This window comes from Vibrio sp. Vb1755 (assembly GCF_033338635.1).
Classification (GTDB): Bacteria; Pseudomonadota; Gammaproteobacteria; order Enterobacterales; family Vibrionaceae; genus Vibrio; species Vibrio alginolyticus.
In genome coordinates this window covers 26,108-83,778 of the sequence record NZ_JAWOTA010000015.1, presented here as the reverse complement: position 1 = coordinate 83,778, position 57,671 = coordinate 26,108, and the positions used below count along the sequence as shown (strand labels likewise).

54 protein-coding genes, 4 tRNA genes and 1 other RNA gene (1 of these 59 cut by a window edge) are annotated in these 57,671 nt (G+C 45.1%); 46 read left to right on the top strand and 13 right to left on the bottom strand.

What is annotated here, in order from left to right; all coding sequences use genetic code 11:
• The 5 genes from R7E00_RS14430 to mscS all read left to right on the top strand — a co-directional run.
• Window positions 1-454 carry the 3' portion of a ligand-gated channel protein gene (locus tag R7E00_RS14430; protein WP_054575406.1) on the top strand. The gene continues 1,505 nt to the left of window position 1, outside the view, so the window shows 454 of its 1,959 coding nt (coding positions 1,506-1,959); its start codon lies beyond the left edge, outside the window; the stop codon is at window positions 452-454.
• Window positions 455-589: 135 nt separating this feature from the next.
• Window positions 590-1,627 (top strand): erythrose-4-phosphate dehydrogenase, encoded by a 1,038-nt coding sequence (epd, locus tag R7E00_RS14425; protein WP_005384545.1) that lies wholly within the window; start codon window positions 590-592, stop codon window positions 1,625-1,627.
• Between the two features lie 151 nt (window positions 1,628-1,778).
• Entirely contained in the window at window positions 1,779-2,939 is a 1,161-nt protein-coding gene (locus R7E00_RS14420; protein WP_005384547.1) for a phosphoglycerate kinase, read from the top strand.
• A gap of 154 nt (window positions 2,940-3,093) precedes the next feature.
• Window positions 3,094-4,170 carry a class II fructose-bisphosphate aldolase gene (gene fbaA, locus R7E00_RS14415; protein WP_005380996.1) on the top strand — a complete coding sequence of 359 codons (1,077 nt, stop codon included), beginning with the start codon at window positions 3,094-3,096 and terminating at the stop codon, window positions 4,168-4,170.
• A 424-nt stretch (window positions 4,171-4,594) separates the two neighbouring features.
• A complete protein-coding gene (gene mscS / locus R7E00_RS14410; RefSeq protein ID WP_005380995.1) occupies window positions 4,595-5,461 on the top strand; it encodes a small-conductance mechanosensitive channel MscS in 867 nt (288 codons plus the stop codon).
• Between the two features lie 47 nt (window positions 5,462-5,508).
• Here the strand turns inward: mscS and R7E00_RS14405 are convergent, their stop codons facing one another.
• Together R7E00_RS14405 and R7E00_RS14400 are read right to left on the bottom strand one after the other, a co-directional pair.
• A complete protein-coding gene (locus R7E00_RS14405; protein WP_258481685.1) occupies window positions 5,509-5,991 on the bottom strand; it encodes a YbaK/EbsC family protein in 483 nt (160 codons plus the stop codon).
• 26 nt (window positions 5,992-6,017) lie between these two features.
• On the bottom strand, window positions 6,018-6,647 hold the full coding sequence (locus tag R7E00_RS14400; protein WP_213907433.1) for a LysE/ArgO family amino acid transporter: 630 nt from the start codon (window positions 6,645-6,647) through the stop codon (window positions 6,018-6,020).
• Between the two features lie 147 nt (window positions 6,648-6,794).
• On the opposite strand from R7E00_RS14400, the gene R7E00_RS14395 reads away from it, so the two are divergent.
• Complete coding sequence (locus R7E00_RS14395; RefSeq protein ID WP_132936935.1) at window positions 6,795-7,691, top strand: LysR family transcriptional regulator ArgP; 897 nt, start codon at window positions 6,795-6,797, stop codon at window positions 7,689-7,691.
• A 208-nt stretch (window positions 7,692-7,899) separates the two neighbouring features.
• Window positions 7,900-8,592 (top strand): oxidative stress defense protein, encoded by a 693-nt coding sequence (locus tag R7E00_RS14390; protein ID WP_005384550.1) that lies wholly within the window; start codon window positions 7,900-7,902, stop codon window positions 8,590-8,592.
• Between the two features lie 71 nt (window positions 8,593-8,663).
• Here the strand turns inward: R7E00_RS14390 and serA are convergent, their stop codons facing one another.
• The 5 genes from serA to R7E00_RS14365 all read right to left on the bottom strand — a co-directional run bounded on the left by serA (window position 8,664) and on the right by R7E00_RS14365 (window position 11,987).
• Window positions 8,664-9,896: a phosphoglycerate dehydrogenase gene (serA, locus tag R7E00_RS14385; protein WP_005384551.1), complete on the bottom strand. Its 1,233-nt coding sequence runs from the start codon at window positions 9,894-9,896 to the stop codon at window positions 8,664-8,666.
• 274 nt (window positions 9,897-10,170) lie between these two features.
• Window positions 10,171-10,827, bottom strand: coding sequence for a ribose-5-phosphate isomerase RpiA (rpiA, locus tag R7E00_RS14380; RefSeq protein WP_005380982.1), 657 nt, complete (start codon window positions 10,825-10,827; stop codon window positions 10,171-10,173).
• A 53-nt stretch (window positions 10,828-10,880) separates the two neighbouring features.
• Window positions 10,881-11,480 (bottom strand): 5-formyltetrahydrofolate cyclo-ligase, encoded by a 600-nt coding sequence (locus R7E00_RS14375; protein WP_005384552.1) that lies wholly within the window; start codon window positions 11,478-11,480, stop codon window positions 10,881-10,883.
• A gap of 5 nt (window positions 11,481-11,485) precedes the next feature.
• A non-coding RNA gene (gene ssrS / locus R7E00_RS14370) (6S RNA) lies at window positions 11,486-11,670 on the bottom strand.
• Between the two features lie 8 nt (window positions 11,671-11,678).
• Window positions 11,679-11,987 carry a cell division protein ZapA gene (locus tag R7E00_RS14365; protein ID WP_005384553.1) on the bottom strand — a complete coding sequence of 103 codons (309 nt, stop codon included), beginning with the start codon at window positions 11,985-11,987 and terminating at the stop codon, window positions 11,679-11,681.
• 249 nt (window positions 11,988-12,236) lie between these two features.
• Here R7E00_RS14365 and R7E00_RS14360 point away from each other — a divergent pair, with 249 nt between their 5' ends.
• The 3 genes from R7E00_RS14360 to R7E00_RS14350 are packed head-to-tail and all read left to right on the top strand — an operon-like array spanning window position 12,237 to window position 15,257.
• On the top strand, window positions 12,237-12,815 hold the full coding sequence (locus R7E00_RS14360; RefSeq protein WP_005380976.1) for a YecA family protein: 579 nt from the start codon (window positions 12,237-12,239) through the stop codon (window positions 12,813-12,815).
• Between the two features lie 23 nt (window positions 12,816-12,838).
• Window positions 12,839-14,017, top strand: coding sequence for a 2-octaprenyl-6-methoxyphenyl hydroxylase (gene ubiH / locus R7E00_RS14355; protein WP_017633555.1), 1,179 nt, complete (start codon window positions 12,839-12,841; stop codon window positions 14,015-14,017).
• Between the two features lie 31 nt (window positions 14,018-14,048).
• Window positions 14,049-15,257, top strand: coding sequence for an FAD-dependent 2-octaprenylphenol hydroxylase (locus R7E00_RS14350; RefSeq protein WP_017633554.1), 1,209 nt, complete (start codon window positions 14,049-14,051; stop codon window positions 15,255-15,257).
• Between the two features lie 65 nt (window positions 15,258-15,322).
• Here the strand turns inward: R7E00_RS14350 and R7E00_RS14345 are convergent, their stop codons facing one another.
• The 3 genes from R7E00_RS14345 to ygfZ all read right to left on the bottom strand — a co-directional run bounded on the left by R7E00_RS14345 (window position 15,323) and on the right by ygfZ (window position 17,602).
• Complete coding sequence (locus tag R7E00_RS14345; RefSeq protein WP_005380970.1) at window positions 15,323-15,529, bottom strand: DUF1107 domain-containing protein; 207 nt, start codon at window positions 15,527-15,529, stop codon at window positions 15,323-15,325.
• A 638-nt stretch (window positions 15,530-16,167) separates the two neighbouring features.
• Entirely contained in the window at window positions 16,168-16,641 is a 474-nt protein-coding gene (locus tag R7E00_RS14340) for an aminoacyl-tRNA deacylase (RefSeq protein WP_213874890.1), read from the bottom strand.
• Window positions 16,634-17,602 carry a tRNA-modifying protein YgfZ gene (gene ygfZ / locus R7E00_RS14335; RefSeq protein ID WP_213891983.1) on the bottom strand — a complete coding sequence of 323 codons (969 nt, stop codon included), beginning with the start codon at window positions 17,600-17,602 and terminating at the stop codon, window positions 16,634-16,636. Before ygfZ ends, R7E00_RS14340 begins: the two co-directional genes overlap by 8 nt.
• Window positions 17,603-17,791: 189 nt before the next feature.
• Here ygfZ and R7E00_RS14330 point away from each other — a divergent pair, with 189 nt between their 5' ends.
• Together R7E00_RS14330 and R7E00_RS14325 are read left to right on the top strand one after the other, a co-directional pair.
• Entirely contained in the window at window positions 17,792-18,052 is a 261-nt protein-coding gene (locus R7E00_RS14330) for a succinate dehydrogenase assembly factor 2 (RefSeq protein WP_005380951.1), read from the top strand.
• Window positions 18,021-18,482: a protein YgfX gene (locus R7E00_RS14325; RefSeq protein ID WP_230623489.1), complete on the top strand. Its 462-nt coding sequence runs from the start codon at window positions 18,021-18,023 to the stop codon at window positions 18,480-18,482. The genes R7E00_RS14330 and R7E00_RS14325 overlap by 32 nt, the downstream gene beginning before the upstream one ends.
• A gap of 22 nt (window positions 18,483-18,504) precedes the next feature.
• On the opposite strand, the gene nadB is transcribed toward R7E00_RS14325, so the two are convergent.
• The gene (gene nadB / locus R7E00_RS14320; RefSeq protein ID WP_025998529.1) at window positions 18,505-20,118 is read right to left on the bottom strand and encodes an L-aspartate oxidase; all 1,614 of its coding nucleotides are present in this window, start codon (window positions 20,116-20,118) and stop codon (window positions 18,505-18,507) included.
• Window positions 20,119-20,672: 554 nt separating this feature from the next.
• Here nadB and rpoE point away from each other — a divergent pair.
• The 11 genes from rpoE (at window position 20,673) to acpS (ending at window position 29,912) form a co-directional block, all read left to right on the top strand.
• Window positions 20,673-21,251 carry an RNA polymerase sigma factor RpoE gene (gene rpoE, locus R7E00_RS14315; protein WP_005380946.1) on the top strand — a complete coding sequence of 193 codons (579 nt, stop codon included), beginning with the start codon at window positions 20,673-20,675 and terminating at the stop codon, window positions 21,249-21,251.
• 26 nt (window positions 21,252-21,277) lie between these two features.
• Entirely contained in the window at window positions 21,278-21,904 is a 627-nt protein-coding gene (locus R7E00_RS14310; protein ID WP_005380944.1) for a sigma-E factor negative regulatory protein, read from the top strand.
• Entirely contained in the window at window positions 21,901-22,860 is a 960-nt protein-coding gene (rseB, locus tag R7E00_RS14305; protein ID WP_005380941.1) for a sigma-E factor regulatory protein RseB, read from the top strand. Before R7E00_RS14310 ends, rseB begins: the two co-directional genes overlap by 4 nt.
• A gap of 2 nt (window positions 22,861-22,862) precedes the next feature.
• Window positions 22,863-23,333 carry a SoxR reducing system RseC family protein gene (locus R7E00_RS14300; RefSeq protein WP_005384575.1) on the top strand — a complete coding sequence of 157 codons (471 nt, stop codon included), beginning with the start codon at window positions 22,863-22,865 and terminating at the stop codon, window positions 23,331-23,333.
• Window positions 23,334-23,491: 158 nt separating this feature from the next.
• On the top strand, window positions 23,492-25,285 hold the full coding sequence (gene lepA, locus R7E00_RS14295) for a translation elongation factor 4 (RefSeq protein ID WP_005380934.1): 1,794 nt from the start codon (window positions 23,492-23,494) through the stop codon (window positions 25,283-25,285).
• A gap of 104 nt (window positions 25,286-25,389) precedes the next feature.
• Window positions 25,390-26,289: a signal peptidase I gene (lepB, locus tag R7E00_RS14290; RefSeq protein ID WP_005380933.1), complete on the top strand. Its 900-nt coding sequence runs from the start codon at window positions 25,390-25,392 to the stop codon at window positions 26,287-26,289.
• A 21-nt stretch (window positions 26,290-26,310) separates the two neighbouring features.
• Window positions 26,311-26,988, top strand: coding sequence for a ribonuclease III (gene rnc / locus R7E00_RS14285; RefSeq protein WP_005380932.1), 678 nt, complete (start codon window positions 26,311-26,313; stop codon window positions 26,986-26,988).
• Window positions 26,981-27,943 carry a GTPase Era gene (gene era / locus R7E00_RS14280; RefSeq protein WP_005380931.1) on the top strand — a complete coding sequence of 321 codons (963 nt, stop codon included), beginning with the start codon at window positions 26,981-26,983 and terminating at the stop codon, window positions 27,941-27,943. The genes rnc and era overlap by 8 nt, the downstream gene beginning before the upstream one ends.
• Before the next feature lie 115 nt (window positions 27,944-28,058).
• Window positions 28,059-28,790: a DNA repair protein RecO gene (gene recO / locus R7E00_RS14275; RefSeq protein ID WP_005384578.1), complete on the top strand. Its 732-nt coding sequence runs from the start codon at window positions 28,059-28,061 to the stop codon at window positions 28,788-28,790.
• A complete protein-coding gene (pdxJ, locus tag R7E00_RS14270; RefSeq protein WP_053306777.1) occupies window positions 28,787-29,521 on the top strand; it encodes a pyridoxine 5'-phosphate synthase in 735 nt (244 codons plus the stop codon). Before recO ends, pdxJ begins: the two co-directional genes overlap by 4 nt.
• A 10-nt stretch (window positions 29,522-29,531) precedes the next feature.
• Window positions 29,532-29,912, top strand: a complete 381-nt coding sequence (gene acpS, locus R7E00_RS14265; RefSeq protein ID WP_053306776.1) for a holo-ACP synthase — start codon at window positions 29,532-29,534, stop codon at window positions 29,910-29,912.
• Window positions 29,913-29,981: 69 nt separating this feature from the next.
• On the opposite strand, the gene barA is transcribed toward acpS, so the two are convergent.
• Window positions 29,982-32,780: a two-component sensor histidine kinase BarA gene (barA, locus tag R7E00_RS14260; RefSeq protein WP_033907441.1), complete on the bottom strand. Its 2,799-nt coding sequence runs from the start codon at window positions 32,778-32,780 to the stop codon at window positions 29,982-29,984.
• A gap of 192 nt (window positions 32,781-32,972) precedes the next feature.
• Here barA and rlmD point away from each other — a divergent pair, with 192 nt between their 5' ends.
• From rlmD to rpoS, 13 genes are all read left to right on the top strand, one after another.
• Window positions 32,973-34,292, top strand: a complete 1,320-nt coding sequence (gene rlmD / locus R7E00_RS14255; RefSeq protein WP_053306774.1) for a 23S rRNA (uracil(1939)-C(5))-methyltransferase RlmD — start codon at window positions 32,973-32,975, stop codon at window positions 34,290-34,292.
• Between the two features lie 123 nt (window positions 34,293-34,415).
• On the top strand, window positions 34,416-36,635 hold the full coding sequence (gene relA, locus R7E00_RS14250) for a GTP diphosphokinase (protein WP_005380915.1): 2,220 nt from the start codon (window positions 34,416-34,418) through the stop codon (window positions 36,633-36,635).
• Window positions 36,636-36,984: 349 nt separating this feature from the next.
• Window positions 36,985-37,788 (top strand): nucleoside triphosphate pyrophosphohydrolase, encoded by an 804-nt coding sequence (gene mazG / locus R7E00_RS14245; protein WP_005383780.1) that lies wholly within the window; start codon window positions 36,985-36,987, stop codon window positions 37,786-37,788.
• A 205-nt stretch (window positions 37,789-37,993) separates the two neighbouring features.
• Window positions 37,994-39,634, top strand: a complete 1,641-nt coding sequence (locus tag R7E00_RS14240) for a CTP synthase (RefSeq protein ID WP_021034029.1) — start codon at window positions 37,994-37,996, stop codon at window positions 39,632-39,634.
• Between the two features lie 78 nt (window positions 39,635-39,712).
• Window positions 39,713-41,014 (top strand): phosphopyruvate hydratase, encoded by a 1,302-nt coding sequence (gene eno, locus R7E00_RS14235; RefSeq protein ID WP_005383785.1) that lies wholly within the window; start codon window positions 39,713-39,715, stop codon window positions 41,012-41,014.
• A 402-nt stretch (window positions 41,015-41,416) separates the two neighbouring features.
• Window positions 41,417-41,698 carry a cell division protein FtsB gene (gene ftsB / locus R7E00_RS14230; RefSeq protein ID WP_005380907.1) on the top strand — a complete coding sequence of 94 codons (282 nt, stop codon included), beginning with the start codon at window positions 41,417-41,419 and terminating at the stop codon, window positions 41,696-41,698.
• 1 nt (window position 41,699) lies between these two features.
• Window positions 41,700-42,407 (top strand): 2-C-methyl-D-erythritol 4-phosphate cytidylyltransferase, encoded by a 708-nt coding sequence (ispD, locus tag R7E00_RS14225; protein WP_213908003.1) that lies wholly within the window; start codon window positions 41,700-41,702, stop codon window positions 42,405-42,407.
• Window positions 42,408-42,421: 14 nt separating this feature from the next.
• A complete protein-coding gene (gene ispF, locus R7E00_RS14220) occupies window positions 42,422-42,898 on the top strand; it encodes a 2-C-methyl-D-erythritol 2,4-cyclodiphosphate synthase (RefSeq protein ID WP_005380896.1) in 477 nt (158 codons plus the stop codon).
• A gap of 45 nt (window positions 42,899-42,943) precedes the next feature.
• A complete protein-coding gene (gene truD / locus R7E00_RS14215; RefSeq protein WP_213908002.1) occupies window positions 42,944-43,987 on the top strand; it encodes a tRNA pseudouridine(13) synthase TruD in 1,044 nt (347 codons plus the stop codon).
• On the top strand, window positions 43,987-44,763 hold the full coding sequence (surE, locus tag R7E00_RS14210; RefSeq protein ID WP_005380894.1) for a 5'/3'-nucleotidase SurE: 777 nt from the start codon (window positions 43,987-43,989) through the stop codon (window positions 44,761-44,763). Before truD ends, surE begins: the two co-directional genes overlap by 1 nt.
• Entirely contained in the window at window positions 44,763-45,389 is a 627-nt protein-coding gene (locus R7E00_RS14205; protein WP_033907436.1) for a protein-L-isoaspartate(D-aspartate) O-methyltransferase, read from the top strand. Before surE ends, R7E00_RS14205 begins: the two co-directional genes overlap by 1 nt.
• 13 nt (window positions 45,390-45,402) lie before the next feature.
• A complete protein-coding gene (locus R7E00_RS14200; RefSeq protein ID WP_033907434.1) occupies window positions 45,403-46,326 on the top strand; it encodes a peptidoglycan DD-metalloendopeptidase family protein in 924 nt (307 codons plus the stop codon).
• 80 nt (window positions 46,327-46,406) lie between these two features.
• Complete coding sequence (gene rpoS, locus R7E00_RS14195; protein ID WP_005380887.1) at window positions 46,407-47,393, top strand: RNA polymerase sigma factor RpoS; 987 nt, start codon at window positions 46,407-46,409, stop codon at window positions 47,391-47,393.
• 82 nt (window positions 47,394-47,475) lie between these two features.
• On the opposite strand, the gene mutS is transcribed toward rpoS, so the two are convergent.
• A complete protein-coding gene (mutS, locus tag R7E00_RS14190; RefSeq protein WP_033907432.1) occupies window positions 47,476-50,037 on the bottom strand; it encodes a DNA mismatch repair protein MutS in 2,562 nt (853 codons plus the stop codon).
• 84 nt (window positions 50,038-50,121) lie between these two features.
• Here mutS and pncC point away from each other — a divergent pair, with 84 nt between their 5' ends.
• The 10 genes from pncC to R7E00_RS14140 all read left to right on the top strand — a co-directional run bounded on the left by pncC (window position 50,122) and on the right by R7E00_RS14140 (window position 57,671).
• Window positions 50,122-50,604 carry a nicotinamide-nucleotide amidase gene (gene pncC / locus R7E00_RS14185; RefSeq protein ID WP_005380875.1) on the top strand — a complete coding sequence of 161 codons (483 nt, stop codon included), beginning with the start codon at window positions 50,122-50,124 and terminating at the stop codon, window positions 50,602-50,604.
• A gap of 200 nt (window positions 50,605-50,804) precedes the next feature.
• Window positions 50,805-51,848 carry a recombinase RecA gene (gene recA / locus R7E00_RS14180; RefSeq protein WP_005380874.1) on the top strand — a complete coding sequence of 348 codons (1,044 nt, stop codon included), beginning with the start codon at window positions 50,805-50,807 and terminating at the stop codon, window positions 51,846-51,848.
• A 127-nt stretch (window positions 51,849-51,975) separates the two neighbouring features.
• A complete protein-coding gene (recX, locus tag R7E00_RS14175; RefSeq protein ID WP_005383799.1) occupies window positions 51,976-52,443 on the top strand; it encodes a recombination regulator RecX in 468 nt (155 codons plus the stop codon).
• 142 nt (window positions 52,444-52,585) lie between these two features.
• Complete coding sequence (gene alaS, locus R7E00_RS14170) at window positions 52,586-55,168, top strand: alanine--tRNA ligase (protein ID WP_053306770.1); 2,583 nt, start codon at window positions 52,586-52,588, stop codon at window positions 55,166-55,168.
• Between the two features lie 212 nt (window positions 55,169-55,380).
• On the top strand, window positions 55,381-56,568 hold the full coding sequence (locus tag R7E00_RS14165) for an aspartate kinase (RefSeq protein WP_005383803.1): 1,188 nt from the start codon (window positions 55,381-55,383) through the stop codon (window positions 56,566-56,568).
• Between the two features lie 92 nt (window positions 56,569-56,660).
• The gene (csrA, locus tag R7E00_RS14160) at window positions 56,661-56,858 is read left to right on the top strand and encodes a carbon storage regulator CsrA (RefSeq protein WP_004415691.1); all 198 of its coding nucleotides are present in this window, start codon (window positions 56,661-56,663) and stop codon (window positions 56,856-56,858) included.
• A gap of 334 nt (window positions 56,859-57,192) precedes the next feature.
• Window positions 57,193-57,284: transfer RNA gene (locus tag R7E00_RS14155), tRNA-Ser, on the top strand.
• A 31-nt stretch (window positions 57,285-57,315) separates the two neighbouring features.
• Window positions 57,316-57,392, top strand: a tRNA-Arg gene (locus R7E00_RS14150).
• Between the two features lie 29 nt (window positions 57,393-57,421).
• Window positions 57,422-57,513 (top strand) — tRNA-Ser (locus R7E00_RS14145).
• 85 nt (window positions 57,514-57,598) lie between these two features.
• Window positions 57,599-57,671: transfer RNA gene (locus R7E00_RS14140), tRNA-Arg, on the top strand.

Below are 57,671 nucleotides of genomic sequence, written 5' to 3'. Positions count from 1 at the left end.
TCCAACGTACCGTATTAACGTGGATGAAGCCGTCACACAAGGTATTGAAGCGACCTTAGCATCGCCGTTAACGGAAACCATTTACCTTAGCTCGAGCTACACATTTACCGACTCAGAGCAAAAAACAGGTGAATACAAAGGCATGCCGCTGCAGCAGTTACCAAAGCATCTGTTTAATGTGGATGTGACTTGGCAAACGACAACAGATCTAGAGAGCTGGGCGAAAGTCACGTACCGAGGTAAAGAAATGGATCCGGTTACTGGCCCATCAAGAAACAGTATCGTAGAGCCAGCTTATACCTTTGTGGACGCCGGTGTGACATACCAGTTAACCGACAATACTCGTATTAAAGGCGCTATCTATAACTTGCTGGACGAGGAAATCAGTTACGAAGAATACGGATATATTGAAGATGGTCGTCGCTACTGGTTAGGTTTAGACGTCGCATTTTAATTATCTATCGTTGTAATAAGGTCGAGCATAGTCTCGACCTTTTTTAATCCTGCTTTACTGTGATTCAACAGGTGCGTTTGTCAGCCTGATCAGGTAGTATCTGTAACACGAAATTTTTGGTAGGGCGAAGGATAAATGCTAAAGGTTGCGATCAATGGATTTGGACGTATAGGTCGTAATGTTCTGCGAGCGGTGTATGAAAGCGGAAAACACCAGCAGATCAAGGTTGTGGCGGTTAACGAACTAGCACAGCCAGAGGCGATGGCACACCTACTGCAATATGACACCAGTCATGGTCGCTTTGGTAAAAAAATTTCCCATGACCAAGAACATTTGCATGTTCATCATGACAGCGGTGAATATGATTCCATTCGCATTCTCCACCTCTCCGAAATCGAATTACTTCCTTGGCGTGATTTAGAAGTTGATATCGTCTTGGATTGCACTGGCGTATTTGGTTCGCAAGCGGATGGGCAAGCGCATATAGAAGCTGGCGCGAAGAAAGTACTGTTTTCGCACCCGGGCGCAAACGACCTAGATAATACGATTATCTATGGCGTGAACCACGAAACTCTGAAAGACGAGCACCGTGTTGTCTCCAATGGCTCTTGCACCACCAACTGTATCGTTCCCATCATTAAAGTATTAGACGAAGCCTTCGGCATAGAGTCTGGCACCATTACCACAATTCATTCGTCCATGAACGATCAACAAGTAATTGATGCGTATCATAACGACTTACGCCGTACCCGCGCTGCAAGCCAATCTATTATTCCGGTGGACACTAAGTTGCATAAGGGGATTGAAAGAATCTTCCCGAAATTTTCCAACAAATTCGAAGCAATTTCTGTTCGTGTTCCAACGGTTAACGTCACTGCAATGGATTTAAGTGTCACAATTAGTACAAATGTGAAAGTTAATGACGTAAATCAAACCATTGTTAACGCATCTCAGTGTACATTACGTAACATTGTTGACTATACTGAATCGCCACTCGTTTCCATCGACTTTAACCACGACCCCCATAGTGCGATTGTGGATGGAAGCCAGACTAGAGTGAGTAACGGGCAACTCGTAAAAATGCTCGTTTGGTGCGACAACGAATGGGGCTTTGCTAACCGGATGCTGGATACTGCCTTAGCAATGCAAGCTTCTTCGCAAGTGGAACAGTAATGACGAAGAAGTGATGGAGAATTTTTATTTCTAGCCTTGAAATAAATCCATAATATCTCCATATCTATAACCAGTTTGAAGAATTAACAGGCTTGGCAGGGTTGCCGAGTTTTCAAAAACTTTAATTATTAAATATTTGAGAGGACACATCATGTCTGTAATCAAGATGACTGACCTGGATCTTGCAGGTAAACGTGTATTTATCCGTGCTGACCTAAACGTGCCAGTAAAAGACGGTAAAGTAACTTCGGATGCACGTATCATCGCATCTCTTCCAACTATTAAGCACTGCCTAGAAGCAGGCGCTAAAGTAATGGTTACGTCTCACCTAGGTCGCCCAACTGAAGGTGAATACGCTGAAGAGTTCTCTCTACAACCAGTTGTTAATTACCTAAACGACGCACTAGATTGCGAAGTGAAGCTAGCAAAAGACTACCTAGATGGCCTAGAGCTAAATGCGGGTGAACTTGTTGTTCTTGAAAACGTTCGCTTCAACAAAGGCGAAAAGAAAAACGACGAAGAGCTATCTAAGAAATACGCAGCACTATGTGACGTATTCGTAATGGACGCATTCGGTACGGCTCACCGTGCTCAAGCATCTACTCACGGCGTTGGTATGCACGCAGACGTAGCATGTGCTGGTCCTCTACTAGCGAACGAACTAGAAGCGCTAGGCAAAGCAATGGACAAGCCAGCTCGCCCAATGGTTGCTATCGTTGGTGGTTCAAAAGTATCTACTAAGCTAACGGTTCTTGAGTCTCTATCTAAAATCGCTGACCAACTCGTTGTTGGTGGTGGTATTGCTAACACATTCATCGCAGCTGCTGGCCACAACGTTGGTAAGTCTCTATACGAAGCAGACCTAGTTGAAACAGCTAAGAAGCTAATGGACGAGTGTGCAATTCCAGTAGCAACTGACGTTGCATGTGCGAAAGCATTTGACGAGAACGCAGAAGCTGAAATCAAGCACGTTTCTGAAGTACAAGACGACGACATGATCTTCGACCTTGGTCCAGATTCAACTGCTGAACTAGCTGAAATCCTTAAAAACGCTAAGACTATCCTATGGAATGGTCCAGTGGGCGTATTCGAATTCAAGAACTTCGAAGCAGGTACTAAAGGTATCTCTGAAGCTATCGCAGCTTCTGAAGGCTTCTCTGTTGCTGGTGGTGGTGACACGCTAGCGGCTATCGACAAGTTCGGTATCAAAGCGGATGTATCTTACATCTCTACTGGCGGCGGCGCTTTCCTTGAGTTCGTAGAAGGTAAAGTTCTTCCAGCAGTAGAAATGCTAGAAGCACGCGCTAAGTAATTAAAGCAAAGCGGGGGAGTGATTCTCCCGCTTTCTTGTTTGCTGCAACGTGTGAGGAACTCTGCTAGAATAGCCTCAGTTGTGAGCAAACGTTTGCAAGATTTTCAACTTAACAAGTTTTGTTTAAAAACGACAGATAAATAGGATTACATCCATGTCTAAGATCTTCGACTTCGTAAAACCAGGTGTTATCTCTGGCGATGACGTTCAGAAAGTATTTGAAGTTGCAAAAGAAAACAGCTTTGCACTTCCAGCAGTAAACTGTGTGGGTACTGACTCTGTAAACGCAGTACTTGAAGCAGCTGCAAAAGTTAAAGCTCCAGTTATCGTTCAGTTCTCTAACGGTGGCGCTGCTTTCTTTGCTGGTAAAGGTCTAAAACTTGAAGGTCAAGAAGCTCAAATCCTAGGTGCTGTTGCTGGTGCGAAATACGTTCACGCTGTAGCTGAAGCTTACGGTGTTCCAGTAATCCTACACACTGACCACGCAGCTAAGAAACTACTTCCTTGGATCGACGGTCTACTAGACGCTGGTGAAGAGTACTTCGCGCAAACTGGTAAGCCACTATTCTCTTCTCACATGATCGACCTTTCTGAAGAGTCTCTAGAAGAGAACATCGAAATTTCTGCTAAGTACCTAGAGCGCATGGCTAAAATGAACATGACTCTAGAAATCGAACTAGGTTGTACTGGTGGTGAAGAAGACGGCGTTGACAACTCTGATATGGATGCGTCTGAGCTATACACTTCTCCAGAAGACGTTGCATACGCATACGAGAAACTAAGCGCAATCAGCCACCGTTTCACTATCGCAGCATCTTTCGGTAACGTACACGGCGTATACAAGCCAGGTAACGTTGTACTAACTCCAACTATCCTACGTGATTCTCAAGCGCACGTTTCTGAGAAATTCGGTCTTCCAGCGAACTCTCTAAACTTCGTATTCCACGGCGGTTCAGGTTCTTCTCTAGAAGAAATCCGTGAATCTATCGGCTACGGTGTAATCAAAATGAACATCGATACTGATACACAGTGGGCTACTTGGGATGGTATCCGTAAGTTCGAAGCTGAAAACCACGATTACCTACAAGGTCAGATCGGTAACCCAACGGGTGAAGATGCACCAAACAAGAAGTACTACGATCCACGCGTATGGCTACGTGCAGGCCAAGCTTCAATGGTTACTCGTCTAGAGCAAGCATTTGCTGACCTTAACGCAGTTGACGTACTATAATCGTTACTGATTAAGTTACTTAAAAACCCGCTCTCTGAGCGGGTTTTTTTATGTCTATCACTTTCTTCCCCGCTGCTTTCTCCCGATATTTTTATGCGTTAGGTTGTATTTGCTAGTGAGATATCTCACCTTTAACGTTTTTTTAAAGAAAACATGGGAATATCAGTCTTAAGAGTGGCGAAATCAGAGTGCATTGCGTAACCTGTAACAAGTCAGTGTCAGAAAGCTCTGATAAAGTCTTGTTTTGCATATCTTTGCGAAACTCTGACTTTGAAAAAAGTCAGAGTTGGGATATTGTGCCAAAAATCTGACACTGTTCAGTGGAGCAATAGGGATGTTGTTTTAGAAAAGAGCCTTTAAAAAACAAGGTTCATAAATTAACGGCAATTGGATTTATATCTCTTTATTTTTGAGGATAAGAATTATGGCAGGTGAATCGGTGGGTATCGATACCACTTTAACGGATGGTCTAACTCAGGCTGAAACTTGGCTGACAAACAATTCAGATCTACTGGTTCAGTACGGTGTGAACATTATCTCTGCGCTGCTTATTCTGTTTATCGGTAATCTTATCGTTAAGGCAGTCGCTGGTAGTGTTTCTAAAGTACTAGAAAAGAAAAACATGGATAAGGCCGTCGTTGAATTTATTCACGGTCTTGTTCGTTACTTGCTATTTGTAATCGTGCTAATCGCGGCTCTTGGTCGATTAGGAGTTCAAACCGCTTCTGTTGTTGCTGTGATTGGTGCGGCAGGTCTTGCTGTTGGTCTTGCACTACAAGGTTCACTATCAAACTTTGCAGCAGGCGTACTTATTGTTGCGTTCCGTCCATTCAAATCAGGCGACTACGTAGAAATCGGTGGTGTAGCGGGTAGTGTTGAAGCAATTCAAATCTTCCAAACAGTTCTAAAAACACCAGACAACAAAATGGTTGTTGTGCCTAACTCTTCAGTTATCGGCGGTGCCATTACTAACTACTCTCGCCATGCGACACGACGTGTCGACCTAGTGATTGGTGTTTCATACAAAGCAGACCTTAAACTAACCAAGAAAGTGATTCGTGAGACGCTAGAGAAAGATCCACGTATCTTGAAAGACCCAGATATCACAATTGGTGTACTTACGTTAGCAGACTCTTCAGTTAACTTTGTGGTTCGTCCATGGGTGAAAACTGCAGATTACTGGGGCGTATACTTTGATGCAATGCAAGGTATTAAAGAAGCATTGGATGAAAATGGTATCGAGATTCCATTCCCACAAATGGATGTTCACCTGAACAAAGTCGACGCTTAATCAAAAGCAGTCGATATTCAAAAGCGAGGCCAATAGGCCTCGCTTTTTTATATTTCGTAAAGGGTGTGATGACCAGCAAGTAAGAGGCGTTTTAGATGTTTACCTGCAAATCCAAATGTGAACTCAGGTAAGCCAGGCGTATAGAGCAACTCTTGATGTTGATAGAGATTGGTATCAACAATGATATTGATGTATTCCGGTAAGCCTATTGGGCAAACCGCGCCGGGTACGCAACCTAACACTTCGACCATTTCATCGTCATTACAAATAGAGGGACGTTTACCTGTAATCGCTTTAATCTGCTTGGCATCGAGGCGCGAGTCCTTATCTGTCAGATAAACCGCGTAACCTTGTCCTTTGAGTGTTAAAAAGAGGCTTTTGGTATGCGTACCCGTCCAACCAAGCTCTCTCGCAATACGTATATCTGTCTCAAAGTCTAAGATGGCTTCGTGCTGCCATTCCCGAAAAGGAATAGAGAGCGCGTTGAATCGCTCTCTATTGTTGTTATAAATACGTTTTAGTGACTCCATGCCTTTGCTGCCTTACTACCTTATGATTACCAATACTTATCAATAAGCTCACTCGCTAAGATATACGCTATTGTGAACATCATCATTGCGATTGCAATGTCGATGGTTTTTTTCACTTTTGGTTTAGAGAGTGTTGGACCTAGTTTGGCGGCTCCTATCGATAAAGTGTAGAACCAAACAAAGGAAGCCATAATCGTACCTAGTGCAAAAGCAATGCGATCATGGCCTTCAAATTGTCCACCGATCGAACCTAGAATAACGACTGTATCTAAATATAAGTGCGGATTAAGCACAGTAACGGCTAACGCACCTAGAATAACCGTTCGACGACCTCGAGCTACGATCTCCCCTTTTGATTCCGATTCACTCTCTGGCTTAAAAGCACTTTTTAGTGAGAGCAGTCCATAGAAGCTCAAGAAAGCAATACCACCAAGTGTCACCGACGTCAGTAAGATTTCATTTTTAGACAGAATTGCACCACCACCAAAAATACCTAGAGAGATGAAAATCATATCTAGCACGCTACAAATAGTGGCGGTTGTTAGGTGGTGGTTACGCTTTATGCCTTGATTCAAAACATACGCATTTTGCGCGCCGATCGGAATGATCATTGATGCTCCTAAACCAAAACCTTGCAATAGAACCCACAAGCTCACACTTCACCTCACTTCAAAATAACAAATACATTTACAGAAAAGGGAAAGATAAAGCGTTTATCTAAATAAGTATAATTAATGATTTTAATCTTACATTAGATAGACTAATTTAACGGGAGGCGTTTGATCAAGAGTGAGAGGAAAGGTATGCGAGGGTTAGATTACAAATGGATTGAGGCATTAGACGCTATAGTTTATCAGGGTAGCTTTGAGCGTGCTGCCGAGCATTTATTTGTTTCTCAATCCGCCATTTCTCAACGTATCAAGCAGTTAGAGAAGTTTCTCGCGCAGCCTGTTTTAATTCGAAGCCAGCCACCTAAGCCAACGCCAATTGGTAAAAAATTGTTGGGTCTTTATCGGCGAGTACGCTTGCTAGAGCATGAAATTCTCCCCGAACTAAAAAATGATACCAGTACGCGACCTGTGCAACTCTCTTTAGCGACTAATGCAGATAGCCTTGCAACATGGCTACTGCCAGCGCTGAAAAATGTTATGAAGCAGCGTCAAGTTGAACTAAAACTGACTATCTATGGTGAATACCGCTCTATTGAAAAACTCAAAAGTGGCGAAGTGACAGGAGCGATCAGCTTGGAGTCCCAGCCAATCCCCGGATGCAGAGCAGACTATTTAGGTCGCATCGATTATGTTTGTGTCGCGAGCCCAGAGTTCTATCAGCGTTATTTTTCTAAAGGCGTAAATAATCAGACATTGGCAAAAGCACCGGCCGTTTCATATGACCAATATGATGATCTACATAAAACATTTCTTACCGAGCATTTTAACGTCAATCCTGACAGCGTTATTCATCACAACATCAGTAGTTCTGAAGCGTTTCTAAAAGTGGCGTTAGCTGGTGTTGCTTATTGCTTGATCCCCCGCTTGCAAATTACCGACGAATTAGACAGAGGTGTGTTGGTTGATGTGACTCCAGGTTTTTTAATGTCCCATCGGATTTATTGGCACCACTGGCAGTTAGAAACTGGGGTATTACAAGAAATCTCACACGCGATAGTCGGGTATGCGCAGGAGCATCTACCTCAATAAGTTTGTCAGAGCTGCATATCGTTAACTTAAGTGTGTTTTGTTTAAAAATTACGCCAATGTTACATAGTCAAAGTTGTGTTAGAAGTCACTATGGGTGCTTGGATAATCGGCGGAAGTTTCTATTATGAAACCACACGCTTTCTCAGCCATGATAGTGATGTTGGAATCTGAGATTAAGTACTTAATTTTGTATGGATGGATTTATTGAATGAAATTGTATTCATTTTTGCTGGCTTCAGCACTCAGCCTTACCAGTGCTTCAGTTTTGGCGAATACGCCAGAGTTTGCTCATGTTACGACAACGGGGTATGGCGAAGTGACGGCCACACCTGATATGGCTACGTTTTCTGTAAAAGTAGTCGATACGACAATGACGGCCGAACAAGCGAAATTGTCCGTAGATAAAACCGTTGAAGAGTTTCTAAAAAGCTTATCGGATGCCGGCTTGTCAAAAGACAATATTACTAGCTCGAATTTATACCTTGCTCCTCAGTACCATTACCCTAAATCAGGGAAAGCAGAACTTGTTGGGTATCGAGCATCTCGCAGTATTGATGTCACGGTGACGGATCTGAAAAACCTTAACCAATACCTAGATATGGCGTTAGAAGCGGGAATTAATCAGGTTGATAATATTCAACTTAAGGTAAGCAACCAAGCCGAGTATCAGCAAAAGGCACGAATGGCTGCGATTAAGGACGCAAGAGAAAAAGCAGGGTCATTAGCGACTGGTTTTGAGAAAAAGTTGGGCGATGTATGGCAGATCAATTACAGACAGATGCACGTTCAGCCTGTGTTAATGCGTTCAATGGCGATGGATAGTAAAGAAGGAGCGAATAGCTACCAAGATTCAACTATGATCATTCGCGATCAAGTCGATGTCATTTATAAGCTAAAGTAAGGCTTAGCAAACAGTAAAAAGCAAAAGGCAGGGAGTCATAACCCCTGCCTTTGTCGTTTCTGTTTCACTGTTTAGTGCAGGATACGAGCACGGATTGTGCCTTCAATGTTTTTGAGCTTTGTTAGAGCTTCTTCTGAGCGTTCAGTTTCAACGTCGATCACTACGTAGCCTATTTCAGCGGCTGTTTGTAGGTACTGCGCGGCAATGTTAATGCCTTCTTCAGCAAAGATGGTGTTGATCTGAGTTAGGATACCAGGACGGTTCTTGTGGATATGAAGCAGACGAGAACACTCACCACTGTGTTCTGGTAATGACACTTCAGGGAAGTTTACGCTTGAAAGTGTCGAGCCATTATCAGAGTACTTAGCCAGTTTACCCGCCACTTCTAAGCCGATATTCTCTTGCGCTTCTTGCGTTGAACCACCAACGTGTGGAGTGAGGATGACGTTATCGAATTTTTGTAAAGGAGACTCGAACGGGTCAGCATTCGTTTTTGGTTCAGTTGGGAATACATCAATTGCAGCGCCGGCAAGGTGACCAGCTTCTAAGCTATGGCAAAGTGCAGGAATATCCACAACGGTGCCACGTGCCGCGTTGATAAAGATGGAACCTGGTTTCATTCGAGCAAATTCAGCTTCACCCATCATGTTTTTCGTTTCCGGTGTTTCGGGAACGTGCAAAGAAATCACATCACATTTGTTCAATAGTTCACTCATGGTATGTACTTGCGTCGCATTACCAAGGGACAGTTTGTTCTCAATATCGTAGTAGTAAACGCGCATACCTAAGTTTTCGGCAATAATACCAAGCTGCGTACCAATGTGACCGTATCCGATAATGCCAAGGCACTTACCACGAGCTTCGTAAGAGTTGTCTGCACTTTTCTTCCAAATACCGCGATGTGCAAGTGCATTCTTTTCAGGAATACCACGCACTAGTAAAAGGATTTGCCCAAGTACAAGCTCTGCCACGCTTCGAGTGTTAGAGAATGGTGCATTAAAGACAGGAATACCGCGTTTTGCTGCTGCATCTAGGTTTACTTGGTTAGTACCAATACAAAAACAGCCAATTGCAACCAGCTTGTTCGCCGCATTGATTACCTCTTCGGATAGGTTCGTACGGGAGCGGATACCAATGAAGTGCACGTCTTTTACCGCTTCAATTAGTTCTTCTTCCGGAAGGGAACCTTTATGGTATTCAATGTTGGTATAACCAGCTGCTTGAAGAACTTCAACTGAAGAAGGGTGGAGTCCCTCTAACAAGAGGATCTTAATCTTTTCTTTTTCCAGTGAAACTTTGGCCATTTTTTCTCGTCCTTAAAATGGAAAGGTGGGCTAATGTGGCGCACATTGGGCAAAACTATTAAAAAGGGGATAATTAACAGTTTTGTAGGAAGACAAACGTTTCCCTGTGCGTCTTCTGTTCAATAAAGTAACAAAAAAAAATTGCTTTGGGTAAGAAAATTACGGAATAAGAGATAATTTTCTTATAGAAAGGAATAAAAAACGGTGCCTTGCAGCACCGTATGTAATGAAATAACAGAAAAGTGAACCAGATAGGTTCATTTTGGGCTGTTATTTATTCTTCAATTTTTGCACCTTCTGGTGTGCCAGTGATCACTACGTCAGCACCACGATGAGCGAAAAGACCCACAGTCACCACACCAGCGATGCCGTTTATTTTGTCTTCCATTTCTTTCGGGTTGGTAATTTGCATATTGTGCACATCCAGAATCACGTTGCCGTTGTCAGTCACAACGCCTTCACGGTAAGCTGGATCACCACCTAGTTTTACCAATTCACGAGCCACGTAAGAGCGTGCCATTGGGATTACTTCAACAGGCAATGGGAACTGGCCAAGTACGTCAACTGCTTTAGTGCCGTCAACGATACATACGAACTTATCAGAGATTGCTGCGACAATTTTCTCACGAGTCAGAGCCGCGCCGCCGCCTTTGATCATTTCACGTGCTGGGTTGATCTCATCTGCGCCATCAACATACACATCCAGCTTCATTACATCGTTACACTCGTATACTTCAATACCAAGCTCTTTAAGGCGCTCAGTTGAAGCGACAGAGCTAGACACTGCACCTTTAATATCATCTTTGATAGTGCCTAGTGCATCGATGAAGTGATTCACGGTAGAGCCAGTACCAACACCGACAATGCTGCCTTTCTCAACATATTTTAGTGCTGCCCAACCAGCCGCTTTTTTCATTTCATCTTGAGTCATGCCAATCTCCTGAATAGATGTTCGTTAACGTTTGCGGGCGTGATTATAGCGGCTTACTTGTCACTTTCCCATTGCCATATTTGGCTTGGGGTCACGATCTTAGGTAATGGAATATCCCAGCTTTCAATTGGTAAGCGTTCTACATGTTGGCAGTCATGAGCGATACCGACAGGTTTAGCACCCTCTCCAGTTATAAACCAACGTGACAGAGTACGATCGTAGTACCCTCCGCCCATGCCTAAGCGGTGTCCGATACTGTCGAACCCAACTAAAGGCGTGCAGATTAAATCAAGCTGGCGAACGGGTTTGAGGTGTCTGATATCGAGCTTGGGCTCTAAGATGCCGTACTTGTTGTAGACGAGCTGTTCATCACTTATATACTGAAGAAACAGTAACTGACCTTTAGAAAAGGGATGGATGACGGGCAGATAAACCGATTTTCCCTGTTGCCATAACCATTCAATGAGCGGTTTAGTATCAAGCTCACCGTCTGCAGAAAGGTAGATGGCAATATGTTGCGCCTGATCGATTTCAGGAAGTTGGGAAAATTGAGTAATAAGGTCGATTCCCGCTTGGTATTGCGTATCACTGCACAGAGCGTTGCGCTTTTCACGAATCAGTTTGCGGAAGTCTTGTCGAGAGAGGTCTGACATAGAGAGAATACCCCAGGGTGCCGTTGAGGATTGTGGCCCTTGAACCAGCTGGTTCAAGGCGGATCAGCAATGACAACCGTAGGCTTCTCGGTGCATGCCGAGCTTGCTCAATAGTTACCAAATACTAACCCTTAGGTATTGCTTATCGGCTCAGGGACTTAAATCCTGCTGACGCACACCCCAGGGTAAATTTTGTATTTACTGCTGTCCTTGCGTAACTTTGCTTAGTGCGTTCTCTAAAGACGCGGTGAGCTTTTCCATTCGCTCAGTAATTTCTTGCTGTTGACCATTGGATTCGTATGACTTGGTGTGCAACTCATAGCAAATATTCAATGCAGCAAAGGTCAGCAGTTGGATTTCATTGGTTACCTTAGTACGTTCGCTCATTTCTTTCAATCGGCGATCCAGATCTTTTGCCGCTGCAACAAGAGACTCTTCTTGTCCTGTCGGACAATTCACTCGTGTAAGTTTGCCTAATATTTCAACGTCGATCGCTTGATTGCTCATGATGAATAAACTCTATATTCGCGCTATCTAAGGTGTTGCTTCATACAACTACCGAGGAGCAAACTATAGGAAAACCGCTATTAAGATTCAAGCATTTCCCATCACAGAAAGAGAAATGATGACGAGATCACACAGGAATTGGGCAAATTGAACAAATGCTGTCCAAAATTGAATTTGATAGCCGTTTCAGACCACTAACCTTGATGGTAGGATATACCAATACATTATTACGTAAGAATGAGCCAAGTTATGAGTGAAATCACCCTTCCTGAATACCAATCTATTGCTGCTGAACTGCAATCGGCAAGCCTAGCAGTGACACCGGCGGAGTTACATGGCTTATTTGTTGGCATGTTAAGTGGTGGATTGGCGATCAATGATCAAACTTGGCAGCCGATTCTTTTTGACTACACCAATGATGGGATGGGGTGGCCCTCGACAGCACTCACTTTTGCTCAGAGCATATTCAACGTTACTGTTAATGAGCTTACTGGCACGTCAATGGAGCTGTCTTTACTATTGCCAGATGAGCCGGGCGAAGAAGGCTTATTCGCATTAGCTGACAGTGTGTCCGACTTTGTAAACCACTTTATTTCTGGGTTAGGTCTAGCAGGCGTTGCGCTTAATAAAGCATCTGATGACGCTAAAGAAGCACTGGCTGACCTAGAAGAGATTGCCAAATTAGGCATCGATGAAGATGACGATCTTGGTGAACAAGCGCAATTGCTAGAGCAAGTGATTGAGCACATCAAAGCTTGCGTACTAACGATTCATGCTGAATTTGGTGTTCGTCCTGAAAGCAGCGACAAAAAACCTACTATTCACTAATCGTAGACCGTCCAGAGGTTAGTATGAAGCAATATGATGTAGTCATTGCTGGTGGTGCCATGGCTGGTGCAACGTTAGCATTGGCGATTGACCATTTGTCTCAGGGAAAGCTCCGCATTGCCGTCGTTGAGCCTTTTAAAGCACAATCAGATATGCACCCTGGTTTTGACTCTCGCTCAATCGCATTGTCTTACGGTACTGTCAATCTGTTGCGTCAACTACAGCTCTGGACGTCAGTAGAACCGTTTGTCACACCCATTGAACATATCCACGTTTCTGACCGTTCTCATGCTGGGATGACGGAGATTACCAAGCAAGAGGTTGGGGTTGAAGCTCTAGGGTATGTTGTAGAATTAGCCGATGTTGGGCGTGTATATCAAGAATTATTAGACAGCAGCGAATCAATTACGCTGTTTTGTCCTGACTCCGTTACCGATATCGAGCGCGAGCAAAACTGTACCCATGTGACGTTGAAAAGTGGTGAGCAACTTGAAGCAAAACTGCTGGTGGCTGCAGATGGTGCTGTTTCGACCTGTTGTCAGAAAATTGGTCTAGAACTTTCTGAGCAAGATTTTGAACAAGTGGCTGTCATTGCCAATATTGTGACTCAAGAACCTCATCAAGGTAGAGCCTTTGAACGTTTTACTGAAAATGGCCCTGTTGCTTTATTGCCAATGAGTGACAATCGAATGTCCTTAGTTTGGTGTTTGCACCCTGAAGAAGCCCAAGCCGTTCTTGAGTTATCTGATCAAGCATTTCTCCAGCATTTACAGAACGATTTTGGTTGGCGTTTAGGCGCGATGAAAAAAGTGGGGCGTCGTGCAAGTTACCCATTGCTTCTTCGCCATCGAAAGCAAAATATTTCACATCGCTTTGCGATTGTTGGAAATGCGGCGCAAACGCTGCACCCGATAGCTGGACAAGGCTTTAATCTCGGTATTCGCGATGTAGTCTCACTAGCAGAAGAAATTGTGCACCAAAGTGAGGATGTGGGTCTTTATCAAGGCCTGATGCGCTTTAGTCAACGTAGAGAAGCAGATCGAAGCGAAACTATTTGGCTAACCAGTGCCTTGGTGCATGTTTTTTCAAATGATTTACCCGCGATGCGAATTGGCCGAAATACTGCCTTAGCAGCGATGGATAACCTTTCTATTTTTAAGCAGCCGCTACTACGCCATACACTTGGCTTGGTAAAACGATGAACGGCCGCACTGAATTAGGTAATAAAAAGCAATGATGCAAAGTGTAGATATCGCCATCATCGGCGGAGGGATGGTTGGGTTGGCACTTGCTGCCGCGTTCAAAGACAGTGATCTGCGTGTCGCCGTTATTGAAGGTAAAGTGCCAGATGATTCGTTGAAAGAATTGCCCGATGTTCGTGTGTCTGCGCTGAGCCGCTCTAGTGAGACGATTTTGCGTAAACTTGGTGCTTGGCAGGGCATAGAACAGCGCCGAGCTTCACCTTACCATGGCATGGAAGTATGGGAACAAGATAGCTTTGCCAGTATTGAATTTAATGCACAAAGTATGGCACAACCTGATTTAGGGCACATTGTTGAGAATCGTGTGATTCAACTTGCGCTGCTTGAACAAGTCCAAAAGCTCGATAACGTCACTATGTTTATGCCTGCACGTTGCGCGACTCTCGCGGTCGGTGAGCAAGAAAGCTGGCTGACGCTCGATAATGGCCAAGCCATGACCGCTAAATTAGTGGTCGGAGCCGATGGGGCGAATTCGTGGCTTCGCCATCAAATGGATATTCCATTAACGCATTGGGACTATGGTCATCATGCTTTGGTCGCGAATGTCAAAACTGCTATGCCACACAACAGCATTGCGCGCCAGATATTTACTCCTCACGGACCGTTGGCATTTTTGCCAATGTCGCAACCAAATATGTGCTCTATTGTTTGGTCCACGGAGCCAAATCGAGCAGAGCAGTTAGTGGCGATGAGTGAACATGATTTCAATAAAGCGTTGACGAGTGAGTTTGATGCTCGACTTGGTCTATGTGAAGTAGTGGGAGAGCGTGCTGCGTTTCCTTTGAAAATGCGCTATGCGCGAGATTTTGTCGTCGAGCGAGTCGCGCTGGTTGGTGATGCGGCCCATACCATTCACCCATTAGCGGGGCAGGGTGTGAATTTGGGTTTATTAGATGCGGCCAGTCTTGCTCAAGAGGTGTTAGCACTTTGGAAGCAGGGACAAGATATCGGTAGTAAACGCAACCTAAGAAGCTACGAGCGTTGGCGAAAAGCGGAAGCGGCAAAGATGATCGCTACTATGCAAGGGTTTCGAGATTTGTTCTCTGGCGAGAACCCTGCTAAGAAGCTTGTTCGTGGCATTGGCTTGAGTTTAGCGGGGCAACTGCCGGGAGCGAAAGATGAGATCATGAAGCGCGCGCTTGGTTTAAAGGGACACTTGCCGGATCTGGCGCGTCAGTAAGTGCAAAGCGAACTTCAAATACACAAAAGGCTGGTTAATCCAGCCTTTGTTTTATCAACATTTTGCTAAGCATATGCGCATCGGAGTTTCATTATTTCTTGATTGATCTCTTTGACCGCTCGGAAATGGCGTTGCTCTGCTTTCTCCGGCAGTATTAACTTACCGTTATCAAACTCGAATCTACCGACCCCGTAAATATAAATTCTTCCTTTAAAAAGACGACTTATATGTTTAGCAATCATACTTGGTGTATAGCGCTTAAACAGTCTCATATTTACTTTCCTTTTATCTAACCTAGCCTAGGTATTCTACGTTCTGGACGCGAAAATTATTGTGACAGCAATAGTATTAAATACAGATGTAGGGTGTTGCGTCAGAGAATTGTGTTGTCTTAGACAATTTGACAGTGTCATCTCTTAAATAGCGTGAGGATTACCCCAAAAATAACCTCTCTAAAGGAACCCTTACCCAATACACTCCTTTTTACGTGACGCATTAAGCAATAGTTTTGTTACAGAATTAAGAATAGAACGAAAACGGTTGTTTGCTAGTTGTTTCTATTAAGGTCGTGCTTCGCGTAACACACTTTACGTTCTAACGATTAGAGGAAATGAAAGAGAAAAAGTTCCACGTAAAAAAAAGCCCGCTTCAGCGGGCGAATAGTCACAGATGCATTACACAAAAGTGGATAACTAACTGCATGAATGCTGTCACTCAGCTAGCTGACTCACTTTATATTGGTTAAGTGCTTGTTTGAAACTTAACCAACAAATTCAGCATATACGAGTTTTATCTTTGTGACTATTTATGTTTTATATGTGATTAAAAATTCTCATGTCTATTTTTGTAGATATGAGCGAGATCACGCAGTGATAGAAACACTACGTGTCATTACATTGTTTTTAGACGATTAACGACAGATCTCAGCTACGGTCGGCTGGCACAATTGGATAAGATCTTGAATAGAAAGCGCCAGCCCAGCCATTCGATCGCCACTGCTGATCGTGACTTCCTGTTCTTCTAGTAAGCTGGGGTCGAACACGATTGGCATATGACGTTTGAGTAACAGAGGAGTGACAGTACCAACTTTGTAACCAGTGATGGACTCAACATCGGCTTGATCAACACAAGTCATCCGGCGACATTTCAGTAACGAGCGCACTTTTTTGGGATCAACGCTACGATCACCTGGTGCACAGGCGAGTGCATATTGATTACCCATGTCTCGTAGCAAGATTGCTTTCACCATTTGAGAAGGGCGAATGCCGCGTTGGTGCGCGACATCCTCAATGGTGGTTGCTGGTCTTTGATGCGGTAACAGACGAAACGGAACGTGTTGGTCTGTGAGAAATTGCATCAAAGGAGTATTGATTGTATTACTCATCATCAAGACTGTAAGGCAGTGATTCGATTGTCCATTCACATTCTGGTTGCGCAACTAAACGAAGACGAGTGTCTTCATCGAGATTATTAGGCAGTACGATCAGGCCAATCGCGTGATTGTCACTGAACTGGTAGTGATTTAATAAAGCACCTACTGAACGCCAGTTTTCACCTACGCTGCGTTCGAGCTCAATTGGTTCGTCACTGAATGGAGCAGAAGTTGCACCTTTTACGATATACATCGCACGTTTATTGGTACCGCGATACTTCGCTCGTGCTACCGTTTCTTGTCCCGTGTAGCAGCCCTTTGTGAAGCTTATGCCTCCTAAAGCTTGCACGTTAAGTGCTTGTGGAATGTGAGCATTCTGCGCGGATGCAGAGACAAATGGTAAACCTGCCTCAATATCGAAACGATTCCAAAGCTCATTTGTCGTAAAGACAGCGTCGGTAGTTTCAACGATTTGCTGTGCTTCTGGCGCACTTAATATCAGTAACCAGCGCTCTTGTGCAACTTGCACGGCTGTGCCACCGTCAACTGGGCGAACGCTGCCAGTTGTCTTGCTCATTGTTGAAATGAATTCGTCGGCTTTGACGCCAGCAACACCTAAGATAACGTCATCAGAAGCTTCAATCGTTACTTTAGAGAAAATGGCGTATTTCTTTATTTCACTAAGTTCTACGTCAATCGCCGATTTTGGTTGGATCATGCCGTAGCCATCATGATGATGGAAAAGGCGGAACACGCTCCACACTTTGCCTTTCGCATCACAATGTGCGCCCAGTGTTGATTGGTCTTGTTCTAAAGAAACAACATCGCAGGTAACCTGACCTTGTAAGTATGATTTTTTATCATCACCGATCATGGTGATCATGCCGAAGTTATCCAGCAGTGAGATAGATAACTCTGGAAGTGCGTCTTGAGTTGAGAGAGGTAATGCTGAAAAACGAGTTTGCCATTCCATAATTACAATGCCTTTTGAAGATATTTTTCCGCTATGTTATACCCAAATAACCTTGAGATACTAGGGGAGCGATTTACGAATCAACATTTGTCTGCTTTCACTATCGTATTGTGACCCGCACACTAGTGACGTAGCACATCCCTTGTTACACTCCGCACTAACAACAAGACATCTATGAAGGAATAGTGAATGTACACTCCGGAAGAAAAAGCGCGTATTAAATGGGCTTGTCGTCGAGGCATGCTTGAGCTTGACGTAGTAATTATGCCGTTTTTTGAAGAGTGCTTTGATACTCTGAGTGAACAAGAGCAGCGTGACTTTGTTTCTTTACTTGAATGCGATGATCCTGATCTGTTTACTTGGGTAATGGGGCATGGCCGTAGCGAAAATTTAGGTCATGCAGCAATGGTTGATAAAATTGTCGCCCATAACCTCAGCAAAGTTCGTTAATTTTACTGCTTCTCCCTCTCTGACTGCCCGAGTCCTCAATGTTGTACTTTTCTTATTGATGACTTGGGCTGTTATCTTCTCTAGCATTCCGCTCGTATTATCGACTTATTTGTTATTACTGATTGTTAAGGCTCTCTCAAGCCAAGGCCTTGTTCAACCTACAAGTCATGGGCATTGGTATGTGCACTGCGATGGCTCGGTTAGGTTTGATGCCCTTGAGTATGGCGAATACTCGGAAGATATTGAGTCCGAAAAGGGTCATTTACAGCGAGTCGATACATCGGCATCACCATTCAAGATAACATTCCAATTGCAATCTGGCCGTAGTGTTACGATTTGGCGTGATAGCTGTGACGATGAGCAGTATCGTCAACTATCTTTGGTATTACGCCAATGGGAAATGAAACAGGGAGCTAATGCTCCCTGCTGATGTAATAGTTTAATTGGTAAAGTTAAAGCTGTTTAGCTGGAACCAAAATCGTTGGTCCGCTGTTTTCCAGTTGGTTCGGATAGTCAAGCGTGTAGTGCAAACCTCGACTCTCTTTACGCTGCATCGCACAACGAACCATCAACTCTGCTACTTGTAAAAGGTTACGCAGTTCTAATAAGTTGTTCGACACTCGGAAATTGCTGTAGTACTCGTGTGTTTCTTGTTGCAACAGTTGGATACGGCGTAAGGCGCGCTCTAAACGCTTGTCAGTTCGCACAATGCCCATGTAGTCCCACATAAACAGACGAAGCTCGTGCCAGTTGTGCTGAATGATCACTTCTTCATCACTATTGGTTACTTTACTTTCATCCCAACATGGCACCTGTGAGGGTAGCTCAACGTTAGTGTGATGTTTTAGAATATCTTTTGCCGCAGACCAAGCATAAACCACACATTCGAGAAGTGAGTTTGATGCCATGCGGTTAGCACCATGCAGCCCGGTGTAGCTAACTTCACCAATCGCATACAAATTTTTCAGATCGGTGCAGCCATTTCTATCCACCATGACACCGCCACAAGTGTAGTGTGCAGCAGGTACGATTGGGATTGGCTCATTAGTCATGTCAATGCCCAAGTCCATCAAACGTGAATAAATGGTAGGGAAGTGTTTCGTAATAAAGTCAGCAGGCTTATGACTGATGTCGAGATACATACAGTCGGCGCCTAAACGCTTCATTTCGAAGTCGATAGCACGAGCCACGACGTCACGCGGAGCAAGCTCTTTACGTTCATCGAAATCTGGCATAAAGCGAGAACCATCTGGACGACGCAGGTAAGCACCTTCGCCACGTAACGCTTCAGTTAGCAAGAAGTTACGTGCTTCTGGGTGATATAAACACGTCGGATGGAACTGGTTAAATTCCATATTAGCCACACGACACCCTGCACGCCAAGCAATCGCAATACCATCACCAGACGACACATCTGGGTTAGAGGTGTATTGATAAACCTTTGAAGCACCACCTGTAGCGAGAACCACAAATTTGGCTCGCACGGTTTCGACATGCTCTTCGTTGCGGTTCCAAATATAAGCACCGATAACTTTGTTTTTATCACCGCCAATTTTGTCTTCGGTGATTAAGTCCAGAGCATTATGACGTTCGAGAACATGAATGTTTGGATGATTATGAGCGTTATCTTGCAGGGAGGTTTGCATCGCCATACCTGTCGCATCTGCCGCGTGGAGAATACGACGACGGCTATGACCACCTTCACGAGTTAAGTGGTAGCGAGGTTCATCGTCAGAGTCATCTTCTTCACGATCAAATGGGACACCACCGTCAATCAACCACTGTACACACTCTTTTGAATGCTCAGCAATGAACCTCACGGTCTCCTCATCGCAAATACCATCCCCGGCGATTTGCGTGTCTTCAACGTGTGAATCAATGGTGTCTGACTCATCAAATACGGCAGCGATACCGCCTTGAGCATAGTAGGTTGCCCCTTCGCTGCGTGGTCCTTTACTCAGCACCATCACCTTACAGTGGTTAGCAACGCGCAAAGCCAACGACAAACCTGCCGCGCCACTCCCTACCACTAATACATCACACTCATGTTCACGATTTGTGTTCATATAACTTTTATAATCCCAAGCTAAGGTAACAAAGTTACCTTGTGTATTATTTGCACACCATGTGCATTCCATTATCGCGACATCTGTCGCTAAGGGCTAAGTTGGGAGACCTATCGACGTCCGTGTTACGGCGGTGACTGAGCCACTCTTCTTTTTCATGCAGAGCATGAGCATGCTTCCTAAGTTATAATTTGTAACGCGGTGTTCAGATAGCCATTAGCCATGCAAATGAAAAGTAATAGTTTGTCAATGCCATTGCTTTTCCATGCTCGACCCAGCACAATCTGGGACAGAGATCATTCATTATACCCATTTCCCTCCAAGATGCTCGCTTGTCAAACTTAGACTAAAGTCAGGCAGCGGTGGTCATTTGGGTACAGACATCACACTGTGAAAAAACAATGACAAAAAACTTGAGAAACCATGGAACTTTCTCATTCACGTTAGGGTCACAATAGTGCTCAAGTAAGCAGTGGTGTCAATACTACGTTTTGCATAATTAGTACCCATATCTGAGAAGAGTAGGGGCATAACAAATAGGAGTATCCGCTCGAATGAACGAGCAGCTGACCGATCAAGTATTGATTGAGCGAGTTCAGAATGGCGATAAGCAAGCATTCAACCTGTTGGTAACAAAGTACCAGAATAAGGTATGTAATCTTATTTCCAGATACGTTAGTAATCCTGGCGATGTACCAGATGTAGCACAAGAAGCGTTTATTAAAGCTTACCGAGCTATCCCTAGCTTTCGTGGGGAAAGTGCGTTTTATACGTGGCTGTATCGCATTGCAGTGAATACTGCGAAAAATCACATTGTTGCTCAAGGGCGTAGACCTCCAGCGACAGATGTCGATGCTGAAGATGCTGAATTTTACGAAACAGGTAGTGCACTTAAAGAAATATCGAACCCTGAGAACTTAACGTTGTCCAAAGAATTGCAACGGGTGGTGTTCAGTGCAATCGAAGCTTTACCTGAAGATTTAAAAACCGCAATGACATTACGAGAGCTCGATGGCTTGAGTTATGAAGAAATTGCAGAAGTGATGGATTGCCCGGTAGGAACGGTACGATCGCGTATCTTCCGTGCTCGTGAGGCGGTGGAAAAGAAAATCAGACCTCTTTTGCAACGCTAGTACAAGTAATAACTATGGTGAAAATAATGGCTGACAAAGAAAAACTTTCAGCTCTCATGGATGGAGAATTGGTCGATAAGGCTTTAATTCAAGAGTTAGAGCAAGACCAAGAGAGCCGTGATGCTTGGCAGAACTATCACCTGATTGGTGATGTGATGCGAGGCGAAGCGCCAGCAAAACCTGAGTGGAATATTGCTGAAAGCGTGGCGTTAGCGTTAGAAGATGAACCTGCACACCGTGCGTTTGATTCGCACAGTGCAAATGTTATCTCAATTGCGGATACGCCAAAAGAGTCGCAACCAGAACCGCAAAAAGCAAAACGTCAGTTGCCAGGTTGGTTGACGCAGTTTGGTCAAGTTGCTGTTGCTGCATGTGTATCGCTTGTTGTTATTTTAGGTGTACAGCAGTACGGTGGTAGCGATTCAATGTCGCCGCAAACAGATCAATTACCTGTATTGCAGACGGTTCCGTTTGCTGGCAGCGCAGAACCAGTGAGTTTGACTCGTGAGTCTGTAGAACGTTCTGTAGGCGAGGCAAATATGCAAGAGCAGCGCAAGCGTGTTCATGCTATGCTGCGAGACTACGAATTGCAGTTACGAATTAACAGTGATGCATCTCAACAAGATGCAAATCTGAATCCGGATATTGAATGAAAAAATTTCTGATCAGCGCTTGCGCTCTGTTCAGTATGATGTCTTCTCAAGCCTTTGCTGGTGATAAGCCAGCGGAGGCTTTATTGCATCAAATGAGCGAGGCGAGTAAGAATTTAAGTTACGAACTCTCTTATATCCTTATCAAAAAGAACAGCATTGAGCCGTTGCTGTATCGTCATGCCACGCATGGTGACGATCAATATGCTCATCTTGTCTACTTAAGTGGCCCTGTGCGTGAAGTGATTCGTCGCGGAACTGAAGTAAGTTATATCGAAACGGGTTTAGAACCATTCACCATCGAGTCAGGTAAAATGGTCGCTCCGACTATGCCTATGCTCAACACCAATATCGATGAGCTAAACTTGTATTACGACTACGTAAAAGTGGGTAGAGCTCGTGAAGCTGGTGTGGCAACACAAGTGCTGCGTATTGTTCCTAAAGACGGTCTGCGCTATTCATACGTACTATGGATCGATGAGAAGAGTAAATTGCCGTTACGTGCCGACCTTGTGGACCGCGATGGTGAGATGCTTGAACAATATCGCACTATTTCTTACACGGTAAACCCAAAAATCGCAGAGTTAATGAGTGGCCTGCAAGATGTTCAATTACCTGCTGTTCTCACCATGCCAAAAGGCGATATTGGGACCAGTAATTGGCAGGTTGGTTGGATCCCTGAGGGTTTCGAGCCGAACGAGCTCAACCGCTATCGTATGGCCGTTACTAACCAAATGGTGGAGAGCCAGCTGTATTCTGATGGTCTGTTTAGCTTCTCTGTTTACGTAGCAAACAAGGATGAGCATTCGTTAAAAGGGCAGTTGGTTCGCCAAGGCAGAAGAACGCTACACAGTTTTGTGAGTGGTCAACATGAAATCTCTGTTGTAGGAGACATTCCACCGACCACAGCACAGCGTATCGCCCAATCTGTCACATTTAATGTAACAAAGAGTAAATAACAATGATGACCGCGTTGGCTACCGTGACAGACGTGCATCGTCGCGGCAAGCAATACGAAATTGATTTAAGTTGCGAACAGCAGACCAGTTGCAGTAGTTGCTCTTCACAGAAAAGCTGTGGAACGGGCGTTGTTACTAAAGCCATTGGTAACAAGAGTTTATCTTGGCACCTGCGCACGGATAAATCGGTGAAAATAGGTCAAGTCGTCGAGATTGGTTTTCCTGAGTCGAGCCTAATAAAATCAGCAATGGCGGTTTATTTACTGCCATTGTTTGGTTTGATTATCGGTGCGATGTTTGGTCACTTCCTATTAGCGCCGCTGACAGCCGGCGGGGAAGGCATCATCATATTGGCATCGGTATTGTTTGCCGCTGGTGGAATGTGGATCGCAAAACGTGTTTCTCGTCCGTTAGAAGATGAATCTAAGCGCCAAGTTACCCTCGTTCGGGTACTTGGAGAGCCAATCCAGTAAGTGCTGTCCCCCTCCACTAAAGGTTATTTGGGTATGTACTTTAAATTACGTGCGCCCGTTAACGAAATTCGGTAGAATCTGCCAACTTGATTGAAATGCCGTCAGTAGATGGCGTTTCTTACTGTCCCTATTTGTAAAGAGTTAGTCACCCTAAATCTATGAAGCACATTCGTAACTTTTCGATTATCGCCCACATCGACCATGGTAAGTCGACCCTATCAGACCGTCTAATCCAAGTTTGTGGCGGGTTAACCGATCGTGAAATGGCCGCACAGGTTCTGGATTCTATGGATCTTGAACGTGAGCGTGGCATCACCATCAAATCTCAGAGTGTGACGCTAAACTACACCGCTAAAGACGGTGAGACGTATCAGCTGAACTTCATCGATACTCCGGGGCACGTTGACTTTGCATATGAAGTATCACGTTCTCTAGCGGCTTGTGAAGGTGCGCTATTGGTTGTGGATGCGGGTCAAGGTGTTGAAGCTCAAACACTGGCTAACTGTTACACCGCGATCGAAATGGATCTAGAGGTTGTGCCAATCTTGAACAAGATTGACCTACCAGCAGCCGATCCTGAGCGTGTAGCGGAAGAAATTGAAGAAATCGTTGGTATCGATGCAATGGAAGCAACCCGCTGTTCTGCGAAGACAGGCATCGGTGTTGATGACGTTCTAGAGAACATTGTGTCAGCGATCCCTGCTCCGGAAGGTGATCCAGATGCGCCACTACAAGCGCTGATCATTGACTCATGGTTTGATAACTACCTTGGCGTTGTTTCTCTAGTGCGTATTAAAAACGGCGAACTGAAGAAGAACGATAAGATCAAAGTGATGAGTACGGGCCAAGTTTGGGGTGTAGACCGCCTTGGTATCTTTACGCCAAAACAAGTAGATACCGATACCCTTCGTACTGGTGAAGTAGGTTGGGTTGTTTGTGGTATCAAAGACATTCTTGGTGCCCCTGTTGGTGATACGCTGACTCTAGCGAAGAATGGTTGTGATAAACCGCTACCTGGCTTTAAGAAAGTTAAACCTCAGGTTTACGCAGGTCTGTTCCCTGTATCTTCTGACGATTACGAGAACTTCCGTGACGCACTAGGCAAACTAAGCCTAAACGACGCATCGCTATTCTACGAGCCAGAAAACTCTGCGGCACTTGGCTTTGGTTTCCGTTGTGGCTTCCTTGGCATGTTGCACATGGAAATCATCCAAGAGCGTCTAGAGCGTGAATACGACTTGGATCTTATTACCACAGCACCAACGGTAGTTTACGAAGTTGAGAAGACGGATGGCGATCTGCTGTATGTTGATAGCCCAGCAAAACTACCAGCGATCAATGATATTGAAGAAATTCGTGAACCGATTGCGCGTTGTAATATCCTTGTGCCTTCAGAGTACCTCGGTAACGTAATCACCCTGTGTGTTGAAAAGCGAGGCAGTCAAGTTGATATGGTTTACCACGGTAACCAAGTCGCTGTGACTTACGATATTCCAATGGCTGAAGTGGTACTGGATTTCTTCGATCGTCTGAAATCAACATCACGCGGTTACGCATCTTTGGATTACAACTTCCAGCGTTTTGAAGCTTCGAACATGGTACGTGTAGACGTTCTTCTTAACGGTGACACTGTTGATGCATTGGCGATGATCACACACAAAGATCAGTCTCAGACTCGCGGTCGTCAGTTGGTAGAGAAGATGAAAGAATTCATCCCTCGCCAAATGTTTGATATCGCAATCCAAGCGGCAATTGGTAACCACATTATCGCTCGTTCAACTGTAAAACAGTTGCGTAAGAACGTTATTGCGAAATGTTACGGCGGTGATGTAAGTCGTAAGAAGAAACTTCTGAAGAAACAGAAAGAAGGTAAGAAACGCATGAAGCAGATCGGTAACGTTGAGCTGCCTCAAGAAGCGTTCCTAGCCATCCTTCACGTAGGTAAAGACTAAAGTTGAACTTTGTCTCACACTTGTCGGTCTTAAGACGTTAGATATTAAAATAAGTGAAAGGGTTTCGGCTCTTTCACTTTCGTATTTTTAGATAAGGGAATTTAATGGCGAATACATTCTCACTGATGTTGGTTATTGCGACTTTGGTAACTGGCGTTGTTTGGCTATTGGAAAAGCTGGTTTTCGCGAAAAAGCGTCAGGAAAAACTGGCTGAGATTCAAGCTCAGACGTCTAATGGTTTGGATGCAGTGACCTTGCAAAAAGTTGAGCGTCAGCCTTGGTGGGTTGAAAATAGCGTCTCTATTTTTCCTGTGATCGCATTCGTTTTAGTATTACGTTCTTTTATCTACGAACCATTTCAAATCCCATCAGGCTCAATGATGCCTACCTTGTTGGTTGGCGATTTCATTTTAGTTGAGAAGTACGCGTACGGTCTAAAAGACCCAGTATGGCGTACTCAGCTAGTGGAAACTGGTAAGCCTGAGCGTGGTGATATCGTGGTATTCAAATACCCACCACAACCAAGTGTGGACTACATTAAGCGTGTAGTTGGTTTACCTGGTGATATCGTGCGTTATTCAAGTGATAAGCAGCTTTGCGTGCAAAGCCAAGGCGAATCGGCATGTAAGCCAGTTAAACTGAGCAATGTTGAAGAAAGTCAGTTTAGCTCGAACGGTATTCCAATGATCCAACTGGATGAAAAATTGGGTAACGTTGAGCACAATATTTTGGTTAACCCTCTTGTGCGTAACCGCGTGGAGCAATATTTCCCACGCAGCGGCACGACAGAGTGGGTTGTACCACAAGGTCAGTATTTTGTGATGGGTGATAACCGTGACAACAGTGCTGACAGCCGTTACTGGGGCTTTGTTCCAGAAGCAAACTTAGTCGGTAAAGCTGTCGCGATCTGGATCAGCTTCGAGTTTGATCGTGGCGCAGATAGTGTTCTACCTTCATGGATTCCAACTGGTGTGCGTTTTAACCGCATCGGTGGCATTCACTAACCATTCAAATATCGAGAGAGTATGAATTCTCCAATTGATAAACTAGAGAGAAAGCTCGGCTACCAGTTTCAAGATGCCGGGCTTATCAATTTGGCGCTGACGCACCGCAGCGCCAACAGTAAGCACAATGAACGTCTTGAGTTTCTGGGCGATTCAATTTTAAGTTTTGTCATCGCTGATGATCTGTACCATCGTTTCCCAAAAGTGAACGAAGGTGACATGAGCCGCATGCGTGCTACTTTGGTTCGCGGACATACATTGGCGGAACTGGGTCGTGAATTCGATCTAGGAGATTATTTAAAATTAGGTCCAGGTGAATTGAAGAGTGGCGGTTTTCGCCGAGACTCTATTTTAGCCGATGCGGTTGAAGCCATTATTGGCGCAATTTACCTAGACAGTGATCTTGAAGTTGTGCGAGGCATTGTACTGAGTTGGTATCAGTCACGCCTTGAAGCCATTAAACCAGGCGTTTCACAGAAAGATCCGAAAACTCGCCTACAAGAGTTCCTACAAGGCAGAAGAAAACCGCTGCCTGTCTACACAGTGACTAATATTAAAGGTGAAGCGCACAACCAAGAGTTCACGGTTGAGTGCGAAGTAGCAGGTGTGGATAAGCCTGTAATCGGTAAAGGCACCAGCCGCCGCAAGGCAGAACAAGCGGCTGCTGAAACAGCACTTGAGCAATTAACAAATGGCTGATAACGAATTCGATATCGATGCGTTTTTCGCATCACAAGGTGAGCCAAGCTCGCCAGAAAACCAACACTGTGGCTTTATTGCTATTGTTGGTCGTCCAAACGTAGGTAAGTCGACACTTTTGAACAAGATTTTGGGTCAGAAGATTTCGATCACCTCTCGTAAGCCGCAAACGACACGCCACCGTATTATGGGTGTGGATACGGACGGCGATTACCAAGCGATTTACGTCGACACGCCTGGACTTCACATTGAAGAAAAGCGTGCGATCAACCGTTTGATGAACCGTGCAGCTAACTCGTCATTGAGTGATGTAAACCTTGTGTTCTTCTTAGTCGATGGTACGCATTGGACTAAAGACGATGAGATGGTGCTGACCAAACTTCAAAAATCGAACTTCCCAGTTGTGCTTTGTGTAAACAAAGTCGACAACGTACAAGATCGTAACGACGTGATGCTACACATGGCGGAGATGTCGAAGAAGATGGACTTCGTGGATGTTGTGCCAATCTCTGCCAAGCAAGGTAAGAACATTGACGTACTGCGTAAGCACGTGCGTAATCACTTACCTAAAGCAACGCATCACTTCCCAGAAGAATACGTGACTGACCGTTCTCAGCGTTTTATGGCGTCTGAGATTGTGCGTGAAAAGCTGATGCGCTTTACTGGTGAAGAGCTGCCATACTCAGTAACGGTTGAGATTGAACGTTTTGATTACAACCCAGAAACCGACGGTTTCCACATCAATGCATTGATTCTTGTTGAGCGTAATGGCCAGAAGAAAATGGTGATTGGCAAAGGCGGCGAGAAGATTAAAACCATTGGTCGCGAAGCGCGTTTAGATATGGAAGAATTGTTCGGTCGTAAGGTTTACCTAGAAACTTGGGTAAAAGTGAAATCTGGCTGGGCAGACGACGAACGAGCGTTGCGATCGTTGGGTTATATAGACGATTTATAATCTTGGCTGCGAAGGTGCTTCGCTCCAACATCGATGAAAAATCAGTATCGATTAAAATAAGGAGCCGCTCGGCTCCTTATTTTTTATTTCACACTTTTTAGGCACAATGACTTAGATGAGTAATCTGTCTTCCGAAGGTTTACAGCGCTGTTTTGTATTGCACCGACGCCCTTACAGTGAATCGAGCTTAATCCTTGATGTATTTAGTGAGGAATATGGCCGAATGACTTTAATGGCCAAAGGCGCGCGCAGTAAGCGTTCGAACTTAAAAGGCGCATTGCAACCTTTTACCCCGCTATTACTTAAATGGTCGGGGAAAGGCTCAATGAAAACTTTGCGTCAAGCCGAGCCGATAAGTCTAGGTTTGCCGTTAACGGGCATTAATCTCTACTCAGCCATGTACGTCAATGAACTGATTGGCCGTATTTTGATGGCTGAAGTGCCGATGCCAGCACTATTTCATGATTATTTGCATGCGTTAACCGAGTTGGCGCACAACGAGAACCCTGAGCCTGCACTGCGTCGTTTTGAGTTAGCCTTGCTGTCTGCGATGGGGTATGGCGTGGATTTTTTGCATTGTGCAGGTACCGGCGAGCCCGTCGATCCAGAAATGACCTATCGTTACCGGGAACAGAAAGGGTTTATTGCTTCGGTTAGGCGCGATAACCTCACGTTTTTAGGGAATGAACTGATTGCTATCAGTGAGCGGCGGTTCGTCACTAAAGAGCAGCTAAAAGCGGCAAAACGCTTTACACGTATAGCCTTAAAGCCGTATCTTGGCGGCAAACCTTTAAAAAGTCGTGAATTTTTCATTCAGACCCCCAGAGCACGGAGTAACGGAAAATGAGCTCAATTTATTTAGGCGTCAATATCGACCATATTGCCACTCTACGTAATGCACGTGGTACAAAATACCCAGATCCTGTTCACGCTGCTGAAATTGCTGAGCGTGCAGGCGCGGACGGTATCACTATCCACTTACGTGAAGACCGTCGCCATATTTTGGATCGTGATGTACGTATTCTGCGTGAAACCATTCAAACGCGTATGAATCTAGAGATGGCAGTGACTGACGAAATGATTGAGATTGCGCTGCAAACTAAACCAGAGTTTGTGTGTTTAGTGCCTGAAAAACGTGAAGAACTGACGACGGAGGGTGGCTTAGATGTAGTAGGGCAGCTTGACAAAATTAAAGCTGCGACGAAAAAGCTGACAGATGCCGGCATTAAAGTTTCGCTCTTTATTGATGCTGACCGTCAACAGATTGAAGCTGCGAAAAAGTGTGGTGCTCCGTTTATTGAGCTACATACTGGCCATTATGCAGATGCGACGACAGAAGACGAACAACAAGCTGAACTGAAGAAGATTGCCGCTGGTGCGAGTTATGCACATGATCTAGGTATTATTGTTAATGCCGGGCATGGCCTGACTTATCACAATGTCGCACCAATTGCTGCATTACCAGAAATTTACGAACTCAACATTGGTCACTCAATCATTGGTCGCGCAGTATTTGATGGTTTAAATAAAGCGGTTGCTGACATGAAAGCACTGATGATTGAGGCTCGCCAGTCATAGGGCTATCTAGATGGCGATTATAGGGTTAGGGACCGACATTGCAGAAATTGAGCGTATTGAAAAAGCGTTAGCTCGTAGTGGTGAACCTTTTGCTCAGCGGATTCTTTCAGAAGAAGAAATGACCAAATTCTCACAGCTTAAGCTGCAAGGTCGTTATCTTGCTAAGCGCTTTGCTGTTAAAGAAGCTGCCTCAAAAGCATTGGGGACAGGGATCGCAAAAGGGGTCACGTTTCACGACTTTTCCATCTCGAACGATGAGCTTGGAAAACCAGTACTCGCATTGACGGGCACAGCCAAGCAAATAGCGGATGCGATGGGTGTTAACCACATTCACCTGTCCATTTCCGATGAGCGTCATTACGCTGTGGCGACGGTCATTTTTGAATCCTAGCTTGTAAGTCTTAAACAAAATACTAAAAAGCCAGAGCAGATGCTCTGGCTTTCTTGTCTCTCGAGCAGATTACTGTTCAAGGTATAATTTTGCAGTCGTTGTGACTTTAATCATTTCATCTTGCAGCTCGAACATTTCAGGCTCAACTTCCTCAAGACTGATCCCTGAGCGCAGTGCTTGCTCAAGCGTCGCACAGAGTGACTTCAGTCTTGGAACGCCACAATATGAACTACTGCCGTGCAGCTTATGGATGACATGAATTAGGTCATCACGAGAGATATCTTCTTGCTCTAGAGCTTGGTCAACAACCGCTTCTACTTCAGGGATGAACTCAATCAACATGCGCAGCATATCTTTGGCGAGATCCTCTTTATTCGCGCTCTGTTTCAAGGCCGCTTGCCAATCAATAATCACATCCTGTTGAGGTGAAGAAACGGATTGTGGTGCGCTTCCTTCAGGTTCATCAACGTATGAAGGGGCGACTTTGCCAATGCTCTCTGTACAAGCATTGGGGTTCCAGTGAACCAAAACCTGTTGTAGCACATGCTCTTCAATAGGTTTGGTCAAGTAGTCATCCATTCCTGCCGAGAGCAAGCGGTCTCGTTCCCCTGCCATGGCATGCGCCGTTACCGCAATCACTGGCGTGTCTTTATTTAGCTCCAACTCTTTAATGTGCTTACAAGCGGTCACCCCATCCATTTGTGGCATTTGGATATCCATGAAGATTAAATCGTACTTTTTCTCTGTCGCCAGGTTCACCGCTTGCTGGCCATTGCTACAGGCGGTGACGGTTTCTACTCGTTCGCGGAGCAGTGCAGAGATCAGCTTCAAGTTTGCAGGGTTGTCATCCACTGCTAGTACAGTGAGAGGTAAACGGTCCCCTTCGCTTGGCGTAATTGGAGCGCTTAATACCGGTGGCGATTCTACATGTTCGCTAATCAGGCTTTGTAGCAACTTACGGCGAGACAATGGCTTCGTCAGGCACTGGACGTGATGCTCTGTCATTATTTGGTCCGCAAGCGCCAATTCGGTACTCGGTGTCCCTAGGAGAACACTCGGAGCCATACGTTTCGCTTGTTCTATCCAAGGTGTAATAACTTCCGCATCGTGAGTCTGGTTGGCCGCTAAATTCAACAATACATAATCATATTGTTCTTCGTTGTTTGGTAGCGAAGAGCGGTAGGTTACTAAAATACCCTCCTGACTTAGAATCTGTTGGGTTACGGATGCGGCTTGCATGTTTGGTTCAATCAGCAGTAACTGCTTCCCAGTCAGAAGTTCCACTTCAATCAGTTCGCTCATTGGCATCTCGGTTGAGTGCAAGCGCACCGTAAACCAGAAGGTTGAACCTTGGTGTAGACGGCTGGTTAAACTGATTTCGCCGCCCATCTGGCTCACCAGTTTCTGAGTGATGACCAGACCAAGGCCAGTACCGCCGTAACGACGTGAAATACTTGCATCTGCTTGGCTAAAGGCTTGGAACAACTGCGCTTGCTGACGCTCAGAGATACCAATGCCGGTATCACGCACCATGAATTGCAGTTCGACGGAGTCTCCTGATTGAGAGCGCATTTCTACGCTAACATCAATGTTGCCTCGCTCGGTAAACTTGATTGAGTTACCTACTAAGTTCGTCAAAATTTGCTGGATACGTAGTGGATCCCCAACTAAACCTGGTGGAATTTTAGGGTCCACTTTTAGGGTGATTTCTAACCCTTTCTCATGTGCACTTGTGGCTTGTAGGTTAATTACCTCTTCTAAACTTTCTCGGAAATCAAAAGGAATGTTTTCCAGCGCCAGCTTACCCGCTTCAAGTTTCGAGAAGTCGAGAATGTCATTGATGATATTCAGCAAGTTGTTCGCCGATTTCTCAATCGTCTGTAGGTAATCCGTTTGGCTGTTAGAAAGCTGCGTTTTAAGCATTTGACGAGTAAAGCCAATCACCCCATTGAGCGGAGTACGCAGCTCGTGCGACATGTTCGCCAAGAACTCTGACTTAACCCTGGCCGCTTCTTGCGCGCGTTTCTTCGCGATATCCAGCTCAACGTTCTGAATTTCTAGCTGCTCAAGCGTTTCACGTAAGTCGGACGTGGCTTGGTCTATACTGTGCTGCATCTCTACGTGATATTCTGATAACGATACCGCCATGGCGTTGATGCCATTTTTTAGCTGGTCTAACTCACCGTGCATTTTGCCTTCGATACGCACATCCAGATGACCACGGCGAATGCGGTCAACGACATTCTTCATGTGGGTGATAGGTTGGGTCACATCGTGCATTAGACGTGAAGCAAACACACTTGCTAAGCCAAGACCGAGAACCAGAACTAAAAACGCAGAGAAGACTTCTTGATACTGTTGCAGCCTCAAGGAGGAGAGATCTAACTCGACGGCGATGTAACCAATCGCTTTTGTGCCTTGGCTTTCGTTCGACAACTCCGCTAAGTAGTGACCTTCTGACAAAATGGGGACACGCAATATCAGTGAGTTTTCGTAGATTTCCGAATTACCCAGTTGCGGGATCGGTTTATCTTTGGGAAACATCAAGGCTTCAAAATTAGGATGAAAGTTAGAGGTTACAAAGAGCTCATGATGTTCATCAAATACCGCGATACTACGAACCAGTTTGGAGTTTTTGCGGTGCGCGTAGCTTATCAAGCGACGTACCGCCTCTCGGCTTTCTGATAGTAGATGAGTTTCACTGGCAATCGCCAGCGGCTCAATAATGCTGTTACCAGTGGTGATAACTTGTTTCTCAAGGTCTTGGTAGCGGTTAAATGAGAAAAAGCCGCTCAGTAATAAACCAATAATGAGAGTGGGAGCGAGAGTTAGTGTAATTACACGTGCTCGTAAGCCATATCTGGTCATGTTATCTAATTACATCGGAGTCTGGATATGGGAAAATAACGCATTATTTCTCAAGCGCACGATAAAGCCTTGAGCAAAGAAGTGACGTCACCGAATAAACGGTAAGCATAATCAAGTCACTCGAATCACACAACGGCTGCAATCAAGAATAGTGAAGCCGAAGAGCAATTACACATAAATCAGGCACAGAGCATGGCACGCATCTTTCAACCGAAAAAGAAAACCCAACTCAATACTCGGCACCAAGCAGTGCAAGTAGAGCGTTTAGATCACCACGGCGCAGGCATTGCTTACCTCAAAAAGAAGCCATTGTTTATCGATGGAGCACTGCCGGGTGAGGAGGTGGTCACTCAATTGGTGGAAGAAAAGAGCAAATACGCTCGCGGTAAGTTGATTAAAATCCTTAAGCCGAGTGAAGCTCGTGTGGAGCCATTTTGCCCACATTATCATGAGTGCGGTGGTTGTGATTTGCAGCACTTAGATTATGACCAACAATTGACGTACAAACAGCAAACGTTGCGTCAGCTAATGCGAAAATTTTCAGGCAGTGACATTGAACTAGATGCCCCGTTATTGGGAGATTCGCAGGCCTACCGTCGCCGTGCGAGAGTGAGCTTGTTTGTTGATAAAAAAAACCGTCAGCTACATTTTGGTTTCCGTAAAAAGCAGAGTAAGCAAATTGCGCAAGTAACCGATTGCCCAGTGCTGGCACCGGAACTGAATGTTTTGCTGCCAGAGATTTACTCAGCCCTAAAAGCGTTCAAAAAGCCTGAACAATTGGGTCATGTAGAGCTGGTACTTGGTGATAATGGGCCGTGTATTACGCTGCGCCACTTGAGCGCTCTGACAACGAGTGAAACTCAATCTCTAACGGAGTTGGCAAAACGTCATGGCGCATCGTTGTACTTAATGCCATCGACAGAACAATTAGACCTTATCGAAGGCGATATGCCTTTTTATCAAGAAGTTGGAGTGAAAATCCCTTTTGCACCAAATAACTTTATTCAAGTAAACCAAGGTGTAAACCAACAAATGGTCAAACAAGCGGTTGAGTGGTTAGACCCACAAAAGAGTGACCGAGTGTTAGATTTGTTCTGTGGTTTAGGCAACTTTAGTTTACCAGTTGCGAAATTAGCTAAGTACGTGGTTGGAGTAGAGGGTGTTGCAGAGATGGTAGAAAAAGCCACAAACAATGCATCTTTGAACCAAATCAATAACGCGCAATTTTATCACGCTAACCTTGAGCAAGATTTTGAAGGCCAAGCCTGGGCCGCAGAGCGGTTTGATAAAGTATTATTAGACCCGGCACGCGCGGGAGCGAGTGGGATCATCGATCAAGTTTCTGAGCTTGGCGCACAGCGTGTAGTTTATGTTTCTTGTAATCCTGCTACCCTTGCTAGGGATAGTCAAAGCTTGATAGAGCAAGGCTATAAATTAACTAAATTAGGTATGCTGGATATGTTCCCTCATACCAGTCATCTAGAATCGATGGCATTGTTTGAAAAGTCCTAACTTTAGGACTTTGACCCCTTATTTGTGGTGGGTGGTCATAAAGCCAGCGTGTACGCGCGGTAAAAAGAACTAACCTGGACGGTGTTAGTCAAACCACACGAATATAATAATTAGGATGATGAGATGGTTGCGGTAAGAAGCGCGCATTTAAACCAAGATGAACAGTTTGAACTCGAAAACTGGGTGGCTAGCCTAGGACAAGAGAAAAACACAGCCTCACGCTTAATCGAAGTATATCGAGATTGCCAGACGGTATTAGCTGATAACGAGCAAGCGGAGCTGTTGTTGTGGCGTGGACGAGAAATGATCGAAATTTTGATCACCTTGTCTATGGATCAAGCCACTTTAGTGGCTGCTCAACTGTTTCCTTTGGTTTCAAGTGGTGCTTTTAACAGAGAAATTCTGGAAGAGAAATACAGCAAAGAAATCATAAAATTAATCGACGGCGTTGAAGAAATGGCTGCTATTGGCCAACTCAACGTCAACATGGAAGGCAGTGCAGCGTCATCTCAGGTAGATAACGTACGCCGCATGCTGCTTGCCATGGTGGATGACTTCCGCTGCGTGGTTATCAAGCTTGCGGAGCGAATTTGTAACCTTATTGAAGTTAAAAAAGCGCCTGATGAAGTTCGACGTGCGGCGGCAAAAGAGTGTGCCAACATCTATGCGCCGCTAGCAAACCGATTAGGCATCGGTCAGCTGAAATGGGAAATTGAAGATTACGCTTTCCGCTACCAACAGCCGGAAACTTACAAACAAATTGCCAAGCAGCTTTCTGAGCGACGCATCGTTCGTGAACAGTACATCAAAGACTTTGTTGAAGACCTCACGCACGAAATGGAAGTGTCGGGCATCAATGCCGAAGTGAGTGGTCGACCTAAGCACATCTACAGCATTTGGCGAAAAATGCAGAAGAAGAGTTTGGCATTCGATGAGCTATTTGATGTTCGAGCAGTACGTATCATCGCAGACAAACTGCAAGACTGTTACGCGGCTTTGGGTGTAGTTCACACCAAATACAAGCACCTACCGAGCGAGTTTGATGACTACGTTGCTAACCCTAAACCAAACGGTTATCAATCGATCCATACCGTAATTCTAGGGCCAGAAGGCAAAACCATCGAGATCCAGATTCGTACCAAGCAAATGCATGAAGAGTCGGAGCTGGGTGTTGCCGCGCACTGGAAATATAAAGAAGGGGCAAGCAGCCGAAGCGGTTATGATGAGAAGATCACGTGGCTGCGTAAGCTACTGGATTGGCAAGAAGAAATGTCTGACTCTGGCGAAATGCTCGATGAGCTGCGTAGCCAAGTCTTTGATGACCGTGTTTATGCCTTTACACCACGTGGTGATGTTGTCGATTTGCCAATGGGGGCAACGCCGCTAGATTTTGCCTATCACATTCACTCCGAAGTGGGACACCGTTGTATCGGTGCCAAAGTCGGAGGTCGTATTGTGCCATTCACGCATAAATTACATATGGGTGACCAAGTCGAGATTATCACTCAGAAAGAACCTAACCCATCACGTGACTGGTTAAACCCATCATTAGGCTTCGTTCATTCTGGTCGTGCGCGTGCCAAAATTAACGCCTGGTTCCGAAAACAAAGCCGTGAGAAGAACCTTGAAGCAGGTCGTGAAATCCTTGAGCATGAGTTAGCCAAAATTGGCGCAACGTTAAAAGATGCAGAGCATTACGCCCTCAAGCGGTTTAACGTCAAAACACCAGATGAATTGTATGTTGGTGTAGGTAGCGGTGATTTGCGTATCAACCAAATAATTAACCATATCAACGCGTTAGTTAACAAGCCAACGGCAGAGGAAGAAGATCAACAAGCACTGGAAAAACTGCAAGAAGCTGAGCATAAATCACCCGCGCAAAGCCGACCGAAAAAAGACGCAGTTGTAGTAGAAGGCGTCGATAACCTAATGACACATCTAGCACGTTGCTGTCAGCCAATTCCAGGTGACGATATCTCTGGTTACATAACGCAAGGTCGTGGGATTTCAGTACACCGTAGTGACTGTGAACAGCTAGAAGAACTGCGCCATCATGCGCCAGAGCGCATCATCGATACAGTCTGGGGCAGCGGCTTTGTGGGGTCATACATCCTCACCGTGCGTGTTGAAGCGATGGAGCGAGGTGGTCTACTCAAAGACATTACGACACTGTTCGCCAACGAAAAGATCAAAGTGACCAGTATGAAGAACCGAGTCGACTACAGACGTCAACTTGCCATCATGGACTTTGACCTAGAAGTCACCAATATTGAGGTGCTTTCGCGGGTTTCGAAACGTGTGGAACAGATCAAGGATGTCATGACGGTGAAACGCCTCGGCTAAAACTCTCGTCATAGTTATCGTTGTAGCGTTGTTGACTGCACGCACTCGCTCCATCACATGGTGAACCATGCTCAGGAGTCTCGTTTGTTTGTCGCCTAGCTACAACTTCAACTATTTACAGAGTTACACTTGCGTCATATTTGGCTTTTTATCTGCGTTAGCTGCACTTATTCCGACGTGCCGGCTCAGGGGCATCACATAGTAGGCTATGCTCAGGAGTCGCGAAAACTTGTTGCCTTGTCAAAGTAACAATTACTTAGTGAAAGCTGCTGAGAAAATATAATGTAGAAGGTGAGTGGTTTTGGCTGCTCACCTTTTTCTTTAATAGAAAGGTTTAAAGGAACAAAAAATGAGTCATCCAATTGAACAGTTAGAACAAATCATGGCGAAGCTGCGTGACCCCGAAAACGGTTGCCCTTGGGACTTAAAACAAACCTTTGACACCATCGTTCCGCATACAATAGAAGAAACCTACGAGGTGGTGGACGCGATTCAAAATCGAGATTGGCCCAATCTAAAAGAAGAGCTAGGGGATTTGTTGTTTCAGGTGATTTTTTACAGTCAGCTAGCGAAAGAGCAAGAGCTGTTCGACTTTTCGGATGTCGTCGAAACCGTGAACGAAAAACTGACTCGTCGCCACCCGCATGTTTTTTCAGATGTTGAGTTTGAATCTGACGAGGAAATTAACGCGAACTGGGAAGCGGAAAAAGCAAAAGAAAAAGCCCTAGTAGGCAAAGCGGAAGAAAGTATCCTAGACTCAATACCAAACTCTTTACCGGCACTTTCTCGTGCTACAAAAATTCAGAAAAAATGTGCAAAATTTGGGTTTGATTGGGATTCACTTGGCCCGGTTGTCGATAAAGTACGAGAAGAAATTGACGAAGTCATGGAAGAGGCACTGCAAGTTCAGCCCGATGAAGAGAAAGTTGAGTTGGAACTCGGTGATTTGCTATTTGCGACTGTCAATTTGGCTCGCCACCTTGATAAAAACCCAGAAGTCGCGCTAGGAAAAGCAAACGTAAAGTTTGCGCGACGTTTTAAACAAGTTGAAGGCAAGGTTCAGCAGTCAGGCAAAGTACTTACAGATTGTTCTTTATCAGAACTTGACCATTTTTGGGATGAAGTAAAACAAGAAGAATCGAGGCAGAGGTAAACTGGCAGAATACATAATATAAGGTCAGCTTGTTTGGTTACACGAAAACGGACTTTGGTTTGTCTTTGCTCACTTTGATTTGAAGCAAAAAATAAAAAATTACGGTGTGATAGATTTCACGTTGTGGCGGTAAGGAGCTTCTGGTATATTTATCTCCCGTCCAGAAGCACTCCATTTCCCTCATTCAACCAATTTCAGGTTAAACATGACGACAAATTACATTTTTGTTACTGGCGGGGTTGTATCCTCTCTAGGTAAAGGTATTGCAGCAGCATCTCTTGCGGCTATTCTAGAAGCTCGTGGTCTTAAAGTGACTATGATGAAGCTTGACCCTTACATCAACGTTGACCCGGGCACAATGAGCCCTACTCAGCACGGTGAAGTGTTCGTTACAGAAGATGGCGCAGAGACTGACCTTGACCTTGGTCACTACGAGCGTTTCATCCGTACCAAGATGACCAAGCGTAACAACTTCACTGCAGGTCGTGTTTATGCCGACGTACTTCGTAAAGAACGTCGTGGTGACTACCTAGGCGCAACTATTCAAGTTATCCCTCATATCACTAACGCAATCAAAGATCGCGTTATTGCAGGTTCTGAAGGCCATGATGTGGCTATTGTTGAAGTTGGCGGTACTGTTGGTGATATCGAATCACTACCATTTATGGAAGCGATTCGTCAGCTAGCTGTTGAGCTAGGCCGTGAGCGCGCAATGTTCATGCACCTAACACTTGTTCCTTACCTAGCGGCAGCGGGCGAAGTGAAAACTAAGCCGACGCAACACTCTGTAAAAGAACTTCTATCTATCGGTATTCAGCCAGACATCCTAGTTTGCCGTAGCGATCGCGTTATTCCTGCGAATGAGCGTAAAAAAATCGCACTGTTCTGTAATGTTCCAGAAAAAGCAGTAATTTCAATGAAGGATGTAGACTCTATCTACAAGATCCCTCAGTTGATTAAATCTCAAGGGCTAGATGACCTTGTGTGTGCTCGCTTTGGTATTACTGCTCCTGAAGCAGACCTTTCTGAATGGGAACAGGTTATCTACGAAGAAGCAAATCCTACTGGTGAAGTAACCATCGGTATGGTTGGTAAATACATTGAATTACCAGATGCATACAAATCTGTGAACGAAGCGCTTAAACACGCTGGCTTGAAAAACCGTCTAAGCGTCACAATTAAGTATGTAGACTCACAAGATATCGAAACAAAAGGCGTTGAACTTCTAGAAGGTTTGGACGCAATCCTAGTACCAGGTGGCTTCGGCGATCGTGGTATTGAAGGCAAGATCCGTGCGGCTCAATATGCACGTGAAAATAACGTGCCTTACCTAGGTATTTGTTTGGGTATGCAAGTTGCACTAATCGAATACGCGCGTAACGTTGCGGGTATGGAAGGTGCACATTCAACAGAATTTAACAAAGAGACTAAGTACCCTGTGGTAGGTTTGATCACAGAGTGGGTAGACGAATCAGGTAGCGTAGAAGAGCGTACTGAAAAGTCTGACCTAGGCGGTACGATGCGTCTTGGTTCACAGCTGTGTCACCTAGAGAAAGGGACTAAAGCTCGTGAACTGTACGGTAGCGCGACGATCCATGAACGTCACCGTCACCGTTACGAAGTGAATAACGTGCTTCGTCCGCAAATCGAAAAAGCAGGCCTAAAAGTATCAGGTCTATCTGCGGACAAGAAGTTAGTGGAAATGATTGAGAACCCAGCTCACCCATGGTTTGTAGCGGCTCAGTTCCACCCAGAATTCACCTCGACTCCTCGCGATGGACATCCATTGTTTGCAGGTTTTGTTAAGGCTGCGGGCCAAAACGCACGCGGCGAATTCGAGAAGTAAAAGGATACGGGCGGCGGCGAAGGTTGTGCTGCTGCCCTTTAAGATTGACATTTATATTTGAAACGAGAGGAAACATTAATGTCTAAGATCGTTAAAGTTCTAGGTCGTGAAATCATCGACTCACGTGGTAACCCAACTGTAGAAGCTGAAGTACACCTAGAAGGCGGTTTCGTAGGTATGGCGGCAGCTCCATCTGGCGCATCTACTGGTTCTCGCGAAGCTCTTGAGCTACGTGACGGTGACAAAGCACGTTTCCTAGGTAAAGGTGTTCTTAAAGCAGTTGAAGCTGTAAACGGCCCAATCGCTGAAGCTCTAGTTGGCAAAGACGCTAAAGACCAAGCTGCAATCGACGCAGTAATGATCGAACTAGACGGCACTGAAAACAAATCTAAATTCGGTGCTAACGCTATCCTAGCGGTTTCTCTAGCAAACGCTAAAGCTGCTGCTGCTGCGAAAGGCATGCCTCTATACGAGCACATCGCTGAGCTAAACGGTACAGCTGGTCAGTTCTCTATGCCTCTACCAATGATGAACATCATCAACGGTGGTGAGCACGCAGACAACAACGTTGACATCCAAGAGTTCATGATCCAACCAGTTGGCGCTAAGACTCTTAAAGAAGGTCTACGTATCGGTGCAGAAGTATTCCACAACCTAGCTAAAGTTCTTAAGTCTAAAGGCTACAGCACTGCAGTTGGTGATGAAGGTGGTTTCGCTCCTAACCTTAAATCTAACGCTGAAGCTCTAGAAGTTATCGCAGAAGCTGTTGCAGCTGCTGGTTACGAACTAGGTAAAGACGTAACTCTAGCTATGGACTGTGCTGCATCTGAGTTCTTCGACAAAGAAGCTGGCATCTACAACATGAAAGGCGAAGGTAAAACTTTCACTTCTGAAGAGTTCAACCACTACCTAGCTGAGCTAGCTAACCAATTCCCAATCGTTTCTATCGAAGACGGTCTAGACGAGTCTGACTGGGATGGCTTCAAGCACCAAACAGAACTACTAGGTGACAAGCTTCAACTAGTAGGTGACGATCTATTCGTTACTAACACTAAGATCCTTGCTGAAGGTATCGAGAAAGGCGTAGCTAACTCTATCCTTATCAAGTTCAACCAAATCGGTTCTCTAACTGAGACTCTAGCTGCAATCAAGATGGCTAAAGACGCAGGTTACACAGCAGTAATCTCTCACCGTTCTGGCGAAACTGAAGATGCAACTATCGCTGACCTAGCGGTAGGTACAGCAGCAGGTCAAATCAAAACTGGTTCTATGAGCCGTTCTGACCGTGTTGCTAAGTACAACCAGCTAATCCGTATCGAGGAAGCTCTAGGTGAGCGCGCTCCTTTCAACGGTCTTAAAGAAGTTAAAGGTCAAGCTTAATTCTTCACTGAATTAGCAGCTTAACTTAAAGCTTTTAAAACACCCTGCTTTGGCGGGGTGTTTTTTTATATAACGGAAGCGCTAAGTGAGCGCGCTCCTCCATGTTTCAAGGAAGCGGTCTTAAAGAAGTTAAAGATCAAGCTTAATTCTTACTGAGTAAAGTTTCGCTAAATAGCTTTTTGAAACCCTCGCTACGGCGGTTTTTTTGTATTTATAGGTTTGTATTTTTGGCTCTTACTTTGGTCATGGGTAAGGTTCGCTTCCCATGAGCTTGTTTCATTTTGCTGCTTATTTCTTGTAAGGAGCGTGTGAGTCTCCCTTTCTCCCCTAGAGGCAACCTCGCATTTATGCTATATATGTCACCTTATCTAATTCCTTCCGGTACAGAATGTTAGCAGCGATATGCGAATCTTTGTTATAGCCCTTACGCTACTGTTTGGCTTGCTTCAATACACTCTATGGTTTGGTAAAAACGGAGTGTCTGACTACTACACAGTAAAAGATGAAATTGAAGTTCAGCAACAAGTGAACAGCAAGCTACAAGCTCGCAACAATGAAATGTTCGCTGAGATTGATGATTTAAGGCAAGGTCTTGATGCGATTGAAGAACGTGCGCGTCATGAGCTCGGTTTAGTTAAAGATGGCGAGACTTTTTACCGCATTATAGGTGAGGAAAACCATTAAAATGTTGGATATGAACTCATCGCATATCGCAATTGTGCCTGCTGCTGGTGTGGGTAGCAGAATGAAGGCAGATCGCCCTAAGCAATATTTATTGATCGAAGGTAAGGCGGTACTGGAACATACCGTAGAGAAACTGCTTTCTCACCCAAATATTTCTAAGGTGGTCGTTGCCATTACTGACGGCGACCCATATTACCCAGAATTGTCCATTGCTAAGCACCCAGATGTGATTCGTGTAGCTGGTGGTAAAGAAAGAGCAGACTCTGTGTTATCAGGGCTAAACTATGTCAATGAGCATCTGGAAAGCGAGTGGGTGTTAGTCCACGATGCTGCAAGGCCATGTGTATTAACATCCGACATTGACCGTTTGATTGATGTTTGCTGCGCCCGCTCAACGGGTGGCATTCTCGCATCTCCTGTGAGAGATACAATGAAGCGAGCAAACGCAGTACAAGATATCGAACATACGGTAGATAGAGAAGCATTGTGGCATGCACTTACTCCACAAATGTTTAAAACTCAGCAGCTTACTCAAGCACTGGCTGACGCATTAGAACAGGGTGTAACTATTACTGATGAAGCCTCGGCTTTGGAGTGGTTAGGCGAGAAGCCAGCCTTAGTTCAAGGGAATGCGAACAATATAAAAATCACTCAGCCAGAAGACCTTGCGTTAGCCGAGTTTTATCTAAGCCGTGAGCGCGGCGAATAAAGAAAGGATAGAAAATGATTCGAATTGGTCATGGTTTCGATGTACATAAATTCGGTGGTGAAGGCCCTGTCATTATTGGTGGTGTAGCAATCCCTTATGAGCAAGGTTTGATTGCACACTCAGACGGCGATGTAGCGTTGCATGCGTTAACGGATGCTCTGTTGGGCGCGATTGCTGCCGGCGATATTGGTCGTCATTTCCCAGATACGGATGATAAATGGAAAGGCGCAAACAGTCGTGAACTACTGAAAGACGTTTACCGTCGAGTCAAAGAGCAAGGCTACCGTCTTGGCAATGCTGATGTAACCATCATGGCACAAGCGCCTAAAATGGCACCACACATTGACGCAATGTGTGCGGCGATTGCCGAAGACCTAGAAACCGATATTAGTAACATTAACGTAAAAGCGACGACGACAGAACGTCTCGGTTTTACTGGACGCAAAGAAGGCATTGCAACGGAAGCCGTTGTACTTCTGTTTAAGCAATAACTAGCAATTTGCTCCTCTAAGCTGTGATATCAGCGGAAACACATCATGTCAGACATTTTATCTTCATTGGCTTACCTAACAGGTAAGCCAATTGCATCGGCAAAAATCAAAGCGCAGCCAGAGCATTTTCAGGTTCGCGAAGATTTAGGTTTTGCCTTTACGGGCGAAGGCGAGCACTTAATGGTTCGTATCCGTAAAACGGGCGAGAACACCAGCTTCGTTGCTAACGAGTTAGCAAAAGCCTGTGGTGTTAAGTCGAAAGACGTTAGCTGGGCGGGTCTTAAAGACCGTCATGCGGTGACGGAACAGTGGTTAAGTGTCCATTTACCGAAAGGTGAAACGCCAGATTTTTCAGCGTTTTTGGCTCAATACCCAAGTATCGAAATCCTTGCAACAGATCGTCACAATAAAAAACTGCGTCCTGGTGACCTAGTAGGGAACGAGTTCGTGGTTACTTTGTCTGAAGTGACAGATATAGCGGATGTAGAGCAACGTCTTGAAAAAGTGAAACAAGTTGGCGTGCCAAACTACTTTGGTAGTCAGCGTTTTGGTAACGATGGTAACAACCTTGAAGAAGCACGTCGATGGGGACGCGAAAACGTTCGTACCCGCAATCAAAACAAGCGCAGCATGTATTTATCAGCGGCTCGTTCGTGGATTTTCAACCGCATCGTTTCAGCTCGTCTAGAGAATGGTGTGTTTGATAAGTTCATTGATGGTGACATTGCACAGACGAATTCTGGCACTCAGTTGATTGATGCAAACAACATCACTGATTTGCAAGTGCAATTTGCACAAGGTGAAGCGGCAATTACCGCTGCGCTTGCTGGCGATAATGCACTGCCTACTCAAGCCGAGGCTCTGGCATTAGAGCAACCGTTTTTAGACGAAGAGCCTGACCTCATGGCGCTGATTCGTGGTAATCGCATGCGCCACGATCGTCGCGATATTGCGCTGAAGCCAAAAGATTTAGCTTGGACGGTTGAAGGTAACAACATTACGCTGACTTTCTCACTGGATGCGGGATCTTTTGCGACCTCTATTGTTCGTGAGTTAGTTAATGAGGTTGAAGTAGAAAGAGAATACTAATGGAACAGGATTCACGAAACCCGAAGCCCTTAAGAGTCTTAATCAGCAATGATGATGGTGTTCATGCACAAGGGATTCATGCCCTCGCTGATGAGTTGAGAGATATCGCCGAAGTGACCATTGTCGCACCTGATCGAAATCGTTCAGGTGCTTCGAATTCACTCACATTAGAACAACCATTACGCGTGACTGAAATTGCCCCAAATATCTACTCAGTGCAAGGCACGCCCACGGATTGTGTGCATTTCGCGCTGAATGAGCTAATGAAAGATGATTTGCCTGATCTTGTTCTGTCAGGAATCAACCATGGCGCTAATTTGGGTGATGATGTTCTTTATTCTGGAACAGTAGCAGCCGCCATGGAAGGTCATTTCCTTGGCGTTCAGTCGGTGGCTTTTTCACTAGTGGGTAAGCGACATTTCGAATCCGCCGCTAAAATTGCACGTCAAATTGTACAACAGCATTTAGCGTCGCCGATTCCAACGAATCGTCTACTGAACGTAAACGTGCCTGACTTACCATCAGAGAATTTAGGTGAAATTGAAGTTACGCGTTTAGGTGCACGTCATCACGCAGAGAATATGATCAAGCAGAAAGATCCGAGAGGCCATGACATTTATTGGTTAGGGCCACCAGGAAAGGAGCAAGATGCAGGAGAGGGCACGGACTTTTATGCAATTGAGCATGGCCGAGTTTCAATGACGCCTCTGCAAGTTGATCTCACCGCTCACGAGTCGCTGCGTGCTATGGATAGTTGGTTAAAGGAAGAGAAGTAATGAGTAACCCACATGCTGACAGGTTGATAGCGTTTCTTATCTCCAGTGGCATCAAAGACCAAAGAGTTCTGGATGCTATCCAACGCTTGCCACGAGAAAGCTTTGTTTCTCAAGCGATGATGCACCAAGCCTATGATAACAATGCGTTACCAATTGGTCAGGGACAAACTATTTCTCAGCCTTATATCGTTGCTCGTATGACCGAGTTGCTTGAGCTAGAATCGGCGAGTCGTGTTCTGGAAATCGGAACGGGATCGGGTTATCAAACTGCGGTACTGGCGCAAATTGTTGATCATGTATACTCCGTTGAGCGAATTAAATCGTTGCAATGGGAAGCAAAGCGTCGCCTGAAGCAATTGGATATTTACAATGTTTCAACTAAGCATGCTGATGGGTGGCAGGGCTGGGAAGCGAGAGGTCCTTTCGATGCTATCATTGTTACCGCTGCCGCTGAAGTGATTCCCCAAGCTCTTCTCTCACAATTAAGAGATGGCGGCAAAATGGTCATTCCTGTTGGAGATACGGAACAACAGTTATTAAAAATAGAGCGTAAGGGAGACGAATATCTCTCTACCGTTGTAGAAATGGTTCGGTTCGTACCTCTGGTTGCGGGTGATTTAGCTTAAGGGTTAGGGATAGGTGAATAAGTTACTACGTCATATTGGTATTAGCTTTGTGTTTGCTGCAGGACTAGTTGGTTGTGCAGCGCATTCCCCTGCACCTGTCTCTAGCCTAAAAAAAGACTATTCAAGCCTTGAAAGAGGGAGTTACAGAGGGAGTTATTATGAGGTAAAAAAAGGCGATACACTTTACTTCATAGCTTATGTCACAGATAAAGATGTAAATGATCTTGTTCGTTACAATGAGTTAACTCAGCCTTACACTATCTACCCAGGACAGAGGCTAAAACTTTGGGCTCCGAAATATGTCGCCCCTAAATATGGTCAAAAAGTTGAACCCGTTGTGGCTCCTGTTGTTACGACACCCCCAGCTCCAGTGACGAAAACATCAACAGCCTCTAAACCTAAACCTTCGAGTAAAAACTCTAGTCAAAAACCTACAGAGACTAAGCCTAAAGTCGTACAAAAACAGCCTCCAAAGAAGGTTGAACAATCGAAAACAAAGGAGTATGTTGGTTCAAAAGACAACCAAAAAGTGAAGCAAAAATCGCCAACTACCACAGTAAAGAGTGATAAAGTCTCAAAGTGGTTGTGGCCAACAAAAGGGAGAGTAATCAAGAACTTTTCGGCGGGAGAACAGGGAAATAAAGGTATCGACATCGCAGGACAGCGTGGTCAACCTATCGTTTCAACCGCAGCCGGCACAGTCGTTTATTCAGGCAATGCGCTACGAGGTTATGGCAACTTAATTATAGTAAAGCATAACGACAATTATTTAAGCGCATACGCACATAATGACAAACTGCTGGTCACAGAAGGACAAAGCGTAAAAAGCGGACAAAAAATCGCCACCATGGGTAGTTCAGGTGCAAAGTCGGTCAAACTACACTTTGAAATTCGCTATCAAGGTAAATCAGTGAATCCAAAACGCTATTTGCCTTAAAACTTTGAAAAACAACTTGCGACATCATTTAGCGACATATTGAGTTGTCATGTCTTGCTAACTCGCCAGGGGGAGGCGTTATGAGTATCAGCAACACAGTAACCAAAGTTGAAGAGTTTGCATTTGACAATGCGTCAGTGAAGACCATTGATAACGAACTCGAAAGATCATCATCCACAGAAAGCAAAGCGACTGCGCGTGAAGAATTTGACGCGAGCAGTAAAAGCTTAGATGCAACTCAGTTGTATTTGGGCGAAATTGGCTTCTCACCTTTACTTACTGCCGAAGAAGAAGTGCTTTACGCAAGACGCGCCCTACGTGGCGACGAAGCGGCACGCAAACGTATGATCGAAAGTAACCTACGTTTGGTTGTTAAGATTTCTCGTCGATACAGTAACCGTGGTCTAGCACTACTCGATCTGATTGAAGAAGGTAACCTCGGCTTGATCCGAGCGGTCGAAAAATTCGACCCAGAACGTGGTTTCCGTTTCTCTACTTACGCAACATGGTGGATCCGACAAACGATAGAGCGAGCGTTGATGAACCAAACTCGCACGATCCGTCTACCTATCCACGTAGTGAAAGAGCTGAACATTTATCTGCGTACTGCGCGTGAACTTTCTCAAAAGCTCGATCACGAACCGACCGCAGAAGAAATTGCTGCTCAATTAGATATTCCAGTCGAAGACGTAAGCAAAATGTTACGCCTTAATGAGCGTATTAGCTCTGTCGACACGCCAATCGGTGGTGACGGTGAGAAAGCGCTGCTGGATATTATTCCTGATGCAAACAACTCTGATCCAGAAGTTTCGACTCAAGATGACGACATCAAATCATCGTTGATTCATTGGTTAGAAGAGTTGAATCCGAAACAGAAAGAAGTGCTTGCACGTCGCTTCGGCCTACTAGGCTACGAGCCTTCGACGCTGGAAGAAGTTGGTCGAGAGATTGGTCTGACACGTGAGCGAGTACGTCAAATACAAGTGGAAGGTTTACGTCGTCTTCGTGAAGTCCTAATCAAACAAGGTTTGAATATGGAAAACTTGTTTAACGTAGAAGACGATTAAGTAATCCGTATTTCACTAGATACACAAAAGGCTATGGTTCCCCATAGCCTTTTTTCTTTTTTGCTCGTCGGTGTGAGTCTGTTTACAGCATCTTCTTCAAGCGATACAGCTCTTCAAGAGCTTGGCGTGGCGTTAAGTCGTCAGGATCAATACCTGACAGAGCTTGTTCGACCTCGCTAGGCTCTGGAATCAGGCTCAACTGGTTAGCCACATCTACTGCACTTGGACGCGGTGTGTCACTGTTTTGCCCCAGTTGCTCTAGCTGAGATAGCTTGTTACGCGCATTTTTGATGACCGTTTTTGGTACGCCAGCTAAGCCCGCAACAGCCAAGCCGTAAGACTTACTTGCCGCACCTTCTTGAACTGCGTGCATAAAGGCAATGCTGTCTCCATGCTCTACGGCATCCAAGTGAACGTTCGCTAAGTTTGGCAGTTGGTTCGGTAACTCTGTTAATTCGAAGTAGTGAGTTGCAAATAGGGTCATCGCACCAATTTGTGTTGCGAGCCATTCCGCACTTGCCCAAGCTAAAGACAGACCGTCGTAAGTACTAGTACCGCGTCCGATTTCATCCATTAGCACCAAACTGTTCTTAGTTGCGTTGTGAAGAATATTGGCTGTTTCGGTCATTTCTACCATGAAGGTCGAGCGGCCAGATGCAAGATCATCTGATGCACCAATACGAGTAAATATACGATCTAAAGAACCAATCTGTGCGGATTCTGCCGGTACATAAGAGCCGATATGTGCCATCAATGCAATCAGCGCAGTTTGACGCATGTAGGTTGATTTACCACCCATGTTTGGACCGGTGATGATCAACATCTTACGGGCTGGGTTAAGCTCAATTGGGTTCGCGATGAACGGCTCTGTTGTTACTTGTTCTACGACTGGATGACGGCCAGCTTGAATGTGAATTCCTGCGTCTTTCACAAGCGTTGGGCGGCAGTAATCTAACGAATCTGCACGCTCTGCAAGGTTTTGTAATACATCTAGTTGAGACAGAGCAGAAGCTAGGTTTTGCAGCTTCTCAAGGTTTGGCATCAATAGATCAAACAGTTCTTCCCACAACTGTTTCTCAAGTGCTAACGCTTTAGATTTCGAGTTAAGTACTTTGTCTTCGTGTTCCTTAAGCTCTGGGATGATGTAGCGTTCAGCGTTTTTGAGTGTTTGGCGACGTACATAATGCGGTGGAACCAAATGGCTCTGGCCACGGCTCACTTGGATAAAGAAGCCATGAACGTTGTTATAGCCTACTTTAAGCGTATCGATACCGTGTCGTTCACGCTCATCTCGCTCAAGCTGCTCAAGATATTCTGTTGCACCGTCTGCCAATTTTCGCCATTCATCGAGCTCCGCATTGTAGCCTTCAGCGATGACGCCACCATCACGAATAACAACCGGCGGATTTTCTTTAATCGCGCGTTCTAACAGGTCACATACTTCGTCAATCGGAGCTGCATACTTCGCCAATTTCGTTAGGTACGGATGGGTCAAAGAAGCGGTGACAGATTCTAGCTCTGGTAGCTGTTGCATGGCATTGCGAAGTCTAGCCATATCGCGAGGGCGAGCAGAGCGTAATGCAAGGCGCGCTAAGATACGTTCAATATCACCAATTTGCTTTAACGTTGGTTGAAGATCGGCAAACAGAGCTTGTTCTTTAATCTCACCAATTGCATCAAGACGATTGTTTAACGTTTCAATGCAACGCATAGGCTGATGCAACCAACGCTTCAGCATTCGGCTGCCCATCGGAGTTGCACAATGGTCGAGTACTGCAGCTAGCGTGTTATCGGTTCCGCCTGCTAGATTTTGAGTAATTTCCAGATTACGTCGGGTAGCAGCATCAAGGATGACGGATTGATCCTGATGATCAAACGTTAAAGAGCGAATATGAGGTAAAGCCGTACGTTGAGTATCTTTTACGTACTGGATCAAACAACCAGCAGCACATAACCCTAAGGACGCATGTTCTACACCAAAACCAACCAGATCTTTTGTGCCAAATTGTTGATTGAGTTGTTGCTTAGCCGTATCAAGCTCAAACTCCCAGACTGGGCGACGACGGTTACCATTGCGGCTCGCCATTAAATGTACAGGTTCAAAATCTTCTGGGAACAGTAGCTCACGTGGTGCGGTACGTTGAAGCTCGGCTGTCATCGCTTCTTCAGTTTCTGGTTCTGTCAGTTGGAAGCGACCAGAGGTGACATCCAGCGTCGCATAACCGAACTTACCGTTGTGATGGTAAATTGCTGCGATTAAGTTATCGACACGCTCAGAAAGCAGCGCCTCATCCGTCACAGTACCTGGTGTAACGATACGCACAACTTTACGTTCTACTGGGCCCTTGCTGGTGGCCGGATCGCCAATCTGTTCACAGATCGCCACAGACTCACCAAGCTGAACAAGTTTTGCCAGGTAGCCCTCTACGGCGTGAAATGGCACACCCGCCATTGGGATAGGTTCACCTGCAGACGCACCACGTTTGGTCAATGAAATATCAAGAAGCTGAGAAGCTCGCTTGGCATCATCGTAAAAGAGTTCGTAGAAATCGCCCATGCGGTAGAACAGCAAAATCTCTGGGTTCTCAGCTTTTAGCTTGAGGTATTGCTGCATCATCGGAGTGTGTTTTTGTTCAGCTTTCACAGGTAAGTTCTTTTGTTTATTTCCGTAGCGGCTTAGGATACGTGAATCCCTATCAAGTAAAAAGAGACAAAGGGCATTTTGGCTATGGAAAAAACAACAAAATTGAGTGCCGATTTAGGCGCATTATTGGCTAAACACGGGCATCTTTTAACGACCGCAGAATCATGCACTGGTGGTGGTGTTGCAACCGCCATTACTGACATTGCTGGTAGTTCAGCGTGGCTTGACCGTGCGTTTGTCACCTACAGTAATGAAGCGAAAATGGAGATGCTTGGTGTGCAAGCTTCAACGTTAGAAGCGCATGGTGCAGTGAGTGAGCCAGTTGTGATTGAAATGGTACAGGGTGCAATGAAAAACTCCAATGCGACCATCGGTGTGTCCATCAGTGGTATTGCAGGGCCGGGGGGTGGCAGTGAAGAGAAACCAGTCGGCATGGTCTGCTTTGCTTTTGCTGATAACCAAAGTTGGCAGCAAGTCGAAACCATGCATTTTACTGGTGACCGTGCAGAAGTTCGCAAAAAAGCGGTCGAGCATGCGCTGACTCAATTGTATCAACATCTACTCTAGAATTTCTTAAATTGTTTTAGCCCAGCATTGATAAGGGCTAGAGCAAATCACGACTTTAGGTCAGCCAAATTTTTTTCATACAGGTATGGACACTGTATGAATCAACAGTATAATAACTTTCATTGCTGAGCAGTTCTTCTGCTTAAGAAAAATGAATTACTATTCGTCGCCCAAAGAAGATGAATAAATCGGAGAAAGTAATGGACGAGAACAAACAGAAAGCGCTCGCCGCTGCGCTAGGTCAAATTGAAAAGCAATTCGGTAAAGGCTCTATCATGCGCCTTGGTGATAACCGCGCAATGGACGTAGAAACCATCTCAACGGGTTCTCTTTCTCTTGATATCGCTTTGGGTGCTGGTGGTCTACCAATGGGTCGTATCGTAGAAATCTACGGCCCAGAATCTTCAGGTAAAACAACATTAACGCTTGAGCTTATTGCTGCTGCGCAACGTGAAGGCAAAACTTGTGCGTTTATCGATGCAGAGCACGCTCTAGATCCTGTATACGCGAAGAAACTTGGCGTAGATATCGATGCATTGCTAGTTTCTCAGCCAGACACAGGTGAGCAAGCGCTAGAGATCTGTGACGCACTTGCACGTTCTGGTGCTATCGATGTTATGGTTGTCGACTCTGTTGCAGCGCTAACACCGAAAGCAGAAATCGAAGGCGAAATGGGCGATAGCCACATGGGTCTGCAAGCACGTATGCTTTCTCAAGCAATGCGTAAGCTAACGGGTAACCTAAAGCAGTCTAACTGTATGTGTATCTTCATCAACCAAATCCGTATGAAGATTGGTGTGATGTTTGGTAACCCAGAAACAACAACAGGTGGTAACGCACTTAAGTTCTACGCTTCTGTTCGTCTAGATATCCGTCGTACTGGCGCAATCAAAGAAGGTGACGAAGTCGTAGGTAACGAAACGCGCATCAAAGTTGTTAAGAATAAGATTGCAGCACCATTTAAAGAAGCAAACACACAAATCATGTACGGCCAAGGCTTTAACCGCGAAGGTGAACTTGTCGATCTAGGTGTGAAGCACAAGTTAGTTGAAAAAGCCGGTGCTTGGTATAGCTACAATGGCGATAAGATTGGTCAAGGTAAAGCGAATGCATGTAACTACCTGCGTGAGCACCCTGAAGTGGCTAAAACTATCGATACAAAACTGCGTGAAATGTTGCTAGCGCCAGCACTTGCGGAAGCGCCTGAAGCTGGTGAAGCGCCAGAGCAAGCTGAAGAGTTTTAATCTCTCATAGATTAATAAATGACAAAGCCCTGCAATGCGGGGCTTTGTTGTATCTATTGAAATCAAAAATCGAATTATCACAAAGGCCATTGAGAGCCTGTACAGCAAAAATACTTTTAGGATCATCATGTACCAAAAACGCCAGGCGCCAACATTATCGAGCAAAGAGGCTGCTATACAATTGCTTAGCCGTCGCGATCATGGTCAGTATGAGCTTTACCAAAAATTATCGATGAAGGGCTATGAAGAATCAGACATCGACATCGCAATTAATTTTTGCCTAGACCATAACTATTTAGATGATTTACGTTACGCGAAGAGTCAAATTAGACAGCATGTATACAAAGGACATGGAGAGCGTCGAATTCGTCAAGAGTTAAACCAGAAGCGTGTTGCGGAATCGGTGATTGAGCAAGCTATGGCTGAAGAGCCGCAAGATTGGTTTGAACTGGCTAAACAGGCGGCAGAAAAGAAATTCAAAGGTATTAAAGCCAAAGACCAAAAAGAGTACGCAAAACAAGTTCGTTTTCTGCAGTATCGCGGCTACAGTTTTGACCAAATCAGCTACGCGCTGAACTTTGAGGACGAAGATTAACGGTCAGTCGTCCGCACTGATTTTTGTTTTGCTTCAAATTTTTTCTCCTACTCCCTCTTTTCCTCAAGAAAACTAGTCTCAGCTGTTTGCATGATCTACAATACGGCAAAATTCTAACTCGACTATTTTCAGGAAGAGCTGCATGTACATGAGCACTGATGAGGTTCGTAACGCGTTCCTCAAGTTCTTTGAGAGCAAAGGACACCAAATCGTAGAAAGTTCATCGTTAGTTCCACATAACGACCCAACCCTGCTGTTCACAAACGCAGGTATGAACCAATTTAAAGATTGTTTCTTAGGCTTAGAAAAACGAGCCTACACTCGAGCGACTACGGCTCAGCGTTGCGTACGTGCTGGTGGTAAACATAACGACCTAGAAAATGTTGGCTTTACTGCTCGTCACCACACATTCTTTGAAATGTTAGGCAACTTCAGCTTTGGCGATTACTTCAAAGAAGATGCGATCTCCTTTGCTTGGGAATTCCTAACCGAAGTTCTTAAACTGCCAGCGGATCGTTTATTGGTAACTGTTTACGAAACCGATGACGAAGCGTTTGACATCTGGAACAAGAAAGTTGGCGTACCCGCTGATCGTATTGTTCGCATTGGTGATAAAGAAGGCGGCAAGCCGTACGAGTCTGATAACTTCTGGCAAATGGGCGACACTGGCCCTTGTGGTCCATGTACTGAAATCTTCTACGATCACGGTGAGCACATCTGGGGTGGCCGTCCTGGCACGCCTGAAGAAGATGGTGACCGTTTCATCGAGATCTGGAACAACGTATTCATGCAGTTCAACCGTCACGCAGACGGCACTATGGAACCGCTACCAAAACCATCGGTAGATACTGGTATGGGTATCGAGCGTATCTCTGCAATCATGCAGGGCGTTCACTCAAACTACGAAATCGATGTATTCCAAGCTCTTATCAAAGCAGCAGCAGAAGTGATCGGTTACGAAGACCTATCAAACCAATCACTACGCGTTATCGCTGACCACATCCGTTCATGTTCATTCCTGATCGTGGATGGTGTTATGCCTTCAAACGAAGGTCGAGGTTACGTATTACGCCGTATCATCCGTCGTGCAGTTCGTCACGGTAACAAGCTGGGCGCACAAGGTGCATTCTTCCACAAGTTGGTTGGCGTTCTAGCTGACATCATGGGTACGGCTGGTGAAGAGCTGAAGCGTCAACAAGCTGTGGTTGAAAAAGTACTGCGTATCGAAGAAGAAAACTTTGGTCGTACACTTGAGCGCGGTATGGCGATTCTAAACGAAGCACTAGATAACCTAGACGGTAAAGTACTAGACGGCGAAACCGTATTTAAACTTTACGATACTTACGGCTTCCCAGCTGACTTAACTAACGACGTAGCACGTGAGCGTGAGTTCGCAATCGACGAAGAAGGTTTCGAGAAAGCGATGGAAGCGCAGCGTCAACGTGCGCGTGAAGCGGGTAACTTCGGTACTGACTATAACGCAGCAATCAAAGTTGATACGCAAACAGAATTCTGTGGTTACACAGGTACTAAAGGCTCTAGTTCTGTAGCAGCGATGTTCGTTGAAGGCAACGAAGTAGATTCGCTATCTGCGGGCGACAAAGCAATCATCGTACTTGGTGAAACACCATTCTACGCAGAGTCAGGCGGTCAGTGTGGTGACGCTGGTGAAATCCGTACTGAGTCTGGTGTATTCCGCGTTGAGGACACTCAAAAACTAGGTAACGCAATCGCGCACCACGGTGTAATGGCAGAAGGCGTTCTAGCGAAAGGTGATGAAGTAGCAACTATCGTTGACGCAGAGCGTCGCGCAGCTATCTCTCTAAACCACTCAGCAACGCACTTGCTACACGCAGCACTACGCCAAGTTTTAGGTGAGCACGTAACGCAGAAAGGCTCATTGGTGAAGGCAGACAACCTACGTTTCGACTTCTCACACCTAGAAGCCGTAACTGCAGCAGAACTGAAAGAAGTTGAGCGTCTAGTTAACGCGCAAATTCGTCGCAACCACACGATTGAAACCAACGTGATGGACATTGAGTCTGCTAAGAAGAAAGGCGCAATGGCACTGTTTGGTGAGAAGTACGATGACGAAGTACGCGTACTGTCTATGGGTGACTTCTCGACAGAGCTTTGCGGTGGTATTCACGCATCAAGCACAGGTGATATTGGCCTATTCAAAATCACTTCAGAAAGCGGCATTGCTGCAGGTATTCGACGTATTGAGGCGGTAACAGGCGAGGCTGCATTAGACGCGATTGAAGCTCAAAACGCGAAGTACGAAGAGAAACTGGCAGAATCTGCACAGAAAGCAAAAGCGCTAGAGAAAGAAGTGCAGAAGCTAAAAGATAAGATGGCGGCAGCAGAAAGCGCTAACATCATGGGCAAAGCGGTTGAAGTCAATGGTACAAAAGTTCTAGTCGCAGCTCTTGAAGGCGCTGACAGCAAGAACCTACGTACTATGGTTGATGACATTAAGAACCAAATGGGGTCTGGTGTCGTACTGCTTGCTAACGTAACAGGTGACAAGGTTGGCCTGATTGCTGGTGTGACTAAAGATCTAACTGGTAAAGTAAAAGCTGGTGATCTAGTTAAGATGATTGCTGAGCAAGTCGGTGGTAAGGGCGGTGGTCGTCCTGACATGGCTCAAGCTGGTGGTACTGATGTAGCCGCACTACCAGAGGCAATTAAAACAGTTCAGCCTTGGTTAGAAGAGCGCTTATAAGCTTTTAACTACTAAAATTACGCTCAATCAAGTTTCTTTGATTGAGCGTAATTTTTTTTAGCAGCCAAGTGGTTTAATTGACTAAAAGTTAACCGAGTCATTTAGGCTATTTGGTTTTTGTTGTAACTACTGCTTATATAATTTTTCTAAAAGGAAATACTGACGATGTAAGCAGTTCTAAAGAGACTTCGGTCTTGGGAAGGTGAAGACTGGTGAAAAAGCCCCTTATCGTGCAAAAGTTTGGCGGAACCTCTGTGGGTTCAATTGAAAGAATCCACCAAGTTGCTGAACACATCATTAAGGCGAAAAATGATGGCAATCAAGTTGTTGTTGTCGTGTCTGCAATGTCAGGCGAAACAAACAGACTGATGGACCTCGCTAAACAGATAGATAGCGTGCCTACAGCTCGAGAACTTGATGTTTTGCTCTCTGCTGGTGAGCAAGTGTCAATGGCACTGTTAGCAATGACACTCAATAAATTGGGTCATGCTGCACGCTCGCTTACCGGAGCACAGGCGAATATTGTGACGGATAATCAACACAATGACGCAACGATTAAACACATTGATACTAAGACAATTCTGGGATTGCTTGAGCAAGACCAAATCGTGATTGTTGCAGGCTTTCAAGGTGTGAATGAGAACGGGGATATCACCACATTAGGTCGAGGTGGCTCAGATACGAGCGCAGTGGCACTGGCAGGCGCATTGCGCGCTGATGAGTGTCAAATCTTTACCGACGTTGATGGTATTTATACTTGTGACCCACGTGTAGTGAAAAACGCGCGAAAATTGGCGGTTATCGATTTTCCTTCCATGGAAGCGATGGCAAGCCGAGGCGCGAAAGTATTACATTTACCTTCAGTGCAATTTGCATGGAAGAATAATGTGCCACTGCGCGTGCTTTCGACATTTGATGTTAATGAAGGCAGTCTGGTAAAGGGGGAGTTAGGCAATCAAGCCGTCTCTGGTATAGCCATTCAACGTGACCTTGCCATAATCGAAGTCGATAAAGAACATTTATCTAGTGCTACAAAACAATGTCAGATGTTGGGTATCGACATTTGGAATGTGATCGAGGAAACAGAACGGGCAGGTATCATGATAAAACAAGATGCATGTGCCAAGTTCGATCTGGTGTTCAGCGACAAAATCCGTAATAGTGAAGTGGTAAGCCTGTTGACCGCAGTGGGGCTTGAGGCCAATGGAATGGTAGAGCACGCATGCGATTTGTTGGCAAAGCGAGATATTGAGATCAATTTCAGCGCAACGAATGCACTCACTATGATGCTAGTTTTAGCACCCGAATGTGTGGATACAGCAGCAAACATTCTGCATGATGCTTACATTACGTCTAGTGAAGCATTAAACATTCAACAAAAACATGCCTTTTTAGGCTGATTTTCGCTAACAAGGTAGTTTACGAAAATATAACTTTTGTTGGATAATAGCTTTGTAGCAAGAAAATTTAGAGATTACTCAAGGAGCAAAGAATGCTAATTTTGACTCGCCGCGTAGGCGAAACACTGATGATTGGTGATGAAGTGACTGTAACTGTACTAGGTGTTAAAGGTAACCAAGTGCGTATCGGCGTTAACGCTCCGAAAGAGGTTTCAGTTCACCGTGAAGAAATCTACATGCGCATTCAAGCTGAAAAAGGCAATGGCAACGTTGCTTCAGGTAACTACTAAGTCGCTCCTGTTTACAGAGCTTAGTTTGAATGAAAAAGGCTAACCGAAGGGTTGGCCTTTTTAGTTTTTACTGTTTTTGAAAATTTGCAGAAACTATTGTGTTGAGTATGGCTGTGAATTCATCAATAATGTTGATTCGAACTTCAGAAAGTTATTTGAAAATAAATGTCTTTTTTTCAGAGAAGACTCTCTTTTTTTCATCATAATAGAGTGATAAAGTTCGTTTAATAGTCACTTTGATTAAATCAGCAACGGTTAAGCCAGTTTCGTAGATTTTTTCAAAGAAAGTGTTTGACATATTTTCGGTAAAACGTAATATGTGCCTCCGCAAGACGGTGAGGTGGCCGAGAGGCTGAAGGCGCTCCCCTGCTAAGGGAGTATACGGTTTATCCCGTATCGAGGGTTCGAATCCCTCCTTCACCGCCATTCTTGCAACGTTGATTTATCAACAAAAAGTGCGTCCTTAGCTCAGCTGGATAGAGTACCTGGCTACGAACCAGGCGGTCGGAGGTTCGAATCCTCCAGGACGCGCCATATCTCTTTTGAGATATAACAATGAAAACGGTGAGGTGGCCGAGAGGCTGAAGGCGCTCCCCTGCTAAGGGAGTATACGGTTTATCCCGTATCGAGGGTTCGAATCCCTCCTTCACCGCCATTCATTGACTGGCCCGATGGCCTTTTTTTTGTTTCGTAAGAAATGAATGTGATTTACTTCACAACTTCTTAGCAAGAAGATCTGCGCGTCCTTAGCTCAGCTGGATAGAGTACCTGGCTACGAACCAGGCGGTCGGAGGTTCGAATCCTCCAGGACGC

Bases quoted from the DNA above. Each gene is read 5' to 3' on its own strand.
- R7E00_RS14375 (WP_005384552.1), bottom strand. From the start codon at position 11,480: ATGTCAGACCTCTCTCGACAAGACTTCCGCAAACTGATTCGTGAAAAG.
- csrA (WP_004415691.1), top strand. From the start codon at position 56,661: ATGCTAATTTTGACTCGCCGCGTAGGCGAAACACTGATGATTGGTGAT.
- alaS (WP_053306770.1), top strand. From the start codon at position 52,586: ATGTACATGAGCACTGATGAGGTTCGTAACGCGTTCCTCAAGTTCTTT.
- R7E00_RS14360 (WP_005380976.1), top strand. From the start codon at position 12,237: ATGAGTGAAATCACCCTTCCTGAATACCAATCTATTGCTGCTGAACTG.
- rlmD (WP_053306774.1), top strand. From the start codon at position 32,973: ATGGCACGCATCTTTCAACCGAAAAAGAAAACCCAACTCAATACTCGG.
- recA (WP_005380874.1), top strand. From the start codon at position 50,805: ATGGACGAGAACAAACAGAAAGCGCTCGCCGCTGCGCTAGGTCAAATT.
- mazG (WP_005383780.1), top strand. From the start codon at position 36,985: ATGAGTCATCCAATTGAACAGTTAGAACAAATCATGGCGAAGCTGCGT.
- epd (WP_005384545.1), top strand. From the start codon at position 590: ATGCTAAAGGTTGCGATCAATGGATTTGGACGTATAGGTCGTAATGTT.
- surE (WP_005380894.1), top strand. From the start codon at position 43,987: ATGGAACAGGATTCACGAAACCCGAAGCCCTTAAGAGTCTTAATCAGC.
- ubiH (WP_017633555.1), top strand. From the start codon at position 12,839: ATGAAGCAATATGATGTAGTCATTGCTGGTGGTGCCATGGCTGGTGCA.
- eno (WP_005383785.1), top strand. From the start codon at position 39,713: ATGTCTAAGATCGTTAAAGTTCTAGGTCGTGAAATCATCGACTCACGT.
- rnc (WP_005380932.1), top strand. From the start codon at position 26,311: ATGAATTCTCCAATTGATAAACTAGAGAGAAAGCTCGGCTACCAGTTT.
- R7E00_RS14405 (WP_258481685.1), bottom strand. From the start codon at position 5,991: ATGGAGTCACTAAAACGTATTTATAACAACAATAGAGAGCGATTCAAC.
- R7E00_RS14365 (WP_005384553.1), bottom strand. From the start codon at position 11,987: ATGAGCAATCAAGCGATCGACGTTGAAATATTAGGCAAACTTACACGA.
- recO (WP_005384578.1), top strand. From the start codon at position 28,059: ATGAGTAATCTGTCTTCCGAAGGTTTACAGCGCTGTTTTGTATTGCAC.
- rpiA (WP_005380982.1), bottom strand. From the start codon at position 10,827: ATGACTCAAGATGAAATGAAAAAAGCGGCTGGTTGGGCAGCACTAAAA.
- barA (WP_033907441.1), bottom strand. From the start codon at position 32,780: ATGACCAGATATGGCTTACGAGCACGTGTAATTACACTAACTCTCGCT.
- R7E00_RS14205 (WP_033907436.1), top strand. From the start codon at position 44,763: ATGAGTAACCCACATGCTGACAGGTTGATAGCGTTTCTTATCTCCAGT.
- ispD (WP_213908003.1), top strand. From the start codon at position 41,700: ATGTTGGATATGAACTCATCGCATATCGCAATTGTGCCTGCTGCTGGT.
- serA (WP_005384551.1), bottom strand. From the start codon at position 9,896: ATGGCCAAAGTTTCACTGGAAAAAGAAAAGATTAAGATCCTCTTGTTA.
- rseB (WP_005380941.1), top strand. From the start codon at position 21,901: ATGAAAAAATTTCTGATCAGCGCTTGCGCTCTGTTCAGTATGATGTCT.
- recX (WP_005383799.1), top strand. From the start codon at position 51,976: ATGTACCAAAAACGCCAGGCGCCAACATTATCGAGCAAAGAGGCTGCT.
- truD (WP_213908002.1), top strand. From the start codon at position 42,944: ATGTCAGACATTTTATCTTCATTGGCTTACCTAACAGGTAAGCCAATT.
- pncC (WP_005380875.1), top strand. From the start codon at position 50,122: ATGGAAAAAACAACAAAATTGAGTGCCGATTTAGGCGCATTATTGGCT.
- ygfZ (WP_213891983.1), bottom strand. From the start codon at position 17,602: ATGGAATGGCAAACTCGTTTTTCAGCATTACCTCTCTCAACTCAAGAC.
- R7E00_RS14340 (WP_213874890.1), bottom strand. From the start codon at position 16,641: ATGAGTAATACAATCAATACTCCTTTGATGCAATTTCTCACAGACCAA.
- rpoS (WP_005380887.1), top strand. From the start codon at position 46,407: ATGAGTATCAGCAACACAGTAACCAAAGTTGAAGAGTTTGCATTTGAC.
- lepB (WP_005380933.1), top strand. From the start codon at position 25,390: ATGGCGAATACATTCTCACTGATGTTGGTTATTGCGACTTTGGTAACT.
- ftsB (WP_005380907.1), top strand. From the start codon at position 41,417: ATGCGAATCTTTGTTATAGCCCTTACGCTACTGTTTGGCTTGCTTCAA.
- mscS (WP_005380995.1), top strand. From the start codon at position 4,595: ATGGCAGGTGAATCGGTGGGTATCGATACCACTTTAACGGATGGTCTA.
- R7E00_RS14330 (WP_005380951.1), top strand. From the start codon at position 17,792: ATGTACACTCCGGAAGAAAAAGCGCGTATTAAATGGGCTTGTCGTCGA.
- ispF (WP_005380896.1), top strand. From the start codon at position 42,422: ATGATTCGAATTGGTCATGGTTTCGATGTACATAAATTCGGTGGTGAA.
- fbaA (WP_005380996.1), top strand. From the start codon at position 3,094: ATGTCTAAGATCTTCGACTTCGTAAAACCAGGTGTTATCTCTGGCGAT.
- relA (WP_005380915.1), top strand. From the start codon at position 34,416: ATGGTTGCGGTAAGAAGCGCGCATTTAAACCAAGATGAACAGTTTGAA.
- pdxJ (WP_053306777.1), top strand. From the start codon at position 28,787: ATGAGCTCAATTTATTTAGGCGTCAATATCGACCATATTGCCACTCTA.
- R7E00_RS14240 (WP_021034029.1), top strand. From the start codon at position 37,994: ATGACGACAAATTACATTTTTGTTACTGGCGGGGTTGTATCCTCTCTA.
- R7E00_RS14420 (WP_005384547.1), top strand. From the start codon at position 1,779: ATGTCTGTAATCAAGATGACTGACCTGGATCTTGCAGGTAAACGTGTA.
- rpoE (WP_005380946.1), top strand. From the start codon at position 20,673: ATGAACGAGCAGCTGACCGATCAAGTATTGATTGAGCGAGTTCAGAAT.
- lepA (WP_005380934.1), top strand. From the start codon at position 23,492: ATGAAGCACATTCGTAACTTTTCGATTATCGCCCACATCGACCATGGT.
- acpS (WP_053306776.1), top strand. From the start codon at position 29,532: ATGGCGATTATAGGGTTAGGGACCGACATTGCAGAAATTGAGCGTATT.
- R7E00_RS14350 (WP_017633554.1), top strand. From the start codon at position 14,049: ATGATGCAAAGTGTAGATATCGCCATCATCGGCGGAGGGATGGTTGGG.
- era (WP_005380931.1), top strand. From the start codon at position 26,981: ATGGCTGATAACGAATTCGATATCGATGCGTTTTTCGCATCACAAGGT.
- nadB (WP_025998529.1), bottom strand. From the start codon at position 20,118: ATGAACACAAATCGTGAACATGAGTGTGATGTATTAGTGGTAGGGAGT.
- R7E00_RS14310 (WP_005380944.1), top strand. From the start codon at position 21,278: ATGGCTGACAAAGAAAAACTTTCAGCTCTCATGGATGGAGAATTGGTC.
- R7E00_RS14300 (WP_005384575.1), top strand. From the start codon at position 22,863: ATGATGACCGCGTTGGCTACCGTGACAGACGTGCATCGTCGCGGCAAG.
- R7E00_RS14390 (WP_005384550.1), top strand. From the start codon at position 7,900: ATGAAATTGTATTCATTTTTGCTGGCTTCAGCACTCAGCCTTACCAGT.
- R7E00_RS14395 (WP_132936935.1), top strand. From the start codon at position 6,795: ATGCGAGGGTTAGATTACAAATGGATTGAGGCATTAGACGCTATAGTT.
- R7E00_RS14345 (WP_005380970.1), bottom strand. From the start codon at position 15,529: ATGAGACTGTTTAAGCGCTATACACCAAGTATGATTGCTAAACATATA.